At 52.8% G+C, this 57671-nt stretch carries 51 protein-coding genes and 1 tRNA gene (1 of these 52 only partly in view); 33 read left to right on the top strand and 19 right to left on the bottom strand.

Annotated features, from left to right (window positions below):
• The 4 genes from F608_RS0129790 to F608_RS33990 all read right to left on the bottom strand — a co-directional run.
• Nucleotides 1–596: the start of an ABC transporter ATP-binding protein gene (locus F608_RS0129790; protein ID WP_022669419.1), read on the bottom strand. The gene continues 1021 nt to the left of window position 1, outside the view; only the first 596 of its 1617 coding nucleotides appear in the window; it begins with the start codon at nucleotides 594–596; the stop codon falls past the left edge of the window.
• A 9-nt stretch (nucleotides 597–605) separates the two neighbouring features.
• The gene (locus F608_RS0129785; RefSeq protein WP_022669418.1) at nucleotides 606–1424 is read right to left on the bottom strand and encodes an ABC transporter permease; all 819 of its coding nucleotides are present in this window, start codon (nucleotides 1422–1424) and stop codon (nucleotides 606–608) included.
• A 10-nt stretch (nucleotides 1425–1434) separates the two neighbouring features.
• Nucleotides 1435–2397 carry an ABC transporter permease gene (locus tag F608_RS0129780; RefSeq protein ID WP_022669417.1) on the bottom strand — a complete coding sequence of 321 codons (963 nt, stop codon included), beginning with the start codon at nucleotides 2395–2397 and terminating at the stop codon, nucleotides 1435–1437.
• Nucleotides 2398–2959: 562 nt separating this feature from the next.
• Nucleotides 2960–10663: a type I polyketide synthase gene (locus tag F608_RS33990; RefSeq protein WP_022669415.1), complete on the bottom strand. Its 7704-nt coding sequence runs from the start codon at nucleotides 10661–10663 to the stop codon at nucleotides 2960–2962.
• A 236-nt stretch (nucleotides 10664–10899) separates the two neighbouring features.
• Between F608_RS33990 and F608_RS0129765 the strand changes: the two genes are divergently transcribed.
• Genes F608_RS0129765 through F608_RS0129745 form a run of 5 tightly spaced genes read left to right on the top strand, consistent with a single transcriptional unit; the run spans nucleotide 10900 to nucleotide 17018 of the window.
• A complete protein-coding gene (locus F608_RS0129765) occupies nucleotides 10900–11556 on the top strand; it encodes a CerR family C-terminal domain-containing protein (protein ID WP_022669414.1) in 657 nt (218 codons plus the stop codon).
• Nucleotides 11557–11568: 12 nt separating this feature from the next.
• A complete protein-coding gene (locus F608_RS0129760) occupies nucleotides 11569–12759 on the top strand; it encodes a beta-barrel domain-containing protein (protein ID WP_022669413.1) in 1191 nt (396 codons plus the stop codon).
• A gap of 1 nt (nucleotide 12760) precedes the next feature.
• Complete coding sequence (locus tag F608_RS33985) at nucleotides 12761–14764, top strand: ATP-binding cassette domain-containing protein (protein ID WP_022669412.1); 2004 nt, start codon at nucleotides 12761–12763, stop codon at nucleotides 14762–14764.
• Nucleotides 14754–15887, top strand: coding sequence for an ABC transporter permease (locus tag F608_RS0129750; RefSeq protein ID WP_022669411.1), 1134 nt, complete (start codon nucleotides 14754–14756; stop codon nucleotides 15885–15887). The genes F608_RS33985 and F608_RS0129750 overlap by 11 nt, the downstream gene beginning before the upstream one ends.
• A 3-nt stretch (nucleotides 15888–15890) precedes the next feature.
• Nucleotides 15891–17018, top strand: coding sequence for an ABC transporter permease (locus tag F608_RS0129745; protein ID WP_022669409.1), 1128 nt, complete (start codon nucleotides 15891–15893; stop codon nucleotides 17016–17018).
• 6 nt (nucleotides 17019–17024) lie between these two features.
• Here the strand turns inward: F608_RS0129745 and F608_RS0129740 are convergent, their stop codons facing one another.
• Nucleotides 17025–17765, bottom strand: coding sequence for a ParB/RepB/Spo0J family partition protein (locus tag F608_RS0129740; protein WP_027363246.1), 741 nt, complete (start codon nucleotides 17763–17765; stop codon nucleotides 17025–17027).
• Between the two features lie 422 nt (nucleotides 17766–18187).
• Here F608_RS0129740 and F608_RS0129735 point away from each other — a divergent pair, with 422 nt between their 5' ends.
• Nucleotides 18188–18490: a hypothetical protein gene (locus tag F608_RS0129735; protein WP_022669407.1), complete on the top strand. Its 303-nt coding sequence runs from the start codon at nucleotides 18188–18190 to the stop codon at nucleotides 18488–18490.
• A 75-nt stretch (nucleotides 18491–18565) separates the two neighbouring features.
• On the opposite strand, the gene F608_RS0129730 is transcribed toward F608_RS0129735, so the two are convergent.
• The 5 genes from F608_RS0129730 to F608_RS0129710 are packed head-to-tail and all read right to left on the bottom strand — an operon-like array spanning nucleotide 18566 to nucleotide 23134.
• Nucleotides 18566–19267 (bottom strand): ABC transporter ATP-binding protein, encoded by a 702-nt coding sequence (locus F608_RS0129730; protein ID WP_022669406.1) that lies wholly within the window; start codon nucleotides 19265–19267, stop codon nucleotides 18566–18568.
• Nucleotides 19268–20017 carry an ABC transporter ATP-binding protein gene (locus F608_RS0129725; RefSeq protein ID WP_022669405.1) on the bottom strand — a complete coding sequence of 250 codons (750 nt, stop codon included), beginning with the start codon at nucleotides 20015–20017 and terminating at the stop codon, nucleotides 19268–19270.
• Nucleotides 20010–20990, bottom strand: a complete 981-nt coding sequence (locus F608_RS0129720) for a branched-chain amino acid ABC transporter permease (protein WP_208599561.1) — start codon at nucleotides 20988–20990, stop codon at nucleotides 20010–20012. Before F608_RS0129720 ends, F608_RS0129725 begins: the two co-directional genes overlap by 8 nt.
• 11 nt (nucleotides 20991–21001) lie before the next feature.
• Nucleotides 21002–21916 carry a branched-chain amino acid ABC transporter permease gene (locus tag F608_RS0129715; RefSeq protein ID WP_022669403.1) on the bottom strand — a complete coding sequence of 305 codons (915 nt, stop codon included), beginning with the start codon at nucleotides 21914–21916 and terminating at the stop codon, nucleotides 21002–21004.
• Nucleotides 21917–21964: 48 nt separating this feature from the next.
• Nucleotides 21965–23134, bottom strand: a complete 1170-nt coding sequence (locus F608_RS0129710; protein ID WP_022669402.1) for an ABC transporter substrate-binding protein — start codon at nucleotides 23132–23134, stop codon at nucleotides 21965–21967.
• An 86-nt stretch (nucleotides 23135–23220) separates the two neighbouring features.
• Between F608_RS0129710 and F608_RS36435 the strand changes: the two genes are divergently transcribed.
• The 5 genes from F608_RS36435 to speB all read left to right on the top strand — a co-directional run bounded on the left by F608_RS36435 (nucleotide 23221) and on the right by speB (nucleotide 28665).
• The gene (locus F608_RS36435) at nucleotides 23221–23382 is read left to right on the top strand and encodes a hypothetical protein (protein ID WP_153307632.1); all 162 of its coding nucleotides are present in this window, start codon (nucleotides 23221–23223) and stop codon (nucleotides 23380–23382) included.
• 69 nt (nucleotides 23383–23451) lie between these two features.
• A complete protein-coding gene (speA, locus tag F608_RS0129700; RefSeq protein ID WP_022669400.1) occupies nucleotides 23452–25365 on the top strand; it encodes a biosynthetic arginine decarboxylase in 1914 nt (637 codons plus the stop codon).
• Nucleotides 25366–25415: 50 nt separating this feature from the next.
• Nucleotides 25416–26609, top strand: coding sequence for a saccharopine dehydrogenase family protein (locus F608_RS0129695; RefSeq protein ID WP_022669399.1), 1194 nt, complete (start codon nucleotides 25416–25418; stop codon nucleotides 26607–26609).
• A complete protein-coding gene (nspC, locus tag F608_RS0129690) occupies nucleotides 26606–27775 on the top strand; it encodes a carboxynorspermidine decarboxylase (protein ID WP_022669398.1) in 1170 nt (389 codons plus the stop codon). Before F608_RS0129695 ends, nspC begins: the two co-directional genes overlap by 4 nt.
• Nucleotides 27776–27786: 11 nt before the next feature.
• On the top strand, nucleotides 27787–28665 hold the full coding sequence (gene speB, locus F608_RS0129685) for an agmatinase (protein WP_022669397.1): 879 nt from the start codon (nucleotides 27787–27789) through the stop codon (nucleotides 28663–28665).
• A gap of 32 nt (nucleotides 28666–28697) precedes the next feature.
• Here the strand turns inward: speB and F608_RS33980 are convergent, their stop codons facing one another.
• Complete coding sequence (locus F608_RS33980) at nucleotides 28698–30284, bottom strand: PfaD family polyunsaturated fatty acid/polyketide biosynthesis protein (protein ID WP_022669396.1); 1587 nt, start codon at nucleotides 30282–30284, stop codon at nucleotides 28698–28700.
• Nucleotides 30285–30889: 605 nt separating this feature from the next.
• On the opposite strand from F608_RS33980, the gene F608_RS36625 reads away from it, so the two are divergent.
• The 11 genes from F608_RS36625 (at nucleotide 30890) to F608_RS0129635 (ending at nucleotide 38999) form a co-directional block, all read left to right on the top strand.
• Nucleotides 30890–31033, top strand: coding sequence for a hypothetical protein (locus F608_RS36625; RefSeq protein WP_167332207.1), 144 nt, complete (start codon nucleotides 30890–30892; stop codon nucleotides 31031–31033).
• A gap of 477 nt (nucleotides 31034–31510) precedes the next feature.
• Complete coding sequence (locus F608_RS0129675) at nucleotides 31511–32425, top strand: universal stress protein (protein ID WP_022669395.1); 915 nt, start codon at nucleotides 31511–31513, stop codon at nucleotides 32423–32425.
• Between the two features lie 28 nt (nucleotides 32426–32453).
• A complete protein-coding gene (locus F608_RS0129670; protein WP_022669394.1) occupies nucleotides 32454–32957 on the top strand; it encodes a phosphate-starvation-inducible PsiE family protein in 504 nt (167 codons plus the stop codon).
• A 38-nt stretch (nucleotides 32958–32995) separates the two neighbouring features.
• Nucleotides 32996–35263, top strand: a complete 2268-nt coding sequence (gene mbhE, locus F608_RS36015; protein WP_244154357.1) for a hydrogen gas-evolving membrane-bound hydrogenase subunit E — start codon at nucleotides 32996–32998, stop codon at nucleotides 35261–35263.
• Nucleotides 35260–35661, top strand: coding sequence for an MnhB domain-containing protein (locus F608_RS36730; protein ID WP_208599560.1), 402 nt, complete (start codon nucleotides 35260–35262; stop codon nucleotides 35659–35661). The genes mbhE and F608_RS36730 overlap by 4 nt, the downstream gene beginning before the upstream one ends.
• Entirely contained in the window at nucleotides 35661–36014 is a 354-nt protein-coding gene (locus F608_RS0129660; protein ID WP_022669393.1) for an NADH-quinone oxidoreductase subunit K, read from the top strand. Before F608_RS36730 ends, F608_RS0129660 begins: the two co-directional genes overlap by 1 nt.
• Nucleotides 36014–37513: a proton-conducting transporter transmembrane domain-containing protein gene (locus tag F608_RS0129655; protein ID WP_022669392.1), complete on the top strand. Its 1500-nt coding sequence runs from the start codon at nucleotides 36014–36016 to the stop codon at nucleotides 37511–37513. Before F608_RS0129660 ends, F608_RS0129655 begins: the two co-directional genes overlap by 1 nt.
• Nucleotides 37510–37986, top strand: coding sequence for a Na+/H+ antiporter subunit E (locus tag F608_RS0129650; protein WP_022669391.1), 477 nt, complete (start codon nucleotides 37510–37512; stop codon nucleotides 37984–37986). Before F608_RS0129655 ends, F608_RS0129650 begins: the two co-directional genes overlap by 4 nt.
• Nucleotides 37979–38290: an MrpF/PhaF family protein gene (locus F608_RS0129645; RefSeq protein WP_022669390.1), complete on the top strand. Its 312-nt coding sequence runs from the start codon at nucleotides 37979–37981 to the stop codon at nucleotides 38288–38290. Before F608_RS0129650 ends, F608_RS0129645 begins: the two co-directional genes overlap by 8 nt.
• Nucleotides 38278–38607 carry a monovalent cation/H(+) antiporter subunit G gene (mnhG, locus tag F608_RS0129640; RefSeq protein WP_022669389.1) on the top strand — a complete coding sequence of 110 codons (330 nt, stop codon included), beginning with the start codon at nucleotides 38278–38280 and terminating at the stop codon, nucleotides 38605–38607. The genes F608_RS0129645 and mnhG overlap by 13 nt, the downstream gene beginning before the upstream one ends.
• A 122-nt stretch (nucleotides 38608–38729) precedes the next feature.
• Nucleotides 38730–38999 (top strand): amphi-Trp domain-containing protein, encoded by a 270-nt coding sequence (locus F608_RS0129635; RefSeq protein ID WP_022669388.1) that lies wholly within the window; start codon nucleotides 38730–38732, stop codon nucleotides 38997–38999.
• A 551-nt stretch (nucleotides 39000–39550) separates the two neighbouring features.
• Here F608_RS0129635 and xerD read toward each other — a convergent pair.
• Both xerD and F608_RS33970 read right to left on the bottom strand, forming a co-directional pair.
• On the bottom strand, nucleotides 39551–40438 hold the full coding sequence (gene xerD, locus F608_RS0129630) for a site-specific tyrosine recombinase XerD (RefSeq protein ID WP_022669387.1): 888 nt from the start codon (nucleotides 40436–40438) through the stop codon (nucleotides 39551–39553).
• 31 nt (nucleotides 40439–40469) lie between these two features.
• Nucleotides 40470–42479, bottom strand: coding sequence for a formylglycine-generating enzyme family protein (locus F608_RS33970; protein ID WP_022669386.1), 2010 nt, complete (start codon nucleotides 42477–42479; stop codon nucleotides 40470–40472).
• Between the two features lie 139 nt (nucleotides 42480–42618).
• Here F608_RS33970 and F608_RS0129620 point away from each other — a divergent pair, with 139 nt between their 5' ends.
• The 9 genes from F608_RS0129620 (at nucleotide 42619) to F608_RS0129580 (ending at nucleotide 51647) form a co-directional block, all read left to right on the top strand.
• Nucleotides 42619–43371, top strand: coding sequence for a ParA family protein (locus F608_RS0129620; protein ID WP_022669385.1), 753 nt, complete (start codon nucleotides 42619–42621; stop codon nucleotides 43369–43371).
• 20 nt (nucleotides 43372–43391) lie between these two features.
• Nucleotides 43392–43811, top strand: a complete 420-nt coding sequence (locus F608_RS0129615) for a hypothetical protein (protein WP_022669384.1) — start codon at nucleotides 43392–43394, stop codon at nucleotides 43809–43811.
• On the top strand, nucleotides 43811–45250 hold the full coding sequence (locus tag F608_RS0129610; protein WP_022669383.1) for a cell envelope integrity TolA family protein: 1440 nt from the start codon (nucleotides 43811–43813) through the stop codon (nucleotides 45248–45250). The genes F608_RS0129615 and F608_RS0129610 overlap by 1 nt, the downstream gene beginning before the upstream one ends.
• Nucleotides 45250–46341, top strand: coding sequence for an aminofutalosine synthase MqnE (mqnE, locus tag F608_RS0129605; RefSeq protein ID WP_022669382.1), 1092 nt, complete (start codon nucleotides 45250–45252; stop codon nucleotides 46339–46341). Before F608_RS0129610 ends, mqnE begins: the two co-directional genes overlap by 1 nt.
• 11 nt (nucleotides 46342–46352) lie before the next feature.
• Nucleotides 46353–47414 carry a cyclic dehypoxanthinyl futalosine synthase gene (mqnC, locus tag F608_RS0129600; RefSeq protein WP_022669381.1) on the top strand — a complete coding sequence of 354 codons (1062 nt, stop codon included), beginning with the start codon at nucleotides 46353–46355 and terminating at the stop codon, nucleotides 47412–47414.
• Nucleotides 47411–48601: an amidohydrolase family protein gene (locus tag F608_RS0129595; RefSeq protein WP_022669380.1), complete on the top strand. Its 1191-nt coding sequence runs from the start codon at nucleotides 47411–47413 to the stop codon at nucleotides 48599–48601. Before mqnC ends, F608_RS0129595 begins: the two co-directional genes overlap by 4 nt.
• Nucleotides 48591–49421, top strand: a complete 831-nt coding sequence (locus F608_RS0129590) for a menaquinone biosynthetic enzyme MqnA/MqnD family protein (protein ID WP_022669379.1) — start codon at nucleotides 48591–48593, stop codon at nucleotides 49419–49421. Before F608_RS0129595 ends, F608_RS0129590 begins: the two co-directional genes overlap by 11 nt.
• Nucleotides 49418–50314 carry a DMT family transporter gene (locus F608_RS0129585; protein ID WP_022669378.1) on the top strand — a complete coding sequence of 299 codons (897 nt, stop codon included), beginning with the start codon at nucleotides 49418–49420 and terminating at the stop codon, nucleotides 50312–50314. The genes F608_RS0129590 and F608_RS0129585 overlap by 4 nt, the downstream gene beginning before the upstream one ends.
• A gap of 190 nt (nucleotides 50315–50504) precedes the next feature.
• Nucleotides 50505–51647 (top strand): TRAP transporter substrate-binding protein, encoded by a 1143-nt coding sequence (locus F608_RS0129580; RefSeq protein ID WP_022669377.1) that lies wholly within the window; start codon nucleotides 50505–50507, stop codon nucleotides 51645–51647.
• Between the two features lie 67 nt (nucleotides 51648–51714).
• Here F608_RS0129580 and F608_RS0129575 read toward each other — a convergent pair whose 3' ends face one another.
• The 6 genes from F608_RS0129575 to tadA form a co-directional block, all read right to left on the bottom strand.
• Complete coding sequence (locus tag F608_RS0129575; RefSeq protein WP_022669376.1) at nucleotides 51715–53043, bottom strand: TRAP transporter large permease; 1329 nt, start codon at nucleotides 53041–53043, stop codon at nucleotides 51715–51717.
• On the bottom strand, nucleotides 53040–53567 hold the full coding sequence (locus F608_RS0129570) for a TRAP transporter small permease subunit (protein WP_022669375.1): 528 nt from the start codon (nucleotides 53565–53567) through the stop codon (nucleotides 53040–53042). Before F608_RS0129570 ends, F608_RS0129575 begins: the two co-directional genes overlap by 4 nt.
• A gap of 219 nt (nucleotides 53568–53786) precedes the next feature.
• A complete protein-coding gene (locus tag F608_RS0129565) occupies nucleotides 53787–54920 on the bottom strand; it encodes a sensor histidine kinase (RefSeq protein WP_022669374.1) in 1134 nt (377 codons plus the stop codon).
• Nucleotides 54921–54943: 23 nt separating this feature from the next.
• Nucleotides 54944–55020, bottom strand: a tRNA-Pro gene (locus F608_RS0129560).
• Between the two features lie 45 nt (nucleotides 55021–55065).
• Entirely contained in the window at nucleotides 55066–56352 is a 1287-nt protein-coding gene (locus F608_RS0129555) for an adenylosuccinate synthase (protein ID WP_022669373.1), read from the bottom strand.
• Nucleotides 56352–56807 (bottom strand): tRNA adenosine(34) deaminase TadA, encoded by a 456-nt coding sequence (gene tadA, locus F608_RS0129550; protein WP_027363240.1) that lies wholly within the window; start codon nucleotides 56805–56807, stop codon nucleotides 56352–56354. The genes F608_RS0129555 and tadA overlap by 1 nt, the downstream gene beginning before the upstream one ends.
• Before the next feature lie 152 nt (nucleotides 56808–56959).
• Between tadA and F608_RS0129545 the strand changes: the two genes are divergently transcribed.
• Together F608_RS0129545 and F608_RS0129540 are read left to right on the top strand one after the other, a co-directional pair.
• Complete coding sequence (locus F608_RS0129545; protein WP_022669371.1) at nucleotides 56960–57235, top strand: hypothetical protein; 276 nt, start codon at nucleotides 56960–56962, stop codon at nucleotides 57233–57235.
• Between the two features lie 130 nt (nucleotides 57236–57365).
• Nucleotides 57366–57644 (top strand): hypothetical protein, encoded by a 279-nt coding sequence (locus F608_RS0129540; RefSeq protein WP_022669370.1) that lies wholly within the window; start codon nucleotides 57366–57368, stop codon nucleotides 57642–57644.
• The last annotated feature ends 27 nt before the right edge of the window (nucleotides 57645–57671 follow it).

Below are 57671 nucleotides of genomic sequence, written 5' to 3'. Positions count from 1 at the left end.
TCCTTAACCGCCGCCAAAACTTCTATCTGAGTGGTCACATCCAGTGCAGTCGTCGGCTCGTCAAACACGATAATTTCGGGTTTACAGGACATGGACATGGCCACCATGGCCCGTTGAAGCTGTCCGCCGGAGAGCTCATGGGGAAAGCGAAAGCCGATTTTCTCCGGGTTGGGAAGGAAGAGGCGGTCATAGATCTCCACGGCATCTTTTTGGGCCTCTCCATAAGTCATAAGACCATGGTGCACCGGGGCCTCTGCATATTGATGGATCACCCGGTGGGAGGGATTGAATGAAGCGGCTGCGCTCTGGGCCACATAGGCGATTTTGGACCCCCGTATCGATCTCAAAGTCTCGCTGCTGGCATTGAACAGCTCTTGGCCTTGAAGGTTGATTGAGCCGGAGGCCAGGCGGCATCCCGGCCGGGTGTATCCCATGGCCGCAAGTCCGATGGTGGATTTTCCTGCACCGGACTCCCCGATCAGACCGAGGACCTCACCCCGCTTCAGGGTTAAACTGATGTTTCTAACAATGGAATGCCATTGGTTTTCATAAAAACCTTCAATGTATAAATTTTTTATTTCAAGCAGGTTTGTCATCTTTTTTCCTCACTCCTTAAGACCGCTGGATAGATGGAGAAACCAGTCCACGATCAAATTTACGCCAACGGTTAAAAATGCGATAGCCGCCGCAGGAATCAGTGGGGTGTATATACCGAAGGTAATGGCTCCGGCGTTTTCCCGGACCATTCCTCCCCAGTCGGCCAGCGGGGGTTGAATCCCCAGGCCTAAAAAGCTCAGAGAAGCGATAAACAAAAAGACAAAGCAGAACCTGAGCCCGAATTCAGCCACCAGCGGAGGCAGGGCATTGGGAAGAATTTCCTGTATCATAATCCATCGGGTGCCTTCCCCCCTCAGCCGTGCTGCCTCCACAAACTCCATTACTTCGACATCCATGGCAACCGCCCGTGCCAATCGATACACACGTGTGGAATCCAGAAGGGCAATGGTTAGGATGAGTACCGGAATCGAAGATCCCAGAACAGATAAAACCATCAGGGCAAAGATCAGTGTAGGAAATGCCATGATGACATCAATGATCCGGCTCAACACCTGGTCTGTCCATCCCTTTTTGACTGCGGCCACAAATCCGAGCAGGGAACCGGATGAGAAGGATAGAATCGTTGTAATGAACGCCAGGGCAATGGTATTCCGGGCACCATAGACCATCCGGGTGAGCAGGTCCCGCCCGATGTGGTCGGTCCCCAGGTAAAACTTATCTGAAAAAACCTCCCACACATCTCCCACAACACTGGTCTCTCCGTAGGGTGCGATCAAAGGGGCAAAAATAGCAATCAGTATATTGAAAAGGACGATCCCGGCACCGATTTTTGCGGACAGGGGGGCGTTTTGAAATAATTTTAACACGGAATCAACCTCACTGGATATTGGATTGTCTCAATCTGGGATTGGAAAGCATTGAAAAGATGTCGGCCAAAAGGTTTAAAAAAATATAAACAAGTGAAAAGATCAATCCAGCGGCCTGGACCACGGGCAGATCCCTCTTGGCTACCGAGTCCACCAGCAATTGTCCCAGTCCGGGATAAACAAACACCACCTCCACAATGACCACCCCCACAACCAGATAAGCAATATTGACTGCGATGACATTGATCACAGGCGACAATGAATTGGGAAATGCATGGTGAATGATAATTTTAAGCCGGGTTATCCCTTTCAACTCCGCCATTTCGATATAGGCACTGGCCAGGACGTTTATGATGGCCGCCCGGGTCTGTCTCATCATATGGGCGGTGACCACGCAGGTCAGGGTCAGGGAGGGCAGAAGAATCGTATAGAGCCGGTCAGCCAGACCCATTTTCGGATCAATGACCGAAAGACTGGGGAAGAGGTTCAGCTGGACAGACAGGATGCTGATAAAAATATATGCCACAAAGAATTCAGGAAAAGAGATAAAAGAGAGGGTGATGATCGAGATCATTTTATCAAACAGGGAGTTTCGGTAAAATGCCGCGGCCATACCCAAAAGAATGGCCAGGGGGATGGCAATTACAGATGTGCTCACCGCCAGGAAAAGGGTGTTGGCCAGGCGCCAGGAGATCAGTTCGGAAACCGGTCTTCCATTGGCAAGGGAAGTCCCGAAATCTCCATGAACAAATTCCTTCAGCCATGCCACATACCGGACATGGGCCGGCAGATCAAGCTTGAGTTCTTTTCTGAATGCTTCTACCGTTTCAGGGGTAGCGGATTGGCCTAAAACGGTCTCAGCCACATCCCCCGGTAAAAGCTCCACCCCGATAAAGATGATGATGGATATGACACATACGGTTACAAGGCTGGCACTGCACCGTTTAATAATTAATGAAAGGACATTTTTCATAAAAACAACAAATCTTACCCTTCTTCGGTATGTTGATCACAAAAACCGGACTCATTCAACTCTATGTTTTGAGAATCCCGCTGAAAGAGACCCATCCGCCTTTATGGTTGCTTAATAAAGGGCAATCATAGGCGGTCTGGATCCAGCCATAAGCAGGTGAAACAATATCGAACACAATATAAAATGTCAAGATGCATAGAACACAATAATTCATCCCCATGGGCAAAATTGTCCCTGATAGGGTCTGGGTTTTGCCTTTTTCCAGAAATCGGGATCAGGGTCTGATCAGCTGTAGACAACTATTCGGCTTCGGATTCGCGGGATGGTGCCGAAGGGTTTGATGGACTTTATTCGGCAGATTCTGCCGGAGGACTTACCCTAGGACAGGGTGTCTTGTCCTTTGTTTTCATCCGGCAATACATTGGACACTATCGAAGGACACTATCGAAGAAGAACATGCCGGGCAGGCAGAAGATCAAATGCCTCCCCATGCAAAACAGGATGAAAGGTTTCCCTAAAGAAAAGGATTTGAAATCAGGCAGATTCTATCGGCTGATCCGGCTCAGTTTCCCAATGCCAATCCCGGAGAAGATTCTTCCAGGTTTTTGCCCAGACCCTTTTTTCTGGGGACAAAGGAGACGGAAAAGTCTTTCATCTCATAAATACAGATTCCGTCAACGGTCAGGGCGCCGTCGGCCTTTACACTGAACCCGTCTTTATCCCTGCCTGCCTCCCTGATATGGGCATGAATCTGGATATCTTTATTGGAGGGGATGATCTGCCCCCTGTAGATCCATTCATGGGACTGGTCAAGGGTCAATTGGGATTCGTATTGGGCGGGCTCGATATCAAATTTTTCCAGAATAAAGCAGCGGACTATCTGGATAAAGGATTCAATCCCCAGGGAGCCGGGGCAGACCGGATCCTGAAAGAAGTGGGCATCAAAAAACCATTCCCCGGGATCTACTTTTTTGCTAGCCCGGATATAGCCCTTATCGTAAATACCGGAGTTCAGGTCCAGGATTTCAATGGCGTCTATCATTCTCAGGGCCTTGGCCGGCATTCCACTATCCGTGCTCCTGTTTTTATCTTCAGGGGTAAGGGGGGCATCTGCTTTAAAGAGGATGGGAGTATACTCATCCTGATCCGGGGTAAAGGCCGTCAATTCACTGTTTTTGATCCCGATCTGGTTGGAAAGGGCCTGGCCCGTAAAAAAACCGAAATTGGTGGTTCCCTGGTAGACGATGTTTCCCCGGTTCATGACTTCCATTTCGAAATCCTGGATGATCATGCCCCCGGCTTTGGATACACCGGTCATCCGGCAGCGGACGGTCAATGTGCCGGAATCCTTTGATACGGTTTTGAGAATTTTTGCCTTTCCTCCAAGATTTCTGAAATGAAGTCTTTCTTCGCTTTGAAGGGCGGACCCGGCAAAGGCAGCCAGCCATCCGCAGGGTTGAAGAGCGATTTCAAGAAGGATGCAGAAGGGCAGGGCAGATGTCCGGTTGGCTGAAAAATACCAGGCGTTTTCAGGGATATCATACTCGGTTTCAATCCATCCTCCGGGCTTCATCTCCCATTGGGGGTGGTCCGCCGTAAGGACCCGGTCCATGAAAAAATAAGGGGGCCGGGGCAGTCTGGCAATTTCCCTGTCCGCATCAAAGATCTGATAGGGTTTACCAAAGGCTTCGGAGGGATTGCCTTCAGCAAAGGCCAGGATGGATTTCCTGGAGAACAGGGGAACCGGCTTGAATTTGTCCTTTAGGGACGGATCCACGACCGCTTCAAATCCAGTAATACTTGCCACCACCCTATCGGTTTCATCCAGAAAAGTGAAATATCCTTTTATCCTGTGGTCGGTTTCTTCATTGACGGTAAAGAGGATCCGGACCTCACTTCCCCGGAGGCTTTCATAGGATGAATAGAGTCTCAGATTGGCGAGGAAACTGGGCAGACAGACCTGTTTCCGGGTTTCCCAGGTCCAGAGGATGGCCGCCTGGAACGCGGCGTCCAGAATCATGGGGTCAACGGTCCAGGATTTTGAATGGGGCCGGGCATACCATTGACCGGGTTCGGGTGCTGTCCGGGCCTTTACCTCTATCCCCTTGGAAGAGACCCCAATGACGGCCGTGATGGGCTGCAGGTCTTTTCCGTGGAACAAGATCTTTTCATAGGCCTGGTCAATGGTCATGGAAAAGGGAATCAGATCCATAAAGGCCGCCTTTGACAAGATGGGCGGTTTGGGCAGATAATTTTTCAATATGCAGATGGCACCGGCATGCATGGGGGCCTGTTCTCCCTCGGTGTTTTCAGAGGTCAGGCTGGATGAGCAGGAGAATCCGGATTCACCGGGTCTGCACTTTCCCATGTTTACACCAAGATTTATGGTCTTTGATCCCGGCAGGATTCCCTTTAAAAGCCGCATGTCGTCCATGCCGGCAAAGACCAGGCCGGGGTTGTTTTTTTCCGCTCCGTGGGCCATCAATTCCAATATAAGGGCAAAGGGTACCACAGGCTGCCGGTCGATTTTATGGGAATTGAGTACAGGAACCTCTTTCAGGGAAAAAGAACGGGTCAATACCCGGGACAATTTATGGTTTTGCCGTTTCTTATCCGGCTCTCCGTCCGAGGGTAGCCCTGCGCCGATAACAACTTCGGGTTGGTTTTGATCCGGGCTGCGCATTTCCCGGATCATCTGTTCTGCTCCGGCCTTCAGGGGGATCAGATCAATCCCCTTTCGCTGGAATTCTTTTTTCAGGGAGGGGGTGACCATGCCCCCGTCCCAGGGTCCCCAGTTAATGGAAACCACCTTGCAGTCGGGTTTTTCAAAGGAGAGTTTCCGGGCCGTCTTGTTCAGCACCTCATTGGCCGCAGCATAATCTGCCTGGCCCTGGTTTCCGGTCCGGGCCGCCACGGAAGAGAAGAGTACAATATATTTTAAAGGATCTGTTTTTACGGCCGCCAGCAGGGCGTTCATGCCCCCTGCTTTGGTGTCAAACACCCTCTCAAATTGGTCCGGTTGTTTGTCGATGATGCGTTTGTCTTCCAGTACACCGGCCCCGTGGACCACGGCGGATATGGGTCCGAATTTTTCCCGGATAGAGGAAAATATATTTTCAAGCTTTTCCTGATTCCTGATGTCGGCACGGATATAAGCAGGATAGGCTCCCAGGGCTCTGATCCTGTCCAGGGTGTTCTGGATTTCCCGGTTGGATAAAAGGGCCTTATACCGGTTTTCCAGATCAGCGGGCCTGGGTTTCTGCCCCTTGAACTCCCGGGCCAGGATCTCCTTTTTCAAGGGGGCCGGATCGGTTAACTCCCTGGCCCAGGCCGGTTCATCAAAGGGCTCAGGGGAGCGTCCCAGAAGGATGATCCGGCAGGCGCTTTCCCTGGCCAGGCAGATGGCGCATTCCGCCGTAACCCCGCGGGCACCTCCGGTGATGACCACCACCTCATCCTTGTCCAGGTTGAGTTTTTTCCCAGCCGCATCCGGCAGGGGACGGGATTCAAGAACCGGGATATTGCAATTGTCACCGTCAAGCCCCATTTCAACTTCACCCTGGGTCATGGTTAAAGAGACGGCAGCTTCCACATTGGCCATGCACGGGTCCGGAGAATCCGGCAGGTCCAGGGCCCGGCAGAGCACATTCTTCCACTCGATGTTGGCGGTTTTGACCAGTCCGGCCAGACCTCCGTAGACCGGGCAGGTGGAAAAGGGCCGGGAGTTGAATCCGAATCCGCCGCCCAGAAAGGATGCGCTTGCCAGGAAACCGCCTTTTTCTTCGGCGGATTCCATTAAAAAGGAGGCGTTTTCCTGGATCAGGCAGAAGGCCGCTTTAAGATAGTCGCCTGCCCGGTCTACATCCTGGCCGTCAAAGGTGTCCTGGAGAATGACCAGGCCTGCGGCATCTTTCAGCCGGGGAATCTCGTTCAATGAGATTTGGATCAGTTCCGCCTGAATGCCGGCCCTGGTAAATTCTTCCTTGAAGCAAAGGGCCAGGGAAGCCTGGGCCTGATCTTCCGGGTTCCGGGTGATGTAGACTTTCCGGTTTTCCGGAAGCTCAATCCGGGCTCCGTTGTAAAATCGGATCTGATTGGTGGGAAATACCTTGAGGCGGACCTGCTGTCTGATCAGGTCCGCCGGGGGGTCCTCAAAAGAATCTATCTTGTCTTCAATTCCATTGTGCGGTGTTTTTTTTTTGACCCGGTCCGGTTCCGGATCCGGGCTAAGCGCCTGGGCAATGTCTTTGAGGGTTTTAAGTCCGGCCATGTCGTCCGGGGACAGGCCCGGATGGTCGCCCAGTTCCTGTTCAAGCCTGGAAAGGATCTCCACCCGCTTGATGGAATCCACACCCAGATCCGATTCCAGGTCCATGTCCGGCTCCAGCATCTCAACGGGGAACCCGGTCAAATCGCTGATGGTTTCGACCAGGATTGTATAGGCTTTTCCTGAAGAAGGCGCCTGGGCCGAGTCTTTTTGAGCCGGAGGTTCATGATCAATAGGCTTTTCCACGGGAACGGGATTTGTACCCTGCCGAGAATTCGTGGGACATAGGGCCAGGCAGATTTCATCCAGGGTCTGAACCGTTCCCATATTTTCGGTGGTGAGGCCGGGGTTGTCCGGTAATTGCTTTTCAAGTTCGGAAATGATTTCCACCTTTTTAATGGAATCTATGCCCAAATCGGATTCGATATTCATGTCCGGTTCCAGCATCTCAACCGGGAACCCGGTGAGCCGGCTCACGATCTCAAAGAGGATGGATTGAATCGCAGATAGACCCTCGTTGGTTACCCGGGAAGGAGAAATCGGATCCCCGGCATTGGGTTTTTGATTCGGGGTTTTTTCTGAAACAGTCTGACCGGTTTCCGGTGTGCTATCTGTAGGTCCTGACTCACCGCGGGGGAGAGGGGCTGAGCCGGACCGGTTTTCCTTTTGGGGCCCGGGTTCAAATTCCGTATTTGTCTGATTCTGATTCGAATAATCCCGGGCCGGCCGGGCGGATTCAATGGGTTCTCTCCAGTTGCCGGCAGGGGCAAGGCCCCGGGTCTGGCCCATCATATTGGCCAGGGTCTGGGTGGCTGCGGCCTGGGTTTCAAGGAATTTTTCATGGGCCCTGGCCGTCTGGGTCTGGAGTTCCTGCATGGCTTCAAGGCCCTGGCGGACTAGGCGCATGGCCTCCAGGGAAGGGGTGTCTGCCGGGGAATTCATCTGTTTGGGATAGTGGGTCATGGGTTGTCCTTGGTCTGGGTTTTTAACGACTTCAGCGACGACCGGTCTCTGATCTCTGGACCGGCTTTTCATCTGCACCATATCCGATGCTCCACCTTGAAGATCTTTGCCGGCCGGGTTGGTCTCATCATTATCAGAGATCTTGTTCCGGTTCTTTTCAGGAAAAGGGGAGGAAGGCTTTGGGGGCTCCGGTCTGGGGTTGGCCCCGGACAGCATGATTTTCATCTTCCTTGGTTCCGGCTTTTTTGCCTTGTCCTCCCAGGGAGTAAGATCAATGGAATGGCCCTGGGATGCAATGTGTGCCAGGACCGCGGCCAGATCTCCCAGGCCGGATTTCTTCCCGGCGGAACCGTCCAGGGAAACGGCAGAGACCGGTTCCCCTTTGAGTATGGTCCGGGTCAGTCCGGTCAGAACCGTTTTGGGGCCCAGTTCAAGAAAGGCGGACACTTCAGAGGCGTGCATGGATTCGACATCATCCAGAAATTTGACCGGATGCATGAGCTGGCGGCCCAGGGTCTGTTTTATCTTTTTGATATCCCTGGCATAGGGCTTTCCCGTTGTATTGGACAGGACAGGGATCGCCGTGGGGTTGACGGCAATGGTGTCTAGAAATTTTTCAAAGGGACGGGCTGCTTTCTCGACGAGGCCGGAGTGGAATGCCGCGGCCACGGGAAGCTTGATTGCCCTCATTTTTTTTCGGCGGCAGATCTTGTAGGCCCGGTCTATTTCTTCGGTGGTGCCGGACAAAACCCCCTGGGTCTGGCAGTTTTGATTGGCCAGAATCAGGTCCAGACTGTTATCTGCGATCAGGGCCTCGATTTCTTCCAGCCCGGACTGGACAGCCAGCATGGACCCCGGGTCATTGTCCTCTTTTCCGGCCCTGGCCATGAGGCAGCCCCGCACTGCAGCAAGGGTGAGGCAGGTTTCCAGATCGATCCACCCGGCCGAGTAAAGGGCCGGCAGTTCGCCGAAACTGTGGCCGCAGGTCATGTCCGGGGAGACCTTGAACCGGGACAGAATCCGGGTCATGGCCAGGGAGAGGGCGCCTATGGCAGGCTGGGCAATGTCTGTGGATCTTAACTCCTGTTCAGCCTCTTTTTTATCCTGGACATGGCCGGGCAGGGGAAAGAGGTATTTATTCAAGGATTTTTCAGCATCTTGGTTTTCCCTGGCAAAACAAGTCTGGGCCAGGGACAAGGTATCCATGGCCTCGGGAAACATTGAAAAAAGGTCCTTGCCCATGCCCGTGTACTGGCTTCCCTGGCCCGGGAACAGGAAACCGAGTTTGCCTTCGGGTTTTCCCGTGCCGAAAAAGACCGGGGCCTTGGGCATTTCTTTCCCGTCCAGAACGGCAAGGGCCTGGTCAATGGACTGACGGATGTCATGGTCCCGGGATTGAACCAGCAGCAGCCTGAATTCATGATTGGAGGAAAAGGTTCTGCGGGATTCCCAGGCCTGCCAGGCCAGGGTTTGGGTAACTCCCCTGTCATCCTCTCCGGCATTGGCGACTCGGATCTGAAGATCCTGCAGCCGGGCTCTGAGGCCGTCCCGGGTCTTGTCTGAAAAGGCAAATATCTGGATGGATCCGTCCCAGGAGACATGGGCTTTTGTCCGGTCATACTCTTCCAGGACCGCATGAAAATTGCTGCCCCCGAAACCGAAGGCGGAAATTCCGGATCTTCTGGGATGCTCATCTCCGGAGCCGTCAACCCAGGGTCTGGATTGATTGTTCAGGTAAAAGGGGGAATCATTGATCTGGAGATCCGGGTCAGGTTCCTCCGCCTTAAGGGTCGGGGGAATCACCTTGTTGTAAAGGGAGAGCACGCTCTTGATCATGCCGGCGGCCCCGGCAGCGGCCTTGGTATGGCCGATCATGGATTTTACCGAGCCCAGGGCCACCCTGGCTTTTGGATCTTTATGGTCAAAGCATTGCTTCAGGGCGGTGAACTCCACCTTATCCCCCACCCGGGTGCCGGTGCCGTGGGCTTCGACCATGCTGACCGTGGAAGGATCGATTCCGGCCCGGGTATAGGCGTCTTCCAGGGCTCTGATCTGCCCTTTGGCTTCAGGGGCGTACACGGCGGAAGTCCTGCCGTCGCTGGATGTGCCGATTCCCCGGATCAGGGCATAGATCCGGTCATTGTCCCTTTGGGCATCTTCCAGTCTTTTCAGGACCAGCATCCCGATGCCTTCCCCCAGGACGGTTCCGTCGGCGTCTTTTGAAAAGGGCCTGGCATCACTGGTATGGGAAAGGACCCCGGTTTTGGCAAAGCACATGTGCATGAAGATATCGTTTAGGGTGTCCACCCCGCCGGTAATGGACATGTCGCATTTGCCGGCCTCAAGCTCCATGACAGCCGTGTGGATAGCGGACAGGGAGCTGGCACAGGCGGCATCGCTGACCGCATTGGTGCCGGAGAGGTTGAGCCGGTTGGCGATCCGGCCGGCCACCACATTTCCCAGCAGTCCCGGGAAAGAGTTCTCCTGCCACTGGGCATAGGAACCCTGAATCTGATCCAGTACAGCCTGTTTCTTCTCCTGGCTGATATTGGCCCTGTCCATGGCCTTTTTCCATATGGGGTGGCCAAGCCTCGCCCCCAGGGGAATCACCAGTTCCTGGGTACCGGTGACCCCAAGGATGACATTGACTTTTTTTTCAGTGAGAAAGGGGTGGTTTACGGGATATCCGGCATCTTCCAGGGCCATCTTTGCCACTTCCAGGCCCAGGAGCTGGGAGGTGTCCGTGGCCTGGATATTATTGGGCGGGATGCCGTAGTCCATGGGGTTGAAGGCTGTTTTCGGGATAAAGCCCCCCCGCTTGCAGTATACATGGTCAGGGGTGGAGGGGTCCTGATCAAAATAATCTTTTATCTTCCAATGGGTTTCATCGGGGATGTCTTCAATGGCATCTATGCCGTTGAAGAGAAGATGCCAGAATTCCTTGAGATCATGGGAGCCGGGAAATATGCAGCCCATACCGATGACGGCAATGGAGCTTTGGGCGATTGATGCTGAATCCATGTTTTTTTTATTCATTGAGCCGTCTTGACCCTTATTTTAAATTATAAAATTGGGAGCCAATATACTATGGAAAGATCTGAAAGCACCTGTTTTAAAAGGGTTTTGACAAAAGTTTTACATTGATGTCCTGCTGGTTTGGAGGGCGTTCCAGGACAAAATTCATTTTTTTAAATAAGAGGCTGGTGTATTGACAAATTCAAACATCTGTTTTATTCATTTGTTTAAAACAATAGTTTAATACAAGGGGGACCATGACCCGCCAAACAGATCAAATGCCAACCAAAGAGCGGATTATTGAGACCGCCGGAGAGATTTTCGGGGATCAGGGATTCAAAGCCGCCACCATCCGGAGCATTGCCGAGGCTGCCCAGGTAAATGTCGCTGCCATCAACTATCATTTCGGAGATAAGGAACGTCTTTACCATACTGTACTGGAAGATATTTTTGACAGGGGGTTTGAGACCTTCCCTTCGGTGACGCCCCTTTCCCCAGGGCAGGATCCTGAGAAACAGCTTCAGCGGTTTATCCGGGATATGTTTTCCCGGCTTTCCAGCCAGGAGGGATTAGGGGTGGGAACCACGGGCAAGGGACGGCTCATTGCCCGGGAATTTCTTGATCCCACCCAGGCCTTTGAAGAGATCGTGGAAACCTATATCAAACCCCACAGGGATGTGCTTTTGTCCATTCTCGCCGGGATCTGCGGCACAGAGGCCGACGATCCCCGTCTCAAACCCTGTGCCGTGAGTATTTTGGGCCAGTGTGTATACTTCTCTTTTGCTGCCCCGCTCATCAAAAAGCTGATGCCTGAGTGCGTTCTCACTCCGGAGAACCTGGAGGAGCTGGCCCACGGGGTATATTTGTTTTCCCTCGGCGGTATCAAACAACTGGCCGGAAGGGCCGATGAATAAGGAAAGATGTCCATGAAAAAGAAACCGATTATTTTGATCCTGGTCATTCTGATCCTGGCAGGGGGCGTGTCCGGGGTTCTTCTATTCAAAAACGGGGAAGATAACTCTTCCATTACCGCTTCGGGCAATATCGAGGTTACGGATGTGTCCCTGGGATTTAAGATCGCCGGACGCCTGGACGTCTGCCTGAAGGATGAAGGGGATTCCGTATCCAAAGGAGATGTGCTGGCCCGTCTGGAAAACCAGGACCAGAAAGTGGCCCTGCGCCTGGCAAAAATCAACCTCGGGACTGCCAGGTCCATGCTGGAAGAATTAAAGGCCGGCAGCCGGCCCGAGGAGATCCGGCTGGCGAAAGCAGCTGTCCAGAAGGCAGACCAGGTCCTGTTGGAGCTGACCCGGGGCAGCCGGGCCCAGGAAATCGAGACGGCCAGGGCAGATCTGAAGGCCGCGACGGCAGCCAGGGAATCGGCCCGGGCCCAGATGGTCCAGGCCAAAGAGGATTTTCAGCGGTTTTCCAATCTATACGCAAAACAAAGCGCCAGTCAGAGGGATTTCAAGCTGTTTCAGACCCAGTACCAGGTGGCGGAAAAGAGCCTGGCCCAGGCCGAGTCCCGGGAGAACCAGGCCCGGCAGTCCCTTTCCCTGGTCAAGGAGGGGCCCAGGACGGAAGAGATTGAAAGGGCAAGGGCTGATCTGGCCCAGGCCCAGGCCCAGTACGACCTGGTCCAGGCAGGTCCCAGGCAGGAAAAAATCGATCAGGCAGAAGCCGGTGTTGCAGAGGCAAAAGCCCAAGTGGAGCAGGCAAAACTGGCCTTATCCTATACCGAGCTGATCGCCCCCATGGACGGGAAGGTGTTCAGCCGTTCCGCAGAACCCGGGGAGTATCTGAATCCTGCCACGCCGGTCCTGGTGGTGGGGGATCTGGCCCATCCCTGGCTCAGGGCCTATGTCAGTGAAAAGGATCTGGGCCGGCTCTCCCTGGGGCAGAAGGTGGAAGTTTCCACGGATTCCTTCCCGGACAAAACCTATGACGGGACGCTTTCCTTTATCAGCAGCGAGGCCGAGTTTACACCCAAGGCGGTTCAGACCTTTGAAGAGCGGGTCAAACTCATGTTCCGGATCAAGGTCGACCTGGCCAACCCAAAAGGCGAACTGAGGCCGGGCATGCCGGCGGACGCCCATATTTCCATATCGGCAGAGTAAAATGGACGCCTCCCCAAACACCCGGCCCGCCATTGAGGCGAAGAACCTGACCAAGACCTTTGGCTCCCTGACGGCCGTGGAAAATCTCAGCCTCCAGGTCGAGAAGGGGGAGATCTTCGGCATCGTGGGGCCGGACGGCGCCGGCAAGACCACGACCCTGCGCATGCTTTCCGGCATCATGGATCCGGCATCGGGCAGTGCATCCATTGCCGGGTTCGACACCCGGACCCAGGCCTTTGACGTCAAGGAAAACCTGGCCTATATGAGCCAGCGTTTCGGGCTTTATCCCGACCTGAGTGTGATGGAAAATATTCAGTTTTATGCCGATCTTTACGGGGTTCCCAGGAAAGGCCGGGATGAGAGGATCAGCGAACTCCTCGGGTTCAGTCAGATGGAGCCCTTTAAAAAGCGACGGGCCGGGGCCCTCTCCGGGGGGATGAAACAGAAACTTCAGCTGATCTGCGCCCTGATCCATACCCCGGCCGTGATCCTTCTGGACGAACCCACCAACGGGGTGGATCCCATCAGCCGGCGGGATTTCTGGCGGATCTTGTATGAGATCGTTAAACAGGGGGTCTCCATCCTGGTGACCACGGCCTACCTGGACGAGGCCGAGCGGTGCGACCGGATCGGATTGCTGGACAAGGGGCGTCTCATGGCCACGGGAACCGTGCCCGAAATCAAAACGCTCATGAAGGGAAAGGTCCTCACCCTGAGAAGCCCTCAGGCCCGGGGGATCAGCAAAGTACTCCAGGAGGGACTGGGCTCTTACCCGGTCAATGTGTTCGGGGACAGGGTCCATATTGTCTGCCCGGATCCGGCCCGGGCTGAAGAAGAGGCCCGTGCTCTGATCCGGGACCGGTTCCCGGAGCCGGATTTCAGGGAGGCGGTCCCCAGCCTGGAGGATGTATTTGTCAGCCTCATGGGGGACAAGGAGATACCCAAAGCGCTGCCCCCTCTTGTCTCAGTCCAGGAAGATCCGGCCGGGACCCTTCAGCAGACAGGTCCGGCCCAAGGGGACGGATCCGGGGATAAACCTGCTGTAACCGTGGAAAACCTCACCCGGGTTTTTGGCAGCTTTACGGCAGTGGATCATGTCAGTTTTACCGTTCCCCGGGGAGAGATATTCGGATTCCTGGGCCCCAACGGAGCCGGCAAGAGTACCACCATCCGCATGCTCTGCGGACTTCTTTCCCCCAGTTCAGGCCAGGGGATTGTAAACGGCTTTCAGATCTCGTCCCAGGCCGAGAAGATCAAGCAGCACATCGGATACATGAGCCAGAAGTTTTCGCTCTACGAAGATCTGACCGTGGAAGAGAACATCCGGTTCTACGGGGGGATTTACGGACTTCAGGGGAAGCAGATGGAAAAACGAGAGGCCTGGGCCATGGAGATGGCCGGACTTTCGGGACGGGAAACCGCCCTGACTTCGGTCCTCTCCGCCGGGTGGAAGCAGCGTCTGGCCCTGGCCTGCGCCATTCTCCACGAGCCCCCGATTATCTTTCTGGATGAACCCACCTCGGGCGTGGACCCGGTCAGCCGGCGGCGGTTCTGGGACATGATCTACAACATGGCAGACCTGGGCATCACCATATTCGTCACCACCCACTACATGGAAGAGGCAGAATATTGTGACCGCATCGCCCTGATCTACCGGGGCCGGATGATTGCCATGGGAACCCCCATGGAGCTCAAGACCCAATCCATGGATGATGAGATCCTGGATCTGCGCTGCCAGGCCCCCCAGGCCGTCCTCCCCGCCATCCTTTCCCTTTCCGGGGTCAGGGATGCCGCCCTTTTCGGCGCCGGCCTCCACGTAAAGACCCCCGGGGCAGACAAGGCAGCCGGGCAGATCAAAGAGAAGCTCAGGGATCTGGGCATCCGGGACTTTAGTCTGGAAAAGATCCTGCCCGGCATGGAAGATGTCTTCATCTCCCTGATTGAGGCCGATGACCGGAAACAGGCAGATGCGGACCGGGAAAAGGAGAAAGTCCATGAAGTTTAGAAGGCTGGCCGCCATTGCCAGAAAAGAGTTTCTCCACGTGTTCCGGGACTGGCGCAGCCTCTTCCTTTCCCTGGCCATCCCCGTGATCCTGATCATGCTCTTTGGATATGCCCTGACCCTGGACCTGCGCAACGTGCCCACCGTGGTCTGGGACCAGTCCAAAACCCCCCAGAGCCGGGAACTCATTGATCTTTTCAACGGTTCCCCCTATTTCAGTCTGGAAGGCAATGCGCTTTCCTATGGGGAACTCCAGCAGTCCCTGGACCAGGGCCGGGCCATGGTGGCCATTGTGGTTCCCTCTGATTTTGCCCGCAAACTACAGGGGGGAAAAGAGACGGCCATCCAGGTCCTCTGCGACGGCAGCGATGCCAATACCTCCCGGCTGGCCATGAATTATGCCACGGCCATCGGTATGATTTACTCCACATCAATAACGGCCAGGCAGATGGAACTCAGGGGGATGACCGGGTTCAAACCGCCCCTGGAGCTGGTCAGCCGCTCCTGGTACAACCCGGATCTCAGGAGCCAGAACGTGATTATCCCGGGGATCATCGCCATTGTCATGGTGGTGATCGCCTCCATGCTCACCAGCGTCACCATTGCACGGGAGTGGGAGACCGGGACCATGGAGCAGCTCATCTCCACTCCCCTCAAGGGGCCGGAGCTGATCTTTGGCAAGGCGCTTCCCTATTTTGCCATCGGCATGGCCGACGTGGCCATTGCCGTAGTCATGGGCAAGTGGCTCTTCCATGTCCCCATTGTGGGCAACGCGGCCCTTCTCTTTGGTATGGCCGCCATTTTCCTGACCGGGGCCCTGTTCTGGGGCATGACCCTGAGCATTGTCCTCAAGTCCCAGGTCCTGGCCAACCAGATCGCCATTGTATCCGGATACCTGCCCACCCTGATTCTCAGCGGTTTTGTCTTTGCCATTGAAAATATGCCCCTGCCCATCCAATGTATCACCTATATCGTGCCGGCCCGGTATTTCATTGTCCTTCTCCGGGGCATTTACATGAAGGGAATCGGGCTGGAGATCCTCTGGCTGGATGCGGTTCTTCTTTCCGTCTATGCCGTTATCATGATGATTCTTGCCAATCGCAAGTTTAAGTTCAAGCTGGAGTAGCCCATGATTCTCCGATTAAAACAGATGCTCATCAAGGAATTCTTGCAAATACTCCGGGATCCGCGCATGCGCATGGTGATTTTCGGCATGCCCGTGATCCAGCTGGTGGTCATGGCCTTTGCCCTGACCACCGATGTCAACCATATCCGCACGGCTGTCCTGGATATGGACAAGACCCCGGCCTCTAGGGAGCTGATCTCCCGGTTCACTGCGGGCAATTATTTTGAAGTGGTGCAGACCCCGGCCTCGGACCGGGAGATCCAGGGGCTGCTGGACCGGGCAGAGGTTAGGGCGGTGATCCATATTCCCCAGGGGTTTGAAAAGGACGTGGCCGGGGAGGGGACCGGCCGGGTCCAGATCCTGACCGACGGGACAGACTCCAACACCACAGCCATTGTCACGGGCTATGCAGAGGGGATTATCCAGGCCTTTTCCGCGGACCTCCGGGAGCAGCGCCTGGAAAAAGCAGGCATGGCCGGCGTTTTGAAACCCGTGGAGATCCGGCCCCGGGCCCTGTTCAATCCCAACCAGGAGAGCCGGTTCTATTACGTTCCCTCCCTCATTGCCGTCATGCTCTTTCTTTTCAGCCTGCTGCTGACCAGCATCGGCATTGTCAAGGAAAAGGAGATCGGCACCATTGAGCAGGTCATGGTGACCCCCATCCGCAAGATCGAGTTCATCCTGGGAAAGACCCTCCCCTATATCCTCACCGGATACTTCACCATGACCATCATGCTCATTGTCGCATTTTTTGTCTTTGATATCCGGGTGCAGGGAAACCTTTTCCTGTTCTATCTTCTTTCCGGGCTCTACCTCTTCGGCAACATGGGCATTGCCCTGATCATCAGCGGAAGCGCCTCCACCCAGCAGCAGGCCATGCTCACCTGTTTCCTGATTCTCATGCCCTGCGTCATGCTCTCCGGATTCATGTTCCCGGTCAAGAACATGCCCGAGGTCGTTCAGTACGCCACCTGGCTCAATCCCATGCGCTGGTACCTTGAGATCCTCAGGGGCATTGTCATGAAGGGGGTGGGGATTTTAGACCTCTGGCCGGCCATTGCTGCCCAGGCAGCCCTGGCCGTGCTCTTTATCACCCTGGCCTGGGCCCGGTTCAGCAAAACCCTATCCTGATCCAATTCATCCTTCAATCAGCTCTCGGATGGATTCAATATCGGCCAATGCCTTTTCCCGGCTCACGTCCTCCCATCCCTGTTCCCGAATTTTTGTCAGCTCTTTCAGGAACCGTCCCAGGGCCTGGGTATACTTGGTTGCGTTGCCCAGCCCCGTAGTTTCCCTGCCGCGAATCTCCCCGCTTTCTCTCCTGTTTTCCTGAATCTCGTTAAAGGCCTGGTTGATGGTTTTTTTACCGGATTTGACGCTTTCTTTGATTCCGTCGTCTCCGTGTTCCAGGACTTTTCTCGCCTTGTCCACCTTGGCCGGGCTGATGCCAAGTTCTTTTGCCCGGTCCTGGTTGACGGCTTTGCGGTTTTTTTTGGGGGAGGCCTGCTCCTCTTCGCTGGGGGTGTGGATGTCATCCAGCAGGACCAGGCATTTTAAAATGTCTTCGTCGGCCATGTTCCGCCGGTTTCTCTGAATGTGAAAGCTGTACAAGATGGCATCATCCTGGTTTTCAAAGGACTTCATGACAACCGGCACCTGTTCCAGTCCAAGATCCAGGGCGGCGGAGAAGCGGGTGTGTCCGTCGACCACCACCATCTCTTCTGCCCAGACCACAATGGGAAAGACCGGATCAAAGTCGTTCTTTTCCATGTCCTGCCGGATGGCCTGAAGGGTATCGGCCTTGACAGGGAAAAGGGTGTCAAAGGGTTCCCGGGTTTTTAATCCGGCGGTTTCAGCCATTTGAGTCTGTATATCCATAAGATTTTTTGCCGTTGTCTTTTTATGTTGATTGAAATCCTGCCTGAAGGTATCTGCCTTTTTACGGCGCACGGTTATACCTGAATTCCCCTGATTCTTCAACACCCCAGTTTTTACCAGGCTTCCTTTTTCCCAGGGAGAGTTGGGTATTCCATGGCGGATCCGGGCGGACTCTCCGGCTTTCAGTAAGGGATGGAATGGAATAAAATGTTGGCCCAGGATTATTGGGCTGTTTGATTTTGGATAAAATCGCATGACCATCTGTCATCCCATGGGATTCAATGGTAGAATCCTGTGGAAGTTGTACCTGAAAGCCTTTTTAAACATATGAGCGGGAATAAGACGAAATGATGCCCTCGAGAAAGGCTGAAACAAGTCTTTCCCGGTCTGGCGAAACAATGGAAACATGGAAGGAAAGATCAATGCAGGTATATTGGGCAAGCGTAGAGTTTGATATTGTTCATCCCGAAGAGTATGAAAACTGTGTGGGCGGATTTGCCTATCTCTTTCTAAAGGCAGCAGATGACAGGGATGCCAGGGAAAAGATTAAGGCGGCCGTTGAAGACGAGTTCAGACTGATTCAAATTGAATTTGTAGGTCCCTATGACGGGGCCTGGGAATCCATGGAAGAGCAGCGCCTTTATGACGGATTGGCAAATCGGGCGGAAAACAGCGAGGGTGTAGTCTGGGACGAGATCGACGCCTACGAGTTCAAAGACGAATAAAAAATGGCGGGTTTTTTATACCGAGGATATTTATTGGTGGCAGACATGTCCCGGTTTTTTCTCTGAATCCATAGACTATACCCCTATATACCGTTTCTGCAGCTCGGGCCGGGATTCCAGGGAAGATGTGGGGCCCGTCCATACGATCTTTCCTTTTTCCATGATATAGTGGCGCTGGGCAAGGTTCATCAGGGCCTGGATATTCTTGTCCACGATGAGAATGGACATTCCCCTGTCCTTTAAAACGGCCAGGGCCTGCCAGATCTCCCGCCGGATGAGGGGGGCCAGTCCTTCTGTGGCCTCGTCCAGGATCAGAAGCCTGGGGTTGATCATCAGGGCCCTTGCAATGGCCAGCATCTGCTGTTCCCCGCCGGACAACTGGTTCCCGTAGTTGTTCATCCGGTCTTTTAGGCGGGGAAAAAGGGAGAGCACATCCTTGAGAAGAAAGGGGTTTCTTGCTCCGGTGGGGTTGGCTGCCGTGGCCACCATATTCTCGTACACCGTGAGATTGGGAAAAATCTGCCTGCCCTCGGGCACCAGACCGATGCCGCTCCTGGCAATGACATGGCTGGGACAGGAGTGAATCGGCCAGTCCCTGAACAGGATTTTTCCGGACCGGACCGGTGCCAGGCCGATGATGGATTTGATGGTGGTGCTTTTTCCCATGCCGTTCCTGCCCAGGAGGGTGACCACCTCCGAGGGGCCGATCTCAAGGCTGACGCCGAACAGGGCCTGGCTTTCACCGTAAAAGGTTTCAATATTCTCCAGTTTCAGCATTCAGGTGTCCTCCCCGAGGTAGGCCCGGCGAACCTCATCATGTTCCCGGATCTCTTCCGGGGATCCCGTGGCGATGTTCTTTCCGTAAACCAGGACCGTGATCCTGTCGGCAAGGGAGAAAACCACGTCCATGTCATGCTCCACCAGCAGGATGGTCAGGCTGCCTTTGAGCTTTCGGATCAGTTTGGTCAGCTCCACGGTTCCGCCGGGGCCCATGCCGGCCATGGGTTCGTCCAGGATGAGCAGTTTGGGATCGCCGGTCAGGGCCATGCCCACTTCCAGCTGGCGTTTTTCTCCGTGGGAAAGATGACGGGCCAAAAGACCGGCCCGTCCGGAAAGATCCACCCTATCCAGGGCAGGGGAAAGCCGGTCTTTTACCACCCGGGTGTCCAGGGCATTTTGCCAGAACCTGAAATTATGGCCCTGGGCCGCGCAGATGGCCAGGGCCATGTTCTCGGCCACGGTCAGGTTTTCAAAGATATGGGTGATCTGAAAGGAACGGGCCATGCCTTTTTTCGCCCGTGCATGGGCCCTGAGAGGGGTTACATCCTCCTGCCTGAAAAAGATCCTTCCCCGGTCCGGGAAAATATCCCCGGTGATCTGGTTGATCAGCGTGGTTTTTCCGGCGCCGTTGGGACCGATAAGGGCATGAATGTGGCCGGTTTCCAGGCTCAGGCTGAAATCCTCGGTTGCCTGGACCGCGCCAAAGGATTTATATAGGTGTTCGATGCGGAGGATGGGGTTATCCATGTTTTTTTTCCTCCCCGGCAATCAGTCCGAAAAGTCCTTTTTTGGCAAAAACGACCACCAGCAGGAGAAAGGGACCCATGTAGATCATCCAGTGTTCCGTGACCATGGCCAGGCTCTCTTCCATGAATAGAAAAACCGCGGCCCCCAGGACCGGACCGAACAACGTGCCCATGCCCCCGATCAGGACCATGACCATGAGCTCGCCGGACAGGGTCCAGTGCATGAGCCCGGGACTGACATATTCGGTCTGATTGGCCAGAAGCCCTCCGGCAAGGCCGGCCCCGGCCCCGGCAATGACAAAACAGGCCAGCTTATACATGTAGCTGTTCACGCCCAGGGCCTTCAAACGGCGTTCGTTGTCGCATCCCCCCCGCAGAACCAGGCCGAACCTGGATCCCACAATGCGGACGCAGAGAAAGAGGAAAAGGGCGAGCAGTCCCAGGCAAAGATAGTAAAACTGGACATCATCCCCCAGGTCCAGGCCGGGCAGGGCAGACCTGGAATAGAGGGAGAGCCCGTCATCCCCGCCGTATTTTTCCAGGGAGACGAAAAAATAATAGATCATCTGGGCAAAGGCCAGGGTGATCATGATAAAATGCATTCCCTTGGTCCTCAGGCTCAGGGCCCCGATGACCAGGGCGAACAGGGCGGAGATAATGACGGCCAGGGGCAGGACCACAAGGCCGTTCTCACTTCCCTGGAACAGGAAGGGCCAGGTGAACAGGGGTTCCATTTCCGATGAATGATAAAAGAAGATACCCACCACATAGGCGCCCACCCCCACAAAGGCGGCATGGCCCAGGCTGACCATCCCGGAAAAGCCCAGAAGAAGATCAAGGCTCACCGCTGCAATGGCGTAGATCAGGACCCGGCTGAAAAAGGAGATGTAATACTCCCCCCCGGTCAGGGCTGCAATTTGGGGCAGAAGGATCAATAGGACGGCTCCCGAGGCCACAATCAATATTTTTCTCATGGAAGGTTTCATCAATTATGGGCAGGAAAAAGTCCCTGGGGCTTCCAGACAAGGATGGCGGCCATGAGGATGTAGATGGACATTGAGGCAATGGATGCCGCGGCATTGTCTGCAGATGCGGAATCAAAGACCAGGCGGAAGATCCCGGGCAGAAAGGCCCGGCCCAGGGTATCCACCATGCCCACCAGCAGGGCCCCGGCAAGGGCGCCCCGGACAGATCCGATTCCGCCGATGACGATGACCACAAAGGTGAGAATGAGGATGCTCTCCCCCATGCCGGATTCCACGGCCAGAATAGGGCCGGCCATGACACCGGCCAGACCGGCCAGCATGGCTCCCAGGCCGAAAACCCAGGTATAGAGGAGTTTGATATTGACGCCCAGGGCACTGATCATGGCCCGGTTGGATGCACCGGCCCGGATCTGCATGCCCAGGCGGGTCTTTGAGAACATTATCCATAAAAACAGGGCCACACCCAGGCCAACAAAGATAACGGCCAGACGGAAGACCGGATAGGCAAGTCCGGGGAGAAGTTCGATATTTCCGTTGAGCCAGGCCGGTACGTCCATGAACAGGGGCTGGCGTCCCCAGATGATCCGGACAAGCTCGTTAAAGAACATGATCAGGCCGAATGTGGCCAGGACCTGGTCCAGGTGTTCCCGGTCATAGAGGCGCCGGAAGATAAGGGCTTCAGCGGCCATTCCCACCAGGGCCGCCGCCGGAAGGGCAGCCAGCAGGCCCAGGATAAAGGAACCGGTATGGGCGGCCACGGTGGCCCCCACATAGGCCCCGATCATGTAAAAGGATCCGTGGGCGAGATTGATGACCTGCATGATTCCAAAGACCAGGGTCAGGCCCGCAGACATCAGAAAAAGGGTGATCCCCAGCTGAAGACCGTTGAGAATTTGTTCCAGGATTAAAAGCATGGCAGAGGAGAGACTGCCCGTAAGGACAGTCCCCCGGGAAAGTCCTTGTTACATCTTGCAATCGCATGCATAGGCATCGATATGGTTGGAAAATACTTTTTTCACGGTTTTGTTGGTGAACCCGGTATCGGTCTGGATCACCTCCCGAATGTAGAGATCCTGGATGGGGTGCTGGTTGACACCGAAGCTGAAATTGCCCCGGACCGAGTCGAAATCGGCCTTTTTTACGGCGGCCCTGAAGGCGTCCATATCGGATAGGTCTCCCTTGACGGCCTTGAGGGCGCTGCCGATGAGTCTGGCCGTGTCATACCCCTGGCTGGCATAGAGGGTGGGCATGCGGTTGTATGCCTTTTGATAGGCGGCGACGAACTGGGCATTTGCCGGGTTGTCCAGGTCATGGGTCCACTGGGAACCGTTTTTCACGCCCAGGGCTGCGCTGCCCACGGCCTTCAGGATCCGCTCGTCAAAGGAGAAAGCCGGGCCGTACACCGGGATCTGCTGGCTAAGACCTGCCTGGGCATACTGCTTCAGGAAATTGATCCCCATGCCGCCGGGCAGAAAAAAGAAGACGGCCGAAGGTTTTGCCGCCCGAAGGGCAGCGATCTCGGCTGCATAATCTGCCTGGCCCAGCTTGGTGTAGACCTCGCCTGCGATCTCGCCTTTGTAGTAGCGCTTGAAACCGGCCAGATGATCCTTGCCGGCCGGATAATTGGGCGCCAGAAGATAGACGCTTTTGTGGCCGGATTCGGTCACGTACCGGCCCACCACCTCGTCGATGTTGTCGTTCTGGTAGGAGACGCTGAAGTAATTTTTGCTGCATCCCTTGCCGGCAAGCTTGGAAGGCGCGGCATTGGCACTCAGGTAAACGATATCCTGGCGGACCACTTTGGGGACCACGGCCATGGCAACGTTGGAGAAGACGATCCCGGTCAGGATCTTGATCTTCTCCTTTTTCAGGTACCTTTCGGCGATCTGTTTTCCTTTTTCCGGTTTTCTTCCGTCATCCTCCACCATGAGATCCACGGGGATGCCGCCCAGTGTACCGTTCTCCTGGGCAATGGCAAGCTTGAACCCGTCCCGGATATCCTCTCCCAAATACCCGGCCTTTGTGGACAGGGTGGTGATCATGCCTATTTTGACGGGACCTGCCGCCCAGAGCTGGCCGGCTGTAAACAGCGAAACCAGAATCAGTATCATCATCTTCATTCTTTTTGCCATGGGGTTCTCCTTGTTCAATTCTTATTAAACGTGTCGTATCCTTCTTGGTTTTGTTTCTACGAATAGAAACATATACAGAGGCAGGTTTGAAAATGCAAGAATTTTTGTTTAAAAAAGATGAAATCCCCGGGAATACAGCGGATAAGAATAAAGAATGGGGGGCTTGTCTGCTTGGCCTTGGAAAACCGGGTAAGATAAGGTATAAATCATCAGCCATACTCCCTGCAAGAAAGCTTGCATCTGCCTGAAATCCGACTCTATCAGACCGGTTTTCGGGCAAAGGCCGAAACAAGATAAACGCATGAGGTGAGAATTCTTTGAACTATACATTTGAACGCTGGAACACGACCAAATCCATGGATCTCTACGGGGTGAACGACTGGGGAAAGGGGTATTTCACCCTGGCAGGCAACGGCGACCTCATGGTGATGCCCTCCCCGGGGCAATCGGCCGATGCCGTGAGCATCCCGGAGATCGTGACCGGAATGAAGGCCCGGGGCCTGGACATGCCTGTGCTGCTCCGCATTGAAAATATCTTAAGTTCCCGGATCTCCAAGTTGAACGAGAGTTTTTTATCCGCCATCACTACCCTGGACTATAAGGGATCCTATATCGGGGCCTATCCCATCAAGGTGAACCAGCAGGAACAGGTGGTGGAGAAGATTACCCGGTTCGGTTCGCGCTACCACCACGGCCTGGAAGCCGGGAGCAAGGCCGAACTCATCGCTGCCATGGGCATGCTCCGGGACAGCAAAGCCCCCCTGATCTGCAATGGGTACAAGGACGAGGAATTCGTGGACCTTGGGCTTTACGCCTCCAAGATCGGCCATTTCTGCATTATGGTGGTGGAGATGCCCGGGGAACTGCCCCTGATCCTGGAGCGGGCCAAAGCCCTGGGGGCCAAACCGGTGCTGGGCATCCGCATCAAACTCTCTTCCCGGGCCGGGGGCCACTGGGCCGATTCCGGCGGGGACAGGAGTATCTTCGGTCTGGACACCACCCAGATCGTCCAGGCCATTGATCTGCTCAAGCAGGAGGACATGCTGGACTGTCTGCAGATGGTCCATTACCATCTGGGATCCCAGATTTCCAATATCCGGGAGATCCGTACCGCCGTGAACGAGGCCTGCCAGGTCTATTCAGGAATTTTCCAGGAAGGCGCGCCCTTGAAATACCTTGATCTGGGGGGAGGGCTGGCCGTGGATTACGACGGGTCCCAGTCCAATTTCCTGAGCAGCCGGAACTATACCCTTGATGAGTACTGCATCGATATCATCGAAGCGGTGATGACCTCCCTCCACGAGTCACCCATCCCCCATCCCACCATCATCACGGAATCGGGCCGGGCCCTGGTGGCCTATTACTCCATGCTTCTGTTCAACGTTCTGGATGTGACCCGTTTCCAGACCGCGGCTCTGCCGGAAACCCTGCCCGTGGACTGTCATCCCCAGATTCAATATATGAACGAGGCCCTCCAGACCCTCACCATCCGGAATATCCAGGAGTGCTTCAACGATATCCTGTTCTACCGGGACGAGGTCCGGGATCTGTTCAACCACGGGAAAATCAGCCTGCGAGAGCGCTCCCTGTCCGAGCAGATCTTCTGGGCCGCCCTCAACGAGATCGAAAAAAAGGCCAGGGATCTGAAACATCTCACGCCTGAACTGGAGGACATCCAGCGGGCCCTGGCCGACATCTACTATTGCAATTTTTCCGTTTTTCAGTCCCTGCCGGACTCATGGGCCATTGGGCAGCTTTTTCCGGTCATGCCCATCCACCGCCTTGACGAGGAACCGACAAGGAGGGCCATCATTGCGGACATCACCTGCGACTGCGACGGCAAGCTGGACCGTTTCATCGACTCCCACGAGCTCAAGCGGTTTCTGCCCCTCCATGAACTCAAGGATTCCGAGGAGTATTTTCTGGGCGCCTTCCTGGTGGGCGCCTACCAGGAGACCCTGGGGGATCTTCACAATCTGCTGGGGGACACCAACGTGGTGACCGTGCGGATTCAGAAAAACGGGGAATTCAAATTTGTGGGGGAACAGGAAGGGGATACGGTGGCCGACACCCTCTCCCATGTCTCCTATGATGCCAAACGCCTGGTGGTCCGGTTCCGGAAAATGGCCGAGGAAGCGGTCCGAAAGGGGAATATCTCTCCTCAGGAACGGCGGGAGATCATGCAGGCTTATGAGGCCGGCCTTCGGGGGTATACGTATTTTGAACGCTGATCCGGCCCGGCCGGACAGCCATTTATCATTTTGATCTAAGGAGTTGAATCATGCCCAAGGTATTAATCGTCGGAGCCGGCGGGGTGGGAAGCGTTGTGGCCCACAAGTGCGCCCAGGTGCCCGAACTCTTTTCCCATATTGTACTGGCCAGCCGGACCCTGTCCAAATGTGAGGCCATTGCCGCAGAGGTCAAAAAAAGGTGGGGCCGGGAGATCATCACTGCCGCCCTGGACGCCGATGATACGGCCCAGACCGTTTCCCTGATCCAGGCCCATTCCCCGGACCTGCTCATCAACGTGGCGCTTCCCTATCAGGATTTGACCCTGATGGATGCCTGTCTGGAAACCGGGGTGGATTACCTGGATACGGCCAATTACGAGCCCCCGGACCAGGCCAGGTTCGAGTACAAGTGGCAATGGGCCTACCAGGACCGGTTCAAGGAAAAAAAGCTCATGGCCCTCCTGGGATCCGGATTTGATCCCGGGGTGACCAATGTCTTCTGCGCCTGGGCCCAGAAACACCACTTTGACGAGATCCATCAGCTGGACATCATCGACTGCAATGCCGGAGACCACGGCCAGGCCTTTGCCACCAATTTCAACCCGGAGATCAACATCCGGGAGATCACCCAGCCGGGCCGGTACTGGGAGCGGGGGGAATGGGTGGAGACCGATCCTCTGTCCTGGTCCATGAACTATGAATTCCCCGGGGGTATCGGATCCAAAAAATGTTTTCTCATGTACCATGAAGAACTGGAATCCCTGGTGCAGAATCTCAGGGGCATAAAACGGGCCCGGTTCTGGATGACCTTTTCCGACCAATACCTGACCCATCTGCGAGTCCTGGAGAACGTGGGCATGACCCGCATTGACCCTGTTGAATACCAGGGACAGAAAATCGTTCCCCTTCAGTTCCTAAAGGCGGTCCTGCCCGAACCCTCTTCCCTGGGCCCCCTGACCAAGGGGCAGACCTGCATCGGCTGTCTCATGAAGGGGATCAAGGACGGGAAGGCCAAGACCCTCTACGTCTACAATATCTGCAGCCACGAGGCAGCATATGAAGAGGTGGGTTCCCAGGCCATTTCCTATACCACCGGGGTGCCGGCCATGATCGGTGCCATGATGATGCTCAAGAAAAAATGGCATGGGCAAGGGGTCTGGAACATGGAACAGCTGGATCCGGATCCTTTTATGGAGGCCCTGAACATCCACGGGCTTCCCTGGCAGGCAGAGGAAATCAAGTGATCGAATGCGGCTTTGATCCCAGGAGCGTGGACACCCCCTGTTTTGTGGTGGATGAAGAGAGGCTGGCCCGGAATCTGGCCATCCTGGATCAGGTAAAGAAACAGACCGGGTGCAAGATCCTGCTGGCCCTGAAATGCTTTGCCATGACCGCCTGCTTTCCTTTGCTGGCCCGGGTGCTGGACGGGGTCTGTGCCAGTTCTCCCCACGAGGCCCGGCTGGGAAGGGAGGAATTCGGCAAAGAGGTCCACACCTTTGCGGCGGCCTATTCCCGGCAGGACATCCTCGACCTGAGCGGGATCACCGATCACCTGGTGTTCAACTCCTTTGGCCAGTTTCACAGGTTCCGGGATCTGGCAAATGAGACCGCCGCGGCCCAGGGCCGGGACCTGACATTCGGGATCCGCATCAACCCGGAGCACTCCGAAGGAACGGTCCCCATCTACGATCCCTGTGCCCCGGGTTCCCGCCTGGGGGTGAGACCGTCTGAATTTCCCGATCCCCTGTCCCGGGATATCCGGGGGCTGCACTGGCATAACCTGTGCGAACAGGATGCCGACTGCCTGGAGCGGACCGTAAAGGCGGTGGAGTCAAAATTCAGCACCTGCCTTCCCCATCTTGACTATGTCAACTTCGGGGGAGGACATCACATCACCCGGCCCGGGTATGACCTGGATCTTCTCTCAAGGATCATCCTGGGATTTCAGGACCGCTGGGATGTGGATGTCTTTCTGGAACCCGGGGAGGCCGTGGCCCTGGATGCCGGCTTCCTGGCGGCCACGGTCCTGGACGTAGTCCCCGCGGACATGGACATTGCCATCATGGACGTTTCCGTGCCGGCCCACATGCCCGATGTAATTGAGATGCCTTTCCGGCCTGATATCCTGGGGGCGGGAAAACCGGGTGAAAAAGCCTATACCTGCCGCATCGGAGGCCCTTCCTGCCTGGCCGGAGATGTGGCCGGGGAGTACTCTTTTGATGCCCCTCTGACCCCCGGAGACCGGCTGGTTTTTACAGACATGGCCATCTACTCCATGGTCAAAACCAATACGTTTAACGGCATCCAGCTGCCGGCCATCGCCCGGATTCCGGCCGGCCAGAAAGAAACCGGCCGGGTGGAGATCATAACCCGGTTCGGGTATGAAGATTTTAAACAGAGGCTGGGCTAGGAGAGAATGGGATGAAACCTGTTTTGAATTTCCTAGGAGAAGAGGGGCCGGAAACCCGGCCGGACAGATCTTTTTTCCACGTGATCCCCGTTCCCATGGAGACCTCGGTCTCCTATGGTCCCGGAACCGCAGCCGGGCCCGGGGCCATTCTGGAGGCCTCCCAACAGCTGGAGGCCTGGGACGGCGAGTCCGTTCCCATGGACCGGGGCATTCATACCACGCCGGCCGTGGGCTGCAGCGGCAGTACGGAAGAGATCCTCAGCCGGGTGGAAAGCCGGGTGAGCAGAAGTTTGAGCATGGGGGCGGTTCCGGTCCTGCTGGGCGGGGAGCATACCGTGACCCTGGGGGCTCTCCGGGCCCTGAAAGCCCGGGAAGATCAGGATTTCGGCATTGTCCAGTTTGACGCCCATGCCGACCTTAGGGAGACTTACCAGGGGGACCGGTTCAGCCACGCCTGCGTCATGCGGCGGGCCCTGGACGACCTGGATCTGCCCCTGTTCCAGATCGGGGTCAGGGCATTAAGCTATGGGGAGCATGAGCTTCGCCGGGAAAGAAACATCCCCGGTCTGGGCCCCGGGGCAGTTCACCGGGGAGAGATTCCCGATCCCCTCCTGCCCCCCGGATTCCCAAAGAACATCTATATCTCCTTTGACGTGGACGGCCTGGATCCTTCCGTGATCCGGGCCACAGGCACCCCCGTGCCCGGCGGTATCGGCTGGTACGACGCCCTCATGCTTCTGGAAAAATCGATTTTTGGCCGGCAGGTGAAGGGATTTGATGTGGTGGAACTGGCCCCTGTCCCCGGGGACCATGCCTCGGACTTTGCCGCTGCCCGCCTGGTCTATGCCGTCATGGGACTGATACGGCGCAAAAGCCGGCCCTTGGTCTGATTTTTTTAAACAGGTCGGATCAGGGGGCCGGATCAGGAAGAGGGGGAGTTGAAATCCAGGATCTCTTTTTTGGGCAGGGGGGTAAAGTACTCCGCCTCCCGGGGAAGGGAGATCCCCTGGGTCCGCAGGAACATGGCCCGGGTGGAGATGCAGGCCCCGAACATGAGGTTCAATCCGATTTCAGCGGTTCTCCGGTTTTCATGGGATTCCAGAAAACCTGCCTTTACCCATTGGTTAAATGCCCCCATGGACGGTCCGCACCAGATCTGAAAGTCCATCTTTCTTTCGGGAGTTCCCTGGATCGCCCACCTGGATGACTGTCCCAGGTAGGAACGGAAGACCAGAGCCATCTTATGTTTGGGGCTTTCTTCGGCCTTTTCGATCTCTTTGGGGTTGCCCCGGGTCAGGAAAAAATCCCGGGTGGACTGCCAGGCGGCTTCAAAGTTTTTCAAAAGAAATTTGTCTTCAATTTCCTTTTGGAGTTTTTCCGGAACCTGGTCAAAATCATCGTAATTTTTATAGATTTGAAAAAGTTTTTCCGCCCGGACCGGGAACATGGTGCCCCTTTTCAGCACCTGGACCCTGGCCCCGATTTCAAACATATCCGCAGCCGGGGCCATGGCAACATCGGCCTGTTCCGCCTGGCAGAGCAGTTTCCTGACTTCTTCGCTGATCCCGGCCTCCATACAGGATTGGTTCACCGATCCGGTAAGGATATAGGCGGCCCCCATGCTGAAGGCGGCTGCGGCCGATTCCGGAGTGGCAATCCCCCCGGCAAGACCCACGCACAAGGGAGATCTGTATTTGAATTTTTCCATGAATTGATTTTTCAGGGAGATCATGGTGGGCAGCAGGGCCAGGGCCGGTCGATTGTCCGTATGCCCCCCGGAATCGGCCTCGGCCGTCAGATCCCAGGCCATGGGAATCTGTTCCGAAAGCTTAGCCTCTTGGTCTGAAATCAGTCCGGCTTCGAGCAGGCCGGTCACGATTTTCTGCGGGGGAGGGCTGAAAAACTGCCGGGCCACCTCGATCCTGGACACCTTGGCGATAACCTGGTTGGGTGCGACAACCTCATTGTCCGGGCCGGTGTGAAGACCCTTGACCCTGTAAAGAACCAAAGCCGGGGTCATGCGCATGAAGGCGGCTGCACTGACCCGGCGAATTCCATGTTTCAGATAAAGGTTCACCGTTGCCATTTCATGACCCGGGTCCCCGAGACTGTGGATGAGGTTGAATCCAAAGGGTTTTTCCCCAAGATCGGTCTTCAGATCTACAACGGCCTTTTCAATCTGATCCAGGGAGAGGCCTCCGGCTCCGAAAACGCCCAGCATTCCGCTTTCCGCCATGGCCTTTACCATTTCAACCGAGGAAATCCCGTTGGCCATGGCCCCGGCAACATAGGCATAGCGCAGCCCGTGCCGTTTTTTAAAGATCTTATCTCCCAGGCTTTCCATGTCCACTGCCGGAGCAAAGGCCTTTACCTGCGAGGATTGGGTCCCTGTCTCTTTTACCCCTGAAGGAGGGGTATTGGAAAAAAGAAGATTTTCATCCCGCCTTGTGACGTAAACCGGTTCGGAAACGCCATAAAGACAATTCTTTATCTGTTCGTTGTTGCTCATCTATATCTGCCGCCCAATCCCTATTGAAAAATCTGTAAACAGTGATTGCCATCTATGACGGCAACTGCATCTGAGGCTTTTAACATAACTCCCCATAGATGATCAAGATGAACCAGTTTTGCAGGGTTGAGACAAAGTATGTGAATAGTATTAAAATCTTAGTTTTGATATTTTCGGATTTTTAGGAGATTAATGTAATCTTTATCCTTTAGCAGGAAGGAAGCTCCCTCCATATATAGTGTTCAACTCAGAATCGAAAATCTGAGCTTTTACAGATTGCTCGCCTCTTTGAACTCTAATATTTTATGGCCTTTTCTGCGAAAGTTAATGTAAATAAGGCAAAAGACATCTCGCTACCTTTTTTTTAAAATTCAACGCAACCCCCTTTGCATTTCAGAGATTATATATTGTCCATGTAGGTTATAAGAATCGCAATTTCATCCTAAAAATAAATTCCACAAACAATAATGATAGGTTTAGGCTATTGTTAAACACTTATATTAGCAGTATTGAAATTTAATTTTGGTGTTTTAAATTTTATTTAAGGACAACAAAAGAGTCTTTGGATTAAAAAACAAAAACAGCGAAATTGATAAGGTGATAAAATGACTAAGAAAAGAATCGAAGATTACGTAGAAGATGAGAATGAAAGATCAGAAGGTCACGTAGATACAAGACACAGAAACTTCGAATGTGAGAACCCCGATAAAAGCTTGGGCTGCGATCCAGGAATTGATGTGGCAGGGTAAAGATAAAAAAAAGGCAGAGTCTTAAAGAATAGGAAACTGTATTAAAATATAAATTACGATGTTATATGATAAATAACGGAGGTTCCCTATGATATCAGCAACAATCGCAATACTTCTTATCGCATATCACTTAGATAAATGTTATGGATCAAAAACCGGAACATGTGAATTGTAGGTGCTCGGCAGTGTTCAAACATCCATAATAAAGATACTAAATATTTAGAACAAATGCAGAGCCTCTAAGAGGCTTTGCAACTATTTTAGACTTTCACTGTAATTCGAACAAATAATAGTACAATGAAAATAAAAGAATGCGATTATAATCGTCATTCTAACTACTTAATTTATAACCGGAAATGTCTCTGCCGAATGCTCCCATGATTGATGGGACCGGATTTTAACCACAATTGTAGAAGGAAAATAACGACGACGAAAACGCCTTATCAAAAATATAATTTACACGTTAAAGGAGGCTTTATGTACCGATACAAAAAAATAATGGTTGGTTTGAATCTGGACGATCATGATGAAAACCTGATTCAATATGCTGGCATATTATCAAAAATGGCCAAATCCGAGGAGATACATTTTGTCTACGTATCCGACACATTTGATATTCCAGATGAAGTAAAAAAAATCTATCCTCAAATTGCATCTCCGGTCGAGACCGCCATAGAAGAAAGAATGAAACAGATTGTTGAACAACACTTTAACGGTCATGAGGATTCAAAACTGATTTTTCGGCCTTTGGAAGGATCCCTGCTGGGGCTTTTAATCTCATACACAAAAAAACATGATATCGATCTCTTGATCATCGGGCACCAAACCAATGGCAATATATCAAATAACACCCTTTCAGAAAAATTGGCAAGAAAAGCGTTTTGCTCGGTGATGATTGTCCCCAGAGGACGAAAGGCGTTACTTGGAAAAATATTAGTGGCCGTGGATTTTTCTGATCATTCTTTAAATGCCCTGGAAGTTGGAAGTGCATTTGCGAAAGCTGCTGGGCTGGACCATATTCATATCCTAAATAATTATAATGTACCCACAGGACATCATAAAACAGGAAAGACCTACGAGGAATTTGCCGACATCATGTTGGAGAACGCAAAATCAAAGTTAAGGGAATCACTATCAAAGGTCGATTTGAAATCGATCGGCATCAAGCCGTTTTTCAAGAAAAGTGATGATATTGTCAAAGGGATACAAGAATTTTCTGTAAATATGGGAGCTCATTTGATTGTTGTGGGTGCCCGGGGACGCAGCGGAGATATCGCTGCGATTCTTCTCGGCAGTATCACAGAAGGGTTGATCAGAAAACTTGACAGACCCCTCCTGGCGGTTAAGAAAAAGGGAGAGGGATTGAATATATTGGAAGCGATAACTTTATAGTAAATACAACTGCTTAGGGAGAAATAGAATGAATGACCATCACCATACTGATGATCCTTTCGTTTTAAAGCTGCTCAGTGTAATTCGGTTTTCAGTAAAGGTTCTCGCATTAATTATGACAGCTGTTATCCTCTGGGGTGTGGTTGACGTTTGCTGGGTTATATATCAAAAACTGATGACACCACCTAAGTTTTTGCTAACCATAAGCGACATACTTGCCACCTTTGGTGCTTTTATGGCGGTACTCATAGCGATTGAGATATTTGTCAATATCTGCATTTATCTAAGAGAGGACGTGATCCATGTCCAGATTGTTATGGCAACAGCGTTAATGGCCATTGCCCGGAAAATAATTATTTTAGATTTCAGTGAAATCAGTGCTGAATACGTCTGGGCCATGGCAGGTGTTGTTTTTGCAATGAGTATAGGTTATTTTCTGGTACTGAAATCATCTCAGGGCAGCATCCCGGCCTTTGACCGGATTTTTCCGGGGGATATACACAAAAACGGAATAGACAAAAAGGAAAACTAAGTTGGATAGACAATAAATATATATTGTAAGGGAATTCAATGTACAACGGCAAAAGTAAAGACGGCTTCAGTTCTTCCCCTTCATGGCAAAAAGCACTCATGCTTATTTCTATTGCCTTGCCTTTACTGGTACTGATATTCCTTTCAAGTCTGTATTCGACTGACAGTCTGATTTTTAAGTATCCCTGGGTTCCATCTCTTGGAATATCTTTTTCAATACAGCTTGATGGTCTGAGTCTGCTTTTCATCTGGTTGATATGCGGTATCGGGATTTTTGTGCAGATGTATGCCTATCACTACATGAAGGGTAAACCTTTCTGCGCAATGTTTCACCTTTACCTGATCCTTTTTATGGGTGCCATGCTCGGTGTGGTTCTGTCCGGAAACATCATTTTGCTCTTCGTTTTCTGGGAACTGACCACCCTGACTTCTTATCTTCTGATCGGCTTCAATCATGATCAGGAAAATTCCAGAAAAAATGCCCTCCAGGCGATTCTTGTGACCGGTGCAGGCGGTCTGGCCCTGCTTGCCGGTCTGATACTGCTGGGGCAGATGGCCGGCTCCTATGAGCTGGATCACATTATCAACCATGCAGGCGATCTGTCATCTGAGAGTAGATTTGCCCCCGCTTTGATCCTCATATTGATCGGGGCGTTTACAAAATCCGCCCAGTTCCCGTTTCATTTCTGGCTGCCTGGCGCCATGTCGGCTCCGGCCCCGGTCAGTGCGTATCTGCACTCGGCCACCATGGTCAAGGCTGGTGTCTATCTTCTGGCCCGGCTTTCTCCTGTTTTCAGCGATAGTGACCTTTGGTTCTGGTCGCTTGCCATTACCGGCGGAGTCACAGCTGTATGGACCGGACTTTTAGCGCTAAGCCAGAAAGATTTAAAGTTGATGCTGGCTTATAGTACCAATGTGGCTCTTGGCAAACTGGTCTTTTTACTGGCGTTCGGCACCTGGTATGCCACATCTGCGGCGCTGATGTTCATCATAGCCCATGCCTTATACAAGGCGGCATTGTTCATGGTGATCGGTACTGTGGACAAGGCAACAGGCACCAGAGACCTCAATCGTCTGGCAGGTCTTGGAAGTATCTTGACGTTCAGTTTTTTCGCTGCCGGATTATCAGCGTTGTCCAAGGCCGGGATTCCGCCGCTGCCTGGGTTTGTGAGCAAGGAATATATGTACAAGGCGGCCCTTGAATCTTCTTATCTGCCGACAGCCGTTCTTATACTGGTCAATTCCATGATGGCGGCCATGGCCTTTGTTTTCGTGATTAAACCTTTTCTTTCAAAACCGGATACCGGAACCGTTACCGCCAAACCGGTTGAAAAAAAGCTGTTTTTATGGCTGCCGCCACTCTGCCTTGCCGCTCTGGGATTGTTTGTTACATCGGCAGGACTGCCCTGGATCAACAACACACTGCTTCTTCCTGCTGGCCTGGCCGTCGGACCAAATCTCGAAATTACCGGTCTCAAGCTCTGGCAGGGATTTAACCTGCCGCTGGCCTTAAGTGGGGCTTCACTGTTGATCGGTGTGGCCATTTTTCTTTATTATGATCCGATCCAATCTCTGATTCGTGTTCTGATACGGCAGCTGCCATCGGGCAACACAATTTTTGAGAACATCATCCAATGGACGATCGCTGTGGCATCCCGAATAACAGCCCTTTTACAGCATGGCCGGCTGACCGGTTATCTGTTTACCCTGTTCTTCCTTCTGGCATTGATGATCCTGGTTAAAATTCCTGAGTTACCGCTCCCGGAACGTTTTGTGATACAGGATATCCGATTTTATGAAGTTTTACTTTCTTCAGGTCTTTTGGCCGCCGTTCTCATCGTAATCCTTTCTGGTTCTACGTTGTTGTCAATCATCTCACTTGGGACTGCCGGGTTTATCACAACATTATTTCTGATGTTTTACAATGCACCGGATGTCGCCAAAACCCAGTTGCTGGTGGAAACCCTGACCGTCATTTTTCTGGTCATACTTGTGCGGCGCATCCCTAAACTGTCAAGTGTTTTACCCCATTCTACCGGAAGACGCTTCCTCAATGCCATGGTTTCTCTGGTTATCGGTGCAGGTGTTTTCTGGACCCTTTTGAGCATTACCGCTGTTCCTCAGGACACGACACTGATTGATTATTTTGCCCAAAACAGCCTAATCGCGGCCCATGGCCGAAACATTGTCAATGTTATCCTGGTCGATTTCAGGGCCCTGGATACCCTGGGAGAAATTACTGTTGTGGTCATGGCGGCTTTGGGGGCTTCCAGTATTCTGCTGGCAAAAAAAAGGAGGTCTTCATGAAATCCGTGATTTTCCGAACCACTGCACATATTGTGATCGGGATCATGCTCCTTTTTTCTCTCTACCTGCTTTTCAGGGGACACAATGAACCGGGCGGCGGATTTATCGGTGCACTGATCGCCGTGATTGCCCTGGCTGTGCTTGTACTGGCTGAATCCGGCGAATATGTCCGTCAGCGCATTCGTTTTTCCCCTGAACTGATTGCGGTTACTGGTGTCGGCATATCGCTGACGTCAGGTCTTCTGGCATTATTCAGGGACCAGGCGTTTTTAACCGGGATCTGGTGGAAAACCATTTTGCCCCTTGGAACGCCACTGCTGTTTGATATCGGTGTTTACCTGGCCGTGACTGGCGCCGTGCTTTCAATCCTTTTGCATCTGGTTGAGGAATTGTCGTGATGGAACCTTTAATGAGTCTGATATCGAGTATTCTTGTTGCTGCAGGTGTATACCTGATGCTGGAGCGGCATGTCCTGCGTATCCTGTTTGGTTTTATCCTGCTGAGCAATGGCATCAACCTGGCCATTTTAACTGCCGGGCGGCTTTCTATAGACGGTGTGCCCATCATACCACCCGGCGCATCTGTCCTCCGTGGTTCTTACGCTAACCCCCTGTCTCAAGCGCTGATCCTGACGGCTGTTGTCATAGGATTCGGCGTGCTGATCTTCTGCCTGGTGCTGGCCTACCGTGCCAGCCGAGATCTTAATTCAGCAGACGTTGACGCCATGAGCCTGTCAGAAAAGGAGAAGTGATGATCCGCTGGTTGCCAATACTCCCTTTGATTATCCCCTTATGCGGTGCAGTCCTGCTTTTTATGGCAAAGAAAAACATGCGTGCGGTCACATCAGGTGCATGGATGATTACCGGAATCGGCACCCTGGTCAGTGTCTTATTAATCTGCCGTGTGAATCAGAACGGACCTGTGGCCGTTGCAATGGGTAGCTGGCCGGCACCTTTCGGTATTGTTTTCGCGGCAGATCTTTTATCTGCTGCCATGGTCCTGATTTCCTGGATCATCGCAATGGGCGTTGTCATATACGCTGCGGCCGATCTTGAATCCAGTCCTGCCTATTCACGGTATCATCTTTTGATACAATTGCTGCTGGCCGGTGTAAACGGTGCGTTTTTAACTGCAGATCTGTTCAATCTATATGTCTGGTTTGAAGTCATGTTGATCGCTTCCTTCTCACTGATGGTTTTGGACGCGGGCGAGCAGCAGATCCACGGCAGTATCCGATATGTTTTTTTGAATCTGATCTCTACTATGACCTTTCTTTTGGCCATCGGCCTGATCTATGGCGCGACCGGGATGCTCAATCTGGCAGGACTCCATTTAAAATCCGCATCGCTGTCCCCGGGGCTTGCCACCCTTTTAACCGGTCTTTTCCTGTTTTCTTTTTCCGTTAAATCAGCCCTTTTCCCCGTTTTTGCCTGGCTTCCGGCCTCCTACCACACTCTGCCGGCAAGTGTGGCCGCATTGTTTGCCGCACTTTTGACCAAAGTCGGCATTTATGCCATGATGCGAATTTTTACTTTGGTCCTTCCCTTTGAGGGGAGCATCTGGCAGACTCTTTTGATCGTGGTTTCCGGGCTGACCATGCTGACAGGTGTCCTTGGCGCGGCCAGTCAGTATACGATTAAGCGCATTCTGTCCTTTCATATCATCAGTCAGGTCGGATACATCATTATCGGGCTGGCCCTTTATACGCGCCTGGCCCTGGCCGGTTCCATCCTGTACCTGATTCACCATATCATTGTAAAGGCAAATCTCTTTCTGATCGGCGGATTTCTTAACCACCGGTTCGGCAGTGATCATCTGTCTAAAACCGGTGGCGTTTACAAATCCTTTCCTTTTCTTGCCCTGCTGTTCATGATTCCTGCATTCTCCCTGGCTGGTTTCCCGCCCCTTTCGGGTTTCTGGAGCAAATTTGCTGTGATCCGCGCCGGGATTGAAACCGGGCATTACCTGCTTGCCGGAACCGCCCTTTTTGTGGGAATTCTGACGATCTATTCCATGTTGAAAATCTGGAACCAGGCATTCTGGACACCCGCACCAGAGACTGCACCATCCCAGCCGTTTCCAAACCAAAAACGAACCGTGCCCTATCTGATCCCCATAGGGGTATTTGCACTCATGACCATCATCATCGGCCTTGCTGCAGAACCATTTTTCAATTTTGCTGACCGGGCCGCCATGCAGCTGCTTGATCCGGTGCTTTACATCAAGGCGGTATTGGGGGGGGCATCATGATCTATCTTCTGCTCAATCTGTTTTTTGCCGGTGCCTGGGTCCTGATCAACAATGCCTACAGCATTGTCGATTTTTCCATTGGATTTGTGCTGGGTCTCGGGTGTCTGTGGCTGACCCGGCCGTTTGGATTGGATAAATCTTATTTCAGGCGATTGAAAGCCTCTGTGGTTCTGCTCGTCTATTTTCATTACGAAATGATGATATCGGTCCTGCGGGTGGCCTGGGACGTGCTGACCCCGGAGCATACCAGCGACCCGGATATTGTTCATGTTCCGTTGGATGCCAGGACAGATTTTGAGGTTACGCTTCTGGCCAACATGGTGTCGTTGACTCCGGGAACCCTCAGCCTGGATATCAGTCCTGAAAAGACACACTTGATCGTCCATGCCATGTTTGCCCGTGATCATGAAGCGGTTATATCGTCGATTAAAAATGGCCTTGAGAAAAAACTGCTGGAGGTGACCCGTGACTGATCTTTTGTCCATTTGTGTGAACATTGCCTATATCGGACTTTTTACAAGCTTTGTATTTGCACTGATCCGGCTGATAAAAGGCCCGACTCATGCCGACCGTGTACTCGCCCTTGACCTGATCGGGTTTATCACTATCAGCTTCATTACCGCCCATACGATCCGAAGCGGTCAGACCGCTTTTCTCGATATTGCCATCACATTGGCCCTGGTGGCATTCCTGGGCACCGTGGCATTCGTTACCTTCATGAAAAAACGACTGGTCGATCCTGATGACAAAAAAAAGGGGGGTCCATGGAATTCCTGATCTCGGCATGCCTTTTGACCGGCACGTTTTTTACATTTGTCGCAGCGCTTGGACTATTGCGGATGCCGGACATCTACATGCGCATCCACGCTGCCACCAAAGCAGGGACCGTGGGCATCGGGCTTACCCTTCTTGCTGTGGCGCTTTTTTTCCTGGAGACGGCAGTGACATCCCGGGTGGTCGGTATCATGCTGTTTATTCTGATGACTACTCCGGCATCGGCCCACCTGCTGGGTAAAATAATATTGTCTTCCAATTATCGTATGTGGTGCAAAACGGATCCAGAAAGTGATACCGAAAATGGTAATCAAGAATAAATAAAACCTCACCTTATCCTTATTGAGGCATCAGGAATGTTGAAAAATTATAATTATTTCTTATTTTTTCTATAAAACCTATGTTACCAGCTTTATGCCCTCAACACTGAAAGGAAATAATTATGGGAATCGAAACCATTCTGTTCAAAAGTGAAGAAAAAAAAACAAAAAACGAGATTGCAAATACACTTCGAACCATTGCAGATAAAATCGAACTGGGACAGCTCACCCTCAAGCAGGACCAGGCAGAAACGGTCCTTGAATTCCCGGACCAGATGGTCCTGGAACTCAAAGTTGAGGAAGAGCAGGGCAAACGCTTGAAAAAATCCCTGGAAATCGAACTGGAATGGATTGTTGGAGAGACAGGATCTTCAGGCATACAAGTTCTTTGATGGATAACCAATTTTATTTTTCCTACATCACAAGATACCATTGAGACAAAAATAAGGTAAAACGGCCAGAAATGATAACTGTCGAATGATGGTATGATGAATCGTTTTGTTCTGAAATCATCCAACCACCATATAGTGTATCTGTATCCAAAAGCCAAAGTACCTCTTTATTGGAAATAATCATTCCTGCTCTGGAAATGCAAGAGCAAAGTTTGAGGAGAAAAACCACCGTTCCCAACTCCGGCCGTTAAGGGCCGCAGCTCAGCAGGATGAACGATTTTAACAGGCTCTAAGCTGCATTTCTTGAAGAAAGGGAAAAATTCACTTCGTTCAAACAGTTCCCCTTTCTATAGAGAAGCACAGCCAAGAGCCTGTAAAGAATCCCTCCCGATGTCTCCGCTGCGGTCCTCAACAGCCTCCCCGGCAGTACAATCTTTGCAGATATGGATTCAGGTTTTGGAGAGGATTGATTTTCAGCAAGCCTGGGCGATCAGGCCGGGAGAGGCAATGGGTTGAAGCGGCTTAAAGGGCCGGGGTTCCAAATGTTGGTTTCACCCCCGGGGGTGGTATCTATTATGCATTTTAATCAGATATTCCCTGGAGATATGGGTATAGATCTGGGTGGTGGAAATATCGGCATGGCCCAGCATGGTCTGGACAGATCTGAGATCCGCCCCTCCCTCCAGCAGATGGGTGGCAAAGGAATGGCGCAAAGTATGGGGGGAGACGGTCTTGCTGATGCCGGCCTTGGCCGCATATTTTTTGATGATCTTCCAGAAACCCTGCCGGGTCATGGGCTTGCCGGCCCGGGCAACGAAGAGATACTCGCTGGAACAGGTTTTGAGCATATCGGGCCGGCCGTGGTCTTTCCAGAGGATGACGGCATCCCGGGCCTTGGAGCCCAGGGGGATGATCCTCTCCTTGGATCCCTTTCCCATGACCCTGACCATATTGGCATCCAGGCTGATGTCCTGGAGCTTGAGCAGGATCAGTTCCGAGACCCGCAGACCCGAGCCGTACAGGATCTCCATCATGGCGGAATTCCTCAACTCCCGGGGGGTAATGGGGTTGACGGCCTTGAGCATGGCTTCCACCTCGGCCACGGACAGGATCTTGGGAAGGGCCTGGCCGGTTTTGGGAATGTCCACTTCCTTGACCGGATTGGAGGCCAGGATCTTTTCGTTGATCAGATATTTATAAAATCCCCGGATGGCGATCAGATGCCTGGCCCTGGATTTTGCCGATAATCCCTGCCGGGTCAGGTGAATGAGCCAGGCCAGAATGACTGCCGTGTCCGTCTCTTCCAGGCGGGTGATCTTCTCCTGTTCCAGAAAATCAAGGAAATTGGCCAGGTCGGCGGCATAGGATTCAATGCTGTTGGACGAGAGCCCCTTTTCTATGGTCAGGTAATCAAGGTATGTCTGAACCTGCTGATCCATGGCAGAAAAATCCTATTTATCCTTCCAGGTTCTATTGAAAGATCTCTGAGATACACCGGAATCCAATGGTGTTGGAGGTGAATCCGCTCTTGTACAATCCCCTTGAGCCGATGGTGATGTCCGGGCCTGAATTCCAGGCCCCTCCCTTTGCAATGCTGTACCGGTGGTTGGCCCGGGTTTTGAAGGGAGCGTCCTGTTCGTCCGAGGTCCATTCCATGACATTGCCCAGCATATCGGCGATGGTGAATTCATTGGCATGCTCTTCATATTCATCCACCGGACAGGTATCGGCCAGGGCACTTTGTTCATGGTTCAGGAAGAGGGGATTGAAGTCATTTCCCCAGGGATACCGGTTTCCAAGGTCGGTCCGGGCGGCAGCCTCCCATTCGGCTTCCGTGGGAATTCTGCGGCCGATCCAGGAGGCATAGGCCAGGGCATCTTCCACGCTGACCTGGACCACGGGATGGTTCCGCTTTCCGTGAAGGGATGACTCAGGGCCCGAGGGCCGGAACCAGCAGGCGCCTTTGACCTCCTGGGAACCGGCTGTTTTCTGCCAGGAGGACCCGGCCTTGCCTTTTTTATACCGGGAGGAGAAAACCACGCCAAAGCCCTTTGTTTCCGCTGTGGTCACATAGCCGGTATTGTCTATGAAGATCTCGAACAGGGCGTTGGTCACCGGAAATCTGCCGATATAGGTTCTGGGCATTTCGATCTGCTGGAGTTCCAGGCTGGCCTTGAGTCCTTTCCGGGTGCCCACGGTGTAAAGGCCCTGGGGTACCTTTACATAGGCATTGAATTTTTTTTCCCGTTCCCCCAGGGAATCGTCAAACTGCTCGGCAAGTTCCCGCTGCTCCCTGAATTCCTCCAGGGCCTTGAGTTCCTCTTCGTCCAGCTCGTCAACTTCCTCGAGTTCTTCATCCTCATCCAGCTCCAGTTCTTCAACATCTTCATCCAGGTCCTCGATTTCCTCGAGTTCCTCATCCTCGTCCAGCTCTATCTCTTCGGGCTCGTCTTCCTCATCGATTTCTTCGAGTTCTTCGTCCTCATCCAGCTCCAGTTCTTCAACATCTTCATCCAGGTCCTCGATTTCCTCGAGTTCCTCATCCTCGTCCAGCTCTATCTCTTCGGGCTCGTCTTCCTCATCAATTTCTTCGAGTTCTTCGTCCTCATCCAGCTCCAGTTCTTCAACATCTTCATCCAGGTCCTCGACTTCCTCAAGTTCCTCATCCTCGTCCAGCTCTATCTCTTCGAGTTCTTCGTCCTCATCCAGTTCTTCTATCTCTTCGTCCAGGTCCTCCAGTTCTTCGAGCTCCTCATCCTCGTCCAGCTCGATTTCCTCCACATCATCCTCGTCCTCGAGAACTTCCAGCTCCTCGTCATCTTCTTCCTCAAGGATCTCTTCATCTTCGTCCAGCTCGATTTCTTCTATATCGTCTTCTTCTTCGAGAACTTCCAGTTCTTCATCATCTTCGATTTCAACGATTTCCTCATCCAGGTCTTCCTCATCGATCAGGTCGCTCTGGGAAATCCTGGAGAGAATTTTTTTGATTTCCTGGATAATATCAAGGGACTCCTTGTCCCCATCATCCATGTCAAAGGCATCCAGGAAATCAGAGACCGCCTTGAGAATTCCCGTGGCCTGTTCCAGGTCGATATCCCCGGTTTTCACGGCATCGGTAAAGGAGCTGAGCAGGTTGTTCTTGGCCTCTTCGGTCATGTCAAAGACATTGGATCCGGAAATAATAATGTTTTCCGGATTCAGGTCTTTTTTGGACAGCTTTTTCAGGTCGGCATTGATGGAGGACTTGAGACTGAAGAAGTTTCGTCTTTTGGAGCGGATTTTGCCGGGATCTTCCCGGATATCCCAGATCATTCCCACCAGGAGATCCGTATCAATGGACCGGATCTCCTGGATGGAGTCTTCGGAGGTGTAAAACGACTCGATGGCGGCCACAGCCTTGTACTTGACAGAGCTGGGTCTGTAGTTCAGATTGGTGACGGCCTGCCTGATGCCGTCCAGTGAAATGGATATTTTGGCCAAGGATCCGGGTCTCCTTCTTCTGGTTGACGCCGGCATTATCGTATATTCCCATGGGAATATCAACCAAAGCTCTTTGGATAAAGGATATTTCCCGGATTGGGATTGATATTTCCGGTAATTGTGTTACAACCAAAAGGCTATGAGTAACATTTTCACAATTTCCGGTCAAAGGGGAGGTATCGGGAAAAGTATCACCGCCGTCAATCTGGCGGCTTCCCTTGCATTGTTGGAGAAAAAAACCCTTCTCATTGACTGTGATCCGAGGGCTGCGGCCACTGAATGGTCCGGGGCAGGACCCTATACCCATGATATCGCGTCCCTGCTTTCCGGGAAAGCCGGATTCATGGATACGGTCACCCGGACAGGACTGGGGTATCTTGATATCCTTCCGGCCGGGTTTGAGCTTTTTTTTACCGGGTTGAGACTGGCAAAATTAACATCCAATGAAAAGATCCTGCGGATTTTTATCCGGACAGATGTGGATCCGGTTTATGAGTATATCATCATTGATTCTCCGTCTTCATGGGGATACCTGAGCGTTGCCGCACTCACGGCTGCCGACTGGATGATTTCGCCGGTATGCCCGGGTATTCAATCCGAGTGGGATTTTACCTGTCTGTTAAAACTGGTCAATTACGTCAGAAAGACCCACGAGGTTCCCCTGAAACTCGGGGGGTTTTTATTCAACCGGTGCCGGACAGGAGAAGGACCTGAAAGTTTTCTTAAAGATCAGAATCTCATGGAGATAAAAGACTTGATCTTTCGGACCGTGATCCCTGAAGACCCGGCCGTTGTAAAAGCCTCAGATCCCCTATCCCTCAAAAATATAAAAACTCCTGCCGCATCGGCCTATTTGGAGTTTGCAAAGGAAATCGTTTCAACATTTAATTGAAGGTTTAGAGCAGGTGATTCATGAAACTTACAAATCCGGAATCCATAAAGGAAAGCGAAAAAGAGTTCATTGATACCATTAATGCGGAACTTGACTGGGAAGCCATTGAAAAGATGCTCATTGAACAGCATCACTTCACCCTCCAGGATGAGGTCGACTATAAAAACGGTGATTTGATCGTTCATAATGACCAGATCGCCTATCGGTTTGATTTTGAGATAAAGGTCCCCCTTTCCCTGATTTTCAACCGCCAGGGAGAATGCCTTGAGATGTCGACCCTGGGGGGAGATTCCGATGATGAAGAAGATCTTTTGGATGCGGACCCGGACTCTGAATCCGAAGTTCAGGATGAGCCTGACCAGGAAAAAAAGGAAAAAGTGGAGCAGATGGCCTCGGACATAGCAGACATGATCCATGAGATCAATGAAGGAGACGAATAATGGGCATGCCCGAAGAGAATGAAATGGACGCGTCCCACGTCAGAAAAAAACTGGATGAAATCCTTGCCCGGGAAATAACCGCCTTTATTGATGTGGATACGGACTCGGCAATGATGTCTTTTAATCTTGCCAGCATCTCCTGCATCACCATTATCGTGGAGAGGGAAAGGGAGATCAAGCAGTACTCCGACTTCCCGCCGGAAAGGTATGTAAAGGAATCTTTTATCAACGAGCTGGTGGATATCGGGCTTGAAAAGGACGATTACCTTGACCGGTCCTTTGAATCCCTTGTGGAAAAGGGGTACATTTCCAGATCCGAAACAGAAGACCTCAAGGCCGAGATGCCCTCATTCATGATGGCCGGACTTCTGGATTCCATGTTTCCGGGCATGCAGGGGATGAACCTGATCGCCTTTGTTCTTCAGATGAACGATGAGGTGAACTCGGGGCGCAAAACCCTGGACCTTGCCATGGCCAGTTTTGAAACCTCCCTCAAAACCCGGGGGGTTGCCGTTCAAAAGGATCGTGCGGAAAAACTGGCAACGGACATGGCTTCGGGAGCGGTTAAGGCCCCTGTCCAGACCCGGGAAATTTCCCAGAAGCTGAAAAAGGAAAACCTTAACCGGCTGTCCCAGATCATGAAGGGCCGGAGAAGGGCGGATGAATACAAGGAACGGGTCCGGGTCCAGGATGTTTTTGACAAGGGGCCCACCAAGGAAGAGATTGAAGCCCAGAAGGAAGCGGCCAGAAAAGAGGAGGAAGAGGCCAGAAAAGCGGCGGAGCTGGCAAAACAGCTGGTTGAAAAGGACGAAAAAATAAAAGAGGCGGAAGAGTCCGCCAGAAAATCCGCAGAGCAGCTCAAGGCCCTGGAGGAAAAAGAGGCGGAACTGAAGCTGGCCAAGGAAAAGGCCGCGCTTCTGGAAGAAAAGGAAGCCCTCATGGCGGAAAAGGAAGCCCAGCTTCGGGCCATGGAGGAAAGGATTCGCCAGGAAGAGGAGCGGATCCGTCAAATGGAACAGGACAAGGCCGCGTCTGGCGGAGCCGGTTCCGGACCCGGCAAGGATACATCCCTTGCAGATGATGATATTGAATCCCGTATCGCCGAGTTTGAAAGTGATCTGGCCATGGTCTGCCCCTTGTGTTCCCAGGGGGAAGTGGTGACCCGGACAACGGAAAAGGGCAAGAACTACTACTCCTGTTCAAAGCCGGATTGCCGGTTTGTCAGCTGGGACATGCCCTACCATTTTCAATGTCCCCTGTGCAAAAATCCCTTTTTAACGGAGATCACCACTCCCAGTGGGGAAAAAGGGCTCAAATGCCCCAGAGCCGCATGCCCTTACAGCCAGAACAATCTCCTTGACCCCAAAACCAATGTGACGACTCCAACAGAACAGCCCAAAAAGAAAAAAAGGGTAGTGAGAAGAAAAAAGAGGCATTAATGAATATAGAATTTCTGGATGCGGATCTTGAGCCGGTTTTTGCCAAGGTCCGCCAGGGTTCCCGTCTTTCCAAGGAGGACGGGATTTGTATTTATAATACCCGGGACCTCATGGGACTGGGCCGGATCGCAGATTATGTGAGAAAGGCCAGGCATGGGAAAAAAGCCTATTATGTGGTCAACCAGCATTTAAACTATACCAATATCTGTAAAAACAGGTGCCGGTTCTGCGCCTATGCCAAGGACAAAGGGGAAGAGGGCGCCTATATCTGGTCCATCCAAGAAATCGAAAAAAGACTTCTGGAGCGGATTGACGAGCCAATGGACGAACTTCATGTGGTCGGCGGGCTCAATGAGACCCTGGGGTTTGACTATTTCATTGATCTGTTAAAGGTCATCAAAAAGGTCCGCCCATCGGCCGCGGTCAAAGCCTTTACCTGTGTGGAAATCGACTATCTTGCCGAAATTTCCGGGCTCTCCCTGGATCAGACCATCCTTGCCCTGAAAACGGCCGGCCTGGACATGATGCCCGGCGGCGGGGCAGAGGTCCTCAACTCCAGGGTCCATGACGAGCTTTTTCCCAGGAAAATCGGACACCAACGCTGGGTCGAAATCGTGAAAAAGGTCCATGAAGCCGGAATCACCACCAATGCCACCATGCTTTACGGCCATATTGAAACCCTGGAGGAAAGGGTTGAGCATCTGATGACCCTGAGAGAGATCCAGGACGAGACCCGGGGGTTTTCCGCTTTTATCCCCCTTGCATTCCACTCCCGGAACACGGAACTATCCCATCTGCCGCCCACCACAGCCGTGGACGACCTGAAAAACATTGCCGCTGCCCGGCTGATCCTGGACAACTTTGACCATATCAAGGCTTACTGGGTCATGATCGGAGAATCCCTGGCCCAGGTGGCCCTCAATTTCGGGGCCGACGATCTGGACGGTACCATCATAGAGGAACGGATTACCCATACGGCCGGAGCAAAATCGGCCAAGGGCCTGACCCGGGGTCAGATGGAAGATATGATCCGGGCATCCGGTTTTGAACCGGTCCGGAGGGATTCCTTTTATAACCCCGTCACCGCGTAAAGATATAGATTATGAATTCTTTTCACACCATTGTTACATCTGTGCAGGAAAATAAGCGGATTTCCCCGGACCAGGCCCTGATCCTGTTTAAGGAAGCAGATCTGCTCACCCTGGGAAGTCTGGCCAACCAGCGTAGGTTTGATCTCCATCCTGAAAAACGGGTCACCTATGTGGTTGACAGAAACATCAATTACACCAATATCTGCATGTCCGGATGTCGGTTCTGCGCCTTTTACGAGACCCCCGGCCTCCAAAGTCCGGGCTATGTCCTGTCCAGACAGGAGCTGGCAGATAAGATCCAGGAGACCCTTGACCTGGGAGGCACCCAGATTCTGCTCCAGGGGGGCATGCATCCGGATCTTGAGCTTGATTTTTATGTGGATATGCTGGAGTTTATCCGGGATAATTTTGATATCCATATCCATGGATTCTCCCCCCCGGAGATCGACTTTCTTGCAGGAAAATCCAATCTCAGCGTTACAGAGACCCTCCAGACCCTTCAGAAAGCCGGGCTTGCCTCCATCCCCGGCGGCGGGGCCGAGATCCTCTGCGACGAGGTCAGAAAAAAGGTCTCCCCCAACAAGTGCATGTCCGACGCCTGGCTGGATGTCATGCGCAGGGCCCACAACCTGGGGATGAGATCTTCGGCCACCATGATGTTCGGCCATCTGGAAAAGGACCGTCATATCGTCGAGCACATGGACAGGATCCGGAATCTCCAGGATGAAACAGGCGGCTTTACCGCCTTCATTCCCTGGACCTTTCAGCCGGGCAATACAAAGATTACCGTGAAAAAGAAAACCAGTGCCGAATATCTGAAGGTACTGGCCCTGGCCAGGATCTTTCTGGACAACATCGACAATGTCCAGGCTTCCTGGGTGACCCAGGGAGACAAGATCGCCCAGACCGCACTCTTTTTCGGGGCCAATGACATGGGGTCCACCATGATCGAGGAAAACGTGGTGGCCTCGGCCGGGGTGGATTTCATGCTGCCGGAGTCCGAACTCAAACGCTTGATCTCAACGGCCGGGTTTGAGCCCCGGCAGCGGGACTGTTATTACAACCGGGTATGAAAAAAAAACAATCCTCCATTGCCATGATCCGGGAGACCGGAGCTCCCAAGATCCACAGGGCCAAATGGATTCTGGTTGACCCGGACCGGGTGATTGAAAACGGCCAGGTTGAAACGGCCGGAGGGAAAATCCTTAAAACAGGTCCGGCCGGGCAGGGTTCGGGGAGAGAACCGGTCACGGACCATGGATCCGGGGTACTCATGCCGGTCCTGGTCAATACCCACCTTCATTTGGAATTGTCGGCCCTGAAGAACCGTCTGCCACTGGGCCGTGGGTTTCAGCCCTGGGTCCGGGCCCTGCTCAAGGAAAGGGAGGCCCTGGGGCCGGCAGGTCTTGCAGCCGGTGCTGCCAAAGCGGTCAGGGAGATGGAATCCCTGGGGATCGGCCTTGTGGGGGAAATTTCCACCCTGGGCATCACCCGGGAACTTCTGGAAAAGAGCCTCCTTGGCGGGGTCTGGTTCCATGAATTCCTGGGGACCGCCCCCATGGAATCCGAACTTGAAAACCGGGAAAGACTCTCCTTTTCCGTTGCCGGACACAGCCCCCACACCACGGCCCCGGACCTGCTTCAGGACCTGAAAAAGGCTGCCCGGGATTCAGGCCTTCCCTTTTCCATCCATGTGGCCGAATCCGAAGAAGAATTCCGGTTTATCCGGGGAGGGGCAGGGGAGTGGAAAGCCTTTCTGGAAAGCCGGGGGATTGATACCCGTTCATGGCCCCTGGGATCAAAAAGCCCGGTTCAATACCTGGATGACCTGGGCTTGCTGGATCCTTGGACCCTCTGCGTTCACCTGATCCGGCTGGAAACCCGGGATCTGGACATCCTGGCCCGATCCGGAGCCCATGCCTGCATCTGCCCCCGGAGCAATTTGAACCTGCATGGGAGGCTGCCGGACATCGAAACCATGCTGGCCAAAAACCTGGCACCGGCCCTGGGCACGGACAGCCTGGCCTCCTGCGATTCCCTGGGGATTTTTGATGAGATGGAATTTGTAAAAAAACATTTCCCCGGGACTTTACCCCGGGATCTTCTGGCCATGGCCACCATCAACGGGGCCAGGGCCCTGGGGTGCGAAGGATTCAGCGGCACCCTTGAGCGGGGAAAGCAGGCCGCTTTTATCTATGTAGACCTTGAGGCCCGGGATAAATACGAATTAAGGGAAAGATTGACATCCAATGAATTCTGATAAACTAAGAATGGGGAGAATCAGCTATATCAACGCCTCCCCGGTATATTACGGTCTTGACCGGGGCCTGGCCCCGGACTGGCTCACCCTGGTCACCGATGTGCCGGCTGCCCTGAACCATCAGATCCGGACGGGTGAGGTGGATATCAGTCCCATCTCCGCAGCCTTTTACGGCATGAACACGGAAGATCTTCTCTTGATTCCGGATTTTTCCATCTCCAGCCACCGGGAGGTGATGAGCGTGATCTGTGCATCCAATTCTTCCCTGGAAGAGCTTACAGGAAAAAAGGTCCTCTTTTCCAGGGAATCGGCCACCGGGGCCTCCCTGCTCAAGATGATCTTTGCCATGAAAAGGATAGAGCCGGAACTGATGGTGGGACCGACCAACGATATCAACAGAATCCCGGAAGACGTGGAGGCGGTCATGGTCATCGGCGACGCGGCCCTGACCCAGCCATGGGAAGACAGGTTTTCACAGAAGATCGACCTTGGGCAGTCCTGGTTTGAAATGACCGGACTTCCCTTTGTTTTTGCCGTATGGGCGGTAAGGAGATCCTTTGCCCGGGAACATCCGGACCGGGTAAAACAGGCCGTGGAAATCCTTTGCCGTTCAAGGGAACAGGGGTACGAGCATATAGACGAAGTCGTGGACAGGGGCTGCAGTAAACTGGGCCTTTCAAGGGCCATGCTGGAAAATTACTATCATCTGCTTCACTGCGATCTGGACCGCCCCAAGATAGAGGGAATGAAGAAATTTTTTGGTCTGCTTTATGAACATGGAATTTTACGTCAACCGGCAAGGGTGGAATTTTTCCAATGAAAAAACAATGGGCCGGCATACGGGTGACGGCGGGATGCGGCCTGGCCCTGGCGGTGTTTTTCTGGGGCGTCAACAACGTGATTGCCAGGGGGATCACCCTGGAGGTCCGGCCCATGGCCGTATCCTTTTTCAGGTGGGTATCGGCCCTTGTTTTTCTGACCCCCTTTGCATTGAAAAATCTCAAAAAAGATATGCCGGTCATCCTTGAAAACAAGGGATTCCTTTTTTTATTGTCCATCCCCAGCGTGGCCGTTTACAATTCCCTGGTCTATGTGGGGGCCAATTTTACCACGGCCACAAATATCTCCCTCATGGTGGCGGCCATGCCCGCCCTGACCCTGGGATTTGCCTGGGCCATCAACCGGGAAGCCCCCGGACTTTTCAATGCCCTGGGCATCCTCGTTTCCATGGCCGGTGTGGTCATCATTATCAGTCAGGGCTCCTGGCAGGTCCTGTCCCGGCTGGAACTCAATCCCGGGGATCTGATGATCCTGGTGGCCATATCCTCCTGGGCCCTTTACTCGGTGATGCTTAAAAAAAGACCGATTCCCATTTCACCGGTTTCTTTTCTGCTTGTCATCATTCTTTTGGGGACCCCGTTCATCCTTCCCTTTTACCTCTGGGAATACGCCGTCTACGGGGGCTTTTCCGCTGACGGAAAAGTTTTCTGGATCTTTGTCTTTCTGGGGATCTGCCCGTCGATTCTTTCCTACCTGCTCTGGAATTCCGGGGTAAGGGCCCTGGGCGCGTCCCTGGCTTCTGTGTTTATCTACCTGGTTCCCCTGTCCACTTCGATTATTGCATATTTTGTCCTTGGGGAACGGATATCCCTGTTCCATGCCGTTGGGGGCGTTTTGATCCTGGCCGGCCTGATTCTCTCCGCTTCCAGTTGATTTCACACCTCACCCTTTTGAATTCATGGATTATGTCTTGACTTGATCACTGGTTTGAGCATAAAACCAGACTAAGTAATTCGATAATCTTCATTTTTGGTAATTGAGTCATAAGCGGTTAAGGTTTGTCCTATATTTGCTGACTAAGGGAAAGGGTTTATAGTAAATCATTACAAAAAGGAGATTCTGCATGGAAGACAACAAACGGCGTGATTTTATCAAGAATGTTGGAGTAGGCGCGGCAGCCCTCGGTACGGCGGGCCTTGCCGGTGTCTTAAGTTCCTGCAAAGGCCAGAAACAGGAAGAGTCAAAGGAAGCTGTTAAGGAAACCCCCAAGGCAAAAACCTATACCTGGAAAATGGCTACCACCTGGCCCCCCCATTTCCCCATGCTGGGCGAAAGTGCGGACAATATCGCCAAATGGGTGGATGAGATGAGCAACGGCAGGCTGAAGATCGATGTTTACGGCGGCGGTGAACTGGTTCCGCCCCTGGGTGTTTTCGATGCCGTGAGCCAGGGAACCGTTGAGATGGGCCATGGCGCGGCCTATTACTGGGCCGGTAAATCTCCTGCCGCCCAGTTCTTTGCTGCGGTTCCATTCGGATTCAATGCCCAGTCCATCAATGCCTGGCTTTTGTCCGGCGGCGGAATGGAACTCTGGGAAGAACTCTATGCGAAATTCAATATGAAACCTTTTGTCGCCGGGAACACCGGGGTTCAGATGGGCGGATGGTTCAACAAGGAAATCAATTCCATGGACGATCTTAAGGGCCTTAAGATGAGAATCCCGGGCCTGGGCGGCAAGGTGCTGGCCAAAGCCGGAGGCAATGCGGTTCTGGTTGCCGGAGGCGAGATCTACACCAACCTGGACAGGGGGGTGATCGACGCCACCGAATGGGTGGGACCTTATCATGATCTCAAGATGGGGTTTTACAAGGCAGCCAAATATTATTACTATCCCGGGTGGCATGAGTGCGGCACCGCCCTTGAGTGCATGGTCAATCTCAATGCCTGGAACGAACTGCCGGACGATCTCAAAGCCATTGTTGAAGCGGCTACCTATAAAAGCAATATGTGGATGCTGTCCGAGTTCGAGGCAAAGAACAACGATGCATTGAAAACTCTGATCAACGAGCACAAGGTTCAGCTCAAACAATTCCCGGAAGAGGTGTTGAAGGAACTCAAGAAGCTGGCCCATGAGGTGCTGGAGGAAGTTGCCGCCTCAGATCCCATGAGCCGGAAAGTCTATGATTCCTTTCTCGAATTCCAGAAGAATATTTATGCATGGAACAAGGTAACCGAGGAACCCTACCAGAAATTGAAATATCTTTAATCTTGTAAATTAGACCCAGAAGAGGGGCGGCGGGAATTTTCCTGCCGCCCCTCTTTTTTGTTCGTTTCTATAACAGCACAGTGGGCAGCCAGGTCACAGCCTGGGGGACCAGGCAGATGATGGCAAGGCCGATGATCTGTATGATGACAAAGGGAATGATCCCCTTGTAGATGTCCATGGTTTCGATTTCAGGCGGGGTTACCCCCTTGAGGTAAAAGAGGGAAAACCCGAAGGGCGGTGTCAGGAAAGATGTCTGAAGATTCACGGCGATCAGGATGGCCAGCCACAGGGGATCCACTCCCAGATGGATCATGATCGGGGCCAGAACCGGAACGTGGATAAAGGTGATCTCTATAAAATCGAGGAAAAATCCGGCGATAAAGATAATCGACATGACGATGAAGAGGATCCCCCATTTTCCGAAGGGCAGGGCCAGAATCAGCCCCCTGACCAGGTGATCGCCCCCAAGTCCCCTGAAAACCAGTCCCAGGGTGGAGGCACCCACCAGGATGATAAAGACCATGCAGGTCAGCTTGGTGGTCATATCCATGACATCCTTGACGATCTGGAAGTTGAACCGTCCGTGCATGGCCGTGAGCAGAGTGGCGCCAACGGCTCCGACGGACGCCGCTTCCGTGGGAGAGGCAATTCCGGCGAAAATCGAGCCCAGAACGGCGATCATCAGGAAAAGCGGCGGGAGAAGGGCCTTGAAGACCTTGGATATCAATTCCCGGCGGGATACCTGAGCCAGGACCTCCGGGTCAATGGGCGGGGCCCATTCCGGTTTGAGAATGGCGATGATAAAAACATAGGCCATATAGAGGGCGACCAGGATCAATCCAGGGATGACCGCGCCGATGAAAAGATCTCCCACGGGGACATTCATGATGTCTCCCAGGAGAACCAGAACGATGGACGGGGGAATGATCTGGCCCAGGGTGCCGGAGGCGGCCACGGTGCCTGTGGTCAGGCTCTTGTGATACCGGTTCCGGAGCATGGTGGGCACGGACAAAAGCCCCATGGTGACTACGGTGGCCCCCACAATACCGGTGGAGGCGCCCATGAGGGCCCCCACAAAGATAACCGAGACAGCCAGCCCGCCCCGGATCTTGCCGAAAACAAGGGCCATGGCCTCCAGAAGTTCCTCGGCCAGGCCTGATTTCTCCAGCATGACCCCCATATAGATGAACAGGGGTACGGCCAGAAGAGTGAAATTGGTCATGGTACCCCAGATCCTCAGGGGCAGCAGATCGAAAAAACCGGATCCGAAATTAAAGAGTCCGAAGAACATGGCCACTCCGCCGATGGTAAAGGCAACCGGGAAACCCAGCAGCAGGAGGGCGAAAACAGCCGTGAACATGATCAGGGGCATGAATTCATGGATAAATTCCATCATTTTTCGTCTTCCCTCCCTTTGTATTCCGTGATGATCATCAGTTTTTTACAGGCTTCGGAAAATCCCTGTAGGATGAGGAGGAAAAATCCCAGGGGGATCATGGCCTTGAGCAGGTATCGGGCAGGAAGGCCTCCCGGATCCGGGGAGACTTCCCGGACGGCAAAGGAATTGGAGATAAATCCCAGGGTGGACAGGATAACCATGATGGAAAAAGGGATCAGAAAAAGAAAAACGCCAAGGAAGTCGATCCAGGCCTTGGCCTTTTTGGAAAGGTTCATGAAGATGATGTCCACCCGGACATGACCGTCCTCTTTCAAGGTATAGGCGGCGCCGATGAGAAAGACAATGGAAAAGAGATGCCATTCCATCTCCTGGAGGGCGACATTTCCCCTGTGGAACGCATACCGCATAACCGTGTCGTAAAAGACGATCAAAACCATTGTGGTGGTCAGCCAGCCCACCAGACGGCCGATAAGAGTGTTCAACCCGTCTATCCAGTTGACAATTTTTTCAAGAACCTGCATCTATATGTTTACTCCCCTTTAGTGTTACCGGGTTGATCCCCGGAGCCCAGAAACCGGAGCCGGTTAAATTAAAACCAGGCCCGCCCTCCCGGTCTTCTGTTCTGAAAAGCCATAAGTCTTCTATAAATTCATGGAATCAAAGGGTTTGTCAAGGGTTTTAGAAATTAGAAGCCGATGAAGGATGGGAATTCCATGAAGAACCGGATTTCCTTCCTGAAATCAGGCGGTTGTCTGAAAGGGGAGGAAGAGAGTAAAAATGGTGCCGGTTTTTTCGGAGGAGGTAAAGGAGACCTTTCCCTTGAGATAGGTTTCGCTGAATAGTTTCATGGAATAGGTGCCGAATCCCCTGCCGGATCCGGATTTGGAGCTGAAATGGCGATGGAAAATTCGTTTTCGGAAAGCCCCGGGGATCACGGCTTTGTTCCAGACCTGCCAGGTGACGCCTTCCAGGGTCGAGGTGACGGAAACCCGGATGAATCCGTCCGAAGGTGTAGCTTCCAGGGCATTGATGACCATGTTGCCCAGGGTCCGGGATAAAAGAAGGACATCCGTGGTCAGGATCAGATTATCTTCTCCCCAGTTCTCCAGGATCCGTTTCCCTTTCAGGCTTCTGTGCCCCTTGACGATAATGTCGAGTTCCTTTTTAATATCTTTCAGGGACACGGCGTTCTGAACGGGAATATAGGTAACGTCCTTGTGCTGGGAAAACTTTTTTTGGATGGCCACCTCGTTGATCAGCCTTTCCACGGCCTCCCGGATAGGCTTCATCTCTTTTCTGCCGGGATGATCAGCTTCACAGAGCTGAACATGTCCGTAAAGGGAGGTCAGGGTATTGTTGATGTCGTGAAAAAAGACATGGTCCAAATTGGCCCAGAACTGCTCCTGGGTGATATCCTGGGCATAGATGACGATCCACCTTTGTCCGTCGGCCTGAATGGGCTCGGCCTTTACCCGGAGGCAGATATCTGAAGTTTTCCCGTTCTTGTCCGATACCAGGGCGCAGATCTGCTCTTTTGTTTTATTTTCCCGGATGGCGGACATCATGGCAATGGCGGCCCCGCAGGAGGGGCAGAATTCAGTGGTACCGCATCCGGCCGGCTTTTTATGGGCATGGATGCAGTTCAGGCTTTCGCCCAGTCTGAAACCCAGGACTTCGTTGATATCCCGGATTCCGAGTTTTTCCAGAAAAACATGATTCAGGGCCACGATCTGCCGGTCTTCATTGAGGATCACCAGAATTCCTGCCGCGGTCTGCAGCAGGGCGTTCATGACCGGACTCTGGGAAATGGAAGAGATCTGGTTTTTGAATTTTCGTCTGTCGGTTCTCTGAACCGGGGCAAAATAAGTATCCATAGGCTGTTTCTTGGGGCTGGAAATGGTCGGGATGAGAGGATTTGAACCTCCGACCCCCTCGTCCCGAACGAGGTGCTCTACCAGGCTGAGCCACATCCCGACTTAAGGTGGTTTAGATATACCAGAATTCCCCAAAAGTCAATTTTTAAAAAATCTTTTCCTTGATAATGGTTGCCTCCCTTCCCGGGCCCACGGATATGATCTTAATGGGAACCCGGGAGAGGTCCTCTATCCGGGTAAGATATTTTTTCGCCTTTTCCGGAAGATCTTCGTAAGTCCTGAGGCCGGAGGTGTTCTCCTTCCATCCGGGCAGGGTTTCATATACGGGCTCGCACTCTTCCAGGATCTTGATCTCCGGCGGAAAATCCGGAATGACTCTGCCGTTGTACTGGTAGCCGGTGCAGATCTTGAGTTCCTCCAGGTCGTCCAGAACATCCAGTTTGGTAATGGCCAGGCCGGTCAGGCTGTTGAGCCGGGCCGCGTTTCTGAGAACCACCATGTCCAGCCAACCGCACCTTCTTTTCCTTCCTGTGGTGGCCCCGAATTCGGCACCGGTTTTCTGGATCAGATCACCGGTCTCATCAAAAAGCTCTGTCGGAAAAGGGCCTGCCCCCACCCGGGTGGTATAGGCCTTTACGATGCCGATGATCTCGTTGAGATGTACCGGACCCAGGCCGGTGCCGTTGGCAGCGTTCCCTGAGACCGTGGAGGATGAGGTGACAAAGGGATAGGTCCCGTGTTCAATATCAAGATGGGTTCCCTGGGCCCCTTCAAACAGAATCTGGCGCCCCTTGCTGATCCCGTCAAACAATGCCACGGATACATCGCAGATATAGGGAACCAGGCGCTCCCGGATCTTCAATACCTGATCCACCACCATTTCCGGATCAATGGTCTCTGCCTTGAAATAATGCTTGAGGTAAAAGTTCTTTTCTTCCATCAGGGTGATTACCTTTTCCCTGAACACTTCAATGTCCAAAAGATCGCAGAACCGGATTCCCCGCCGGGTGGCCTTATCCTCGTAGCAGGGGCCGATGCCCCGTCCCGTGGTTCCGATCTTATCCTTTCCCTTTTTGACCTCCCGGGCCTTGTCGATCTCCTTGTGATAGGGCATGATCATATGGGCCCGGTTGGAGATCTTCAGTTTCTCAGGGGATACGTCAATCTGGTTGGATATCAGATAATCGATCTCATCCAGGAGAACAAAGGGATCCACCACCACCCCGTTTCCGATGAAACATTGCTTTTGCTGAATAATTCCGGAAGGGATGAGGTGGCTGATGATCTCTTTCCCATTGACCACCATGGTGTGGCCGGCATTGTTGCCGCCCTGGAACCGGACCACATCATCTGCATGTTCACTTAAAAGATCAACTATCTTTCCCTTGCCTTCATCTCCCCATTGGGTCCCTACTATTACCGTATTTGTCACTATCTGCTCCTCTTATTTTCAAAAAAGCGTTTTATAAGTTGTCTGGTCTGTTCTTCGCACACCCCGGAAACCACCTCGGGCCTGTGATTGAGCCTCATATCATCGGCCATGGCATAGAGGGAGGAAACCGCCCCCCATTTCGGATCTGCCGCGCCGTACACAAGGCGGCCGATCCTGGCATGGACAATGGCGCCCATGCACATGATGCAGGGTTCAATGGTAACGTACAGGGAGGTTTGGGTCAGCCGGTAGTTGTTTATGGTGCCGGCGGCCATTCGGATGGCGTTGATTTCCGCATGGCTTGTGGGGTCATTTGTTGAAATAGGGCGGTTGAAACCGTGCCCGATCACTTTGCCATTTTTATCGGCAAGGACGGCTCCGACCGGAACTTCATCAATATTTTCTGCCTTTTTTGCCTCCTTGACAGCAAGCATCATGTAAAACTGATCATCCATACGACCCCGAATATATAAGGCTTTTATCCTGAGGTCAAATACATAATGGCCGGGCCGGACTTTCATTGAAATTTTCAAATTTTCCTGGTATTCTACAAACTCTCTACCCGAAACAGATGAAAAAACCTTCCCCAGGTTTTGAAGGATATAGAATGAAATTTTTCAGATCCAATATTGACCGCAGGAGCAATGTCAACCGCAGGCAGATGGACCTTGGTTCCGCATCCCCGGACCGGAGAGCCGGCGAAAGAAGATTTTCAGGAGAACGCAGAAATGAATGGGTAAGATCCTCAAAGTGGAGCTCCTTTGACATCCAGGTCAGGAACCGCTACTTCTGGACCCTGATCAAAAACCGGACCCCGAGCTGGAATTCAACGATCTCTTTTGAGCAGGATAAAACCCCCCATGGAAAAATGCCCGGACAATAGCGCTGAATTTCCCGTCCTACCATGAAGGCTTTTTTTCGTTTCCAAGATCATTGAGCCCGGGGAATCCTATTTCTGTGACTGGTCGAAAGAACTCGGGATCGATAATTTAACCCTGTTTGTTGACGGTATCATGGTTGCGAATGTCTTTGTCATTGAAAGGGGTAAATCCTATACGAAAGAGGAGTGTATTGCAGCCGTTAAGGATCTGCGTTCCTTTGTCGAAAATCCGGTATCATACTTCGCCCTGGCAACGCAGCTCGGTAAGATAGTGGAAAAGTACCCACTCGTATTCCAGGCTTTAGCAGATATTATGGGAAAAATGGCGGTCAATACCATGATCATGAAGACCAAGGACCGCGAACTGGCTTTGGCCCGGCTTGATCAAGTGCTTGCCGACCTTGGCACATGACCGAGAAAATGATAGATTGAATTTGCT

The sequence above is a fragment of the Desulfospira joergensenii DSM 10085 genome, assembly GCF_000420085.1.
GTDB classification, from domain to species: domain Bacteria; phylum Desulfobacterota; class Desulfobacteria; order Desulfobacterales; family Desulfobacteraceae; genus Desulfospira; species Desulfospira joergensenii.
Note: the sequence above shows the minus strand (reverse complement) of the source record. Positions and strands in the feature narration are given on the sequence as shown.

Coding starts and splice junctions, on each gene's coding strand:
- F608_RS33985 (WP_022669412.1), top strand. CDS start 12,761: ATGGACGCCTCCCCAAACACCCGGCCCGCCATTGAGGCGAAGAACCTG.
- F608_RS33990 (WP_022669415.1), bottom strand. CDS start 10,663: ATGAATAAAAAAAACATGGATTCAGCATCAATCGCCCAAAGCTCCATT.
- F608_RS0129650 (WP_022669391.1), top strand. CDS start 37,510: ATGATCTATCTTCTGCTCAATCTGTTTTTTGCCGGTGCCTGGGTCCTG.
- F608_RS0129735 (WP_022669407.1), top strand. CDS start 18,188: ATGCAGGTATATTGGGCAAGCGTAGAGTTTGATATTGTTCATCCCGAA.
- F608_RS0129655 (WP_022669392.1), top strand. CDS start 36,014: ATGATCCGCTGGTTGCCAATACTCCCTTTGATTATCCCCTTATGCGGT.
- F608_RS0129780 (WP_022669417.1), bottom strand. CDS start 2,397: ATGAAAAATGTCCTTTCATTAATTATTAAACGGTGCAGTGCCAGCCTT.
- speB (WP_022669397.1), top strand. CDS start 27,787: ATGAAACCTGTTTTGAATTTCCTAGGAGAAGAGGGGCCGGAAACCCGG.
- F608_RS0129745 (WP_022669409.1), top strand. CDS start 15,891: ATGATTCTCCGATTAAAACAGATGCTCATCAAGGAATTCTTGCAAATA.
- F608_RS0129760 (WP_022669413.1), top strand. CDS start 11,569: ATGAAAAAGAAACCGATTATTTTGATCCTGGTCATTCTGATCCTGGCA.
- F608_RS0129585 (WP_022669378.1), top strand. CDS start 49,418: ATGAAAAAACAATGGGCCGGCATACGGGTGACGGCGGGATGCGGCCTG.
- F608_RS0129620 (WP_022669385.1), top strand. CDS start 42,619: ATGAGTAACATTTTCACAATTTCCGGTCAAAGGGGAGGTATCGGGAAA.
- F608_RS0129565 (WP_022669374.1), bottom strand. CDS start 54,920: ATGGATACTTATTTTGCCCCGGTTCAGAGAACCGACAGACGAAAATTC.
- F608_RS0129590 (WP_022669379.1), top strand. CDS start 48,591: ATGAATTCTGATAAACTAAGAATGGGGAGAATCAGCTATATCAACGCC.
- F608_RS0129540 (WP_022669370.1), top strand. CDS start 57,366: ATGGTTGCGAATGTCTTTGTCATTGAAAGGGGTAAATCCTATACGAAA.
- F608_RS0129740 (WP_027363246.1), bottom strand. CDS start 17,765: ATGGATATACAGACTCAAATGGCTGAAACCGCCGGATTAAAAACCCGG.
- F608_RS0129615 (WP_022669384.1), top strand. CDS start 43,392: ATGAAACTTACAAATCCGGAATCCATAAAGGAAAGCGAAAAAGAGTTC.
- F608_RS36730 (WP_208599560.1), top strand. CDS start 35,260: ATGAAATCCGTGATTTTCCGAACCACTGCACATATTGTGATCGGGATC.
- F608_RS0129670 (WP_022669394.1), top strand. CDS start 32,454: ATGAATGACCATCACCATACTGATGATCCTTTCGTTTTAAAGCTGCTC.
- F608_RS0129575 (WP_022669376.1), bottom strand. CDS start 53,043: ATGATGGAATTTATCCATGAATTCATGCCCCTGATCATGTTCACGGCT.
- xerD (WP_022669387.1), bottom strand. CDS start 40,438: ATGGATCAGCAGGTTCAGACATACCTTGATTACCTGACCATAGAAAAG.
- F608_RS0129720 (WP_208599561.1), bottom strand. CDS start 20,990: ATGAGAAAAATATTGATTGTGGCCTCGGGAGCCGTCCTATTGATCCTT.
- mbhE (WP_244154357.1), top strand. CDS start 32,996: ATGTACAACGGCAAAAGTAAAGACGGCTTCAGTTCTTCCCCTTCATGG.
- F608_RS0129660 (WP_022669393.1), top strand. CDS start 35,661: ATGGAACCTTTAATGAGTCTGATATCGAGTATTCTTGTTGCTGCAGGT.
- F608_RS0129725 (WP_022669405.1), bottom strand. CDS start 20,017: ATGGATAACCCCATCCTCCGCATCGAACACCTATATAAATCCTTTGGC.
- mnhG (WP_022669389.1), top strand. CDS start 38,278: ATGGAATTCCTGATCTCGGCATGCCTTTTGACCGGCACGTTTTTTACA.
- F608_RS36625 (WP_167332207.1), top strand. CDS start 30,890: ATGACTAAGAAAAGAATCGAAGATTACGTAGAAGATGAGAATGAAAGA.
- F608_RS0129610 (WP_022669383.1), top strand. CDS start 43,811: ATGGGCATGCCCGAAGAGAATGAAATGGACGCGTCCCACGTCAGAAAA.
- F608_RS0129595 (WP_022669380.1), top strand. CDS start 47,411: ATGAAAAAAAAACAATCCTCCATTGCCATGATCCGGGAGACCGGAGCT.
- mqnC (WP_022669381.1), top strand. CDS start 46,353: ATGAATTCTTTTCACACCATTGTTACATCTGTGCAGGAAAATAAGCGG.
- F608_RS0129750 (WP_022669411.1), top strand. CDS start 14,754: ATGAAGTTTAGAAGGCTGGCCGCCATTGCCAGAAAAGAGTTTCTCCAC.
- F608_RS0129695 (WP_022669399.1), top strand. CDS start 25,416: ATGCCCAAGGTATTAATCGTCGGAGCCGGCGGGGTGGGAAGCGTTGTG.
- F608_RS0129675 (WP_022669395.1), top strand. CDS start 31,511: ATGTACCGATACAAAAAAATAATGGTTGGTTTGAATCTGGACGATCAT.
- tadA (WP_027363240.1), bottom strand. CDS start 56,807: ATGGATGATCAGTTTTACATGATGCTTGCTGTCAAGGAGGCAAAAAAG.
- F608_RS0129730 (WP_022669406.1), bottom strand. CDS start 19,267: ATGCTGAAACTGGAGAATATTGAAACCTTTTACGGTGAAAGCCAGGCC.
- F608_RS0129710 (WP_022669402.1), bottom strand. CDS start 23,134: ATGGCAAAAAGAATGAAGATGATGATACTGATTCTGGTTTCGCTGTTT.
- F608_RS33980 (WP_022669396.1), bottom strand. CDS start 30,284: ATGAGCAACAACGAACAGATAAAGAATTGTCTTTATGGCGTTTCCGAA.
- F608_RS0129715 (WP_022669403.1), bottom strand. CDS start 21,916: ATGCTTTTAATCCTGGAACAAATTCTCAACGGTCTTCAGCTGGGGATC.
- F608_RS0129570 (WP_022669375.1), bottom strand. CDS start 53,567: ATGCAGGTTCTTGAAAAAATTGTCAACTGGATAGACGGGTTGAACACT.
- F608_RS0129545 (WP_022669371.1), top strand. CDS start 56,960: ATGAAATTTTTCAGATCCAATATTGACCGCAGGAGCAATGTCAACCGC.
- F608_RS0129635 (WP_022669388.1), top strand. CDS start 38,730: ATGGGAATCGAAACCATTCTGTTCAAAAGTGAAGAAAAAAAAACAAAA.
- F608_RS0129765 (WP_022669414.1), top strand. CDS start 10,900: ATGACCCGCCAAACAGATCAAATGCCAACCAAAGAGCGGATTATTGAG.
- mqnE (WP_022669382.1), top strand. CDS start 45,250: ATGAATATAGAATTTCTGGATGCGGATCTTGAGCCGGTTTTTGCCAAG.
- F608_RS0129580 (WP_022669377.1), top strand. CDS start 50,505: ATGGAAGACAACAAACGGCGTGATTTTATCAAGAATGTTGGAGTAGGC.